Source organism: Nocardia sp. AB354 (genome assembly GCF_049538315.1).
GTDB classification, from domain to species: domain Bacteria; phylum Actinomycetota; class Actinomycetes; order Mycobacteriales; family Mycobacteriaceae; genus Nocardia; species Nocardia nova.
Map to the genome: position 1 here is coordinate 1 of NZ_JBMVFU010000032.1, position 55,647 is coordinate 55,647.

The 55,647-nt window shown below is 68.4% G+C and carries 52 protein-coding genes, 1 tRNA gene and 1 pseudogene (1 of these 54 only partly in view); 31 read left to right on the top strand and 23 right to left on the bottom strand.

The features are described 5' to 3' along the window. Positions 1–88: pseudogene (locus tag ACPCUW_RS31325) on the top strand (F420-dependent glucose-6-phosphate dehydrogenase); the annotation flags it as partial. An 85-nt stretch (positions 89–173) separates the two neighbouring features. Here ACPCUW_RS31325 and ACPCUW_RS31330 read toward each other — a convergent pair. Together ACPCUW_RS31330 and ACPCUW_RS31335 are read right to left on the bottom strand one after the other, a co-directional pair. Further along, entirely contained in the window at positions 174–683 is a 510-nt protein-coding gene (locus ACPCUW_RS31330; protein ID WP_305781380.1) for a nitroreductase/quinone reductase family protein, read from the bottom strand. 51 nt (positions 684–734) lie between these two features. Then, a complete protein-coding gene (locus tag ACPCUW_RS31335; protein ID WP_305781381.1) occupies positions 735–1,526 on the bottom strand; it encodes an LLM class flavin-dependent oxidoreductase in 792 nt (263 codons plus the stop codon). Positions 1,527–1,702: 176 nt separating this feature from the next. On the opposite strand from ACPCUW_RS31335, the gene pta reads away from it, so the two are divergent. Both pta and ACPCUW_RS31345 read left to right on the top strand, forming a co-directional pair. Further along, positions 1,703–3,784 carry a phosphate acetyltransferase gene (gene pta / locus ACPCUW_RS31340; protein ID WP_063015266.1) on the top strand — a complete coding sequence of 694 codons (2,082 nt, stop codon included), beginning with the start codon at positions 1,703–1,705 and terminating at the stop codon, positions 3,782–3,784. Between the two features lie 144 nt (positions 3,785–3,928). Continuing rightward, a complete protein-coding gene (locus ACPCUW_RS31345) occupies positions 3,929–5,125 on the top strand; it encodes an acetate kinase (protein ID WP_063015255.1) in 1,197 nt (398 codons plus the stop codon). Positions 5,126–5,132: 7 nt separating this feature from the next. Here ACPCUW_RS31345 and ACPCUW_RS31350 read toward each other — a convergent pair whose 3' ends face one another. From ACPCUW_RS31350 to ACPCUW_RS31360, 3 genes are read right to left on the bottom strand one after another with little or no spacing between them, the layout of a single operon-like run. After that, positions 5,133–7,661, bottom strand: a complete 2,529-nt coding sequence (locus ACPCUW_RS31350; RefSeq protein ID WP_423428841.1) for a tetratricopeptide repeat protein — start codon at positions 7,659–7,661, stop codon at positions 5,133–5,135. A 3-nt stretch (positions 7,662–7,664) separates the two neighbouring features. Beyond that, positions 7,665–8,636: a glutamate ABC transporter substrate-binding protein gene (locus ACPCUW_RS31355; RefSeq protein ID WP_063015254.1), complete on the bottom strand. Its 972-nt coding sequence runs from the start codon at positions 8,634–8,636 to the stop codon at positions 7,665–7,667. After that, positions 8,633–9,982: a hypothetical protein gene (locus ACPCUW_RS31360; protein WP_423428843.1), complete on the bottom strand. Its 1,350-nt coding sequence runs from the start codon at positions 9,980–9,982 to the stop codon at positions 8,633–8,635. The genes ACPCUW_RS31355 and ACPCUW_RS31360 overlap by 4 nt, the downstream gene beginning before the upstream one ends. Positions 9,983–10,128: 146 nt before the next feature. Here ACPCUW_RS31360 and ACPCUW_RS31365 point away from each other — a divergent pair, with 146 nt between their 5' ends. Then, complete coding sequence (locus ACPCUW_RS31365) at positions 10,129–10,800, top strand: NUDIX hydrolase (protein WP_082857083.1); 672 nt, start codon at positions 10,129–10,131, stop codon at positions 10,798–10,800. A 47-nt stretch (positions 10,801–10,847) separates the two neighbouring features. Here the strand turns inward: ACPCUW_RS31365 and thiE are convergent, their stop codons facing one another. Then, on the bottom strand, positions 10,848–11,552 hold the full coding sequence (thiE, locus tag ACPCUW_RS31370) for a thiamine phosphate synthase (RefSeq protein WP_030516618.1): 705 nt from the start codon (positions 11,550–11,552) through the stop codon (positions 10,848–10,850). A gap of 147 nt (positions 11,553–11,699) precedes the next feature. Between thiE and thiO the strand changes: the two genes are divergently transcribed. From thiO to ACPCUW_RS31400, 6 genes are all read left to right on the top strand, one after another. After that, complete coding sequence (gene thiO / locus ACPCUW_RS31375) at positions 11,700–12,794, top strand: glycine oxidase ThiO (protein ID WP_423428846.1); 1,095 nt, start codon at positions 11,700–11,702, stop codon at positions 12,792–12,794. Further along, entirely contained in the window at positions 12,791–13,027 is a 237-nt protein-coding gene (thiS, locus tag ACPCUW_RS31380; RefSeq protein WP_423428848.1) for a sulfur carrier protein ThiS, read from the top strand. Before thiO ends, thiS begins: the two co-directional genes overlap by 4 nt. Position 13,028: 1 nt before the next feature. Further along, positions 13,029–13,805, top strand: coding sequence for a thiazole synthase (locus tag ACPCUW_RS31385; RefSeq protein ID WP_063015250.1), 777 nt, complete (start codon positions 13,029–13,031; stop codon positions 13,803–13,805). 133 nt (positions 13,806–13,938) lie between these two features. Beyond that, positions 13,939–14,904, top strand: a complete 966-nt coding sequence (locus ACPCUW_RS31390) for an ABC transporter ATP-binding protein (protein ID WP_030516614.1) — start codon at positions 13,939–13,941, stop codon at positions 14,902–14,904. Further along, positions 14,904–15,665, top strand: a complete 762-nt coding sequence (locus ACPCUW_RS31395) for an ABC transporter permease (protein WP_063015249.1) — start codon at positions 14,904–14,906, stop codon at positions 15,663–15,665. Before ACPCUW_RS31390 ends, ACPCUW_RS31395 begins: the two co-directional genes overlap by 1 nt. 631 nt (positions 15,666–16,296) lie before the next feature. Then, positions 16,297–17,061 carry an adenylate/guanylate cyclase domain-containing protein gene (locus ACPCUW_RS31400; RefSeq protein WP_036525326.1) on the top strand — a complete coding sequence of 255 codons (765 nt, stop codon included), beginning with the start codon at positions 16,297–16,299 and terminating at the stop codon, positions 17,059–17,061. A 12-nt stretch (positions 17,062–17,073) separates the two neighbouring features. Here the strand turns inward: ACPCUW_RS31400 and ACPCUW_RS31405 are convergent, their stop codons facing one another. Continuing rightward, positions 17,074–17,226 (bottom strand): hypothetical protein, encoded by a 153-nt coding sequence (locus ACPCUW_RS31405; RefSeq protein ID WP_167332006.1) that lies wholly within the window; start codon positions 17,224–17,226, stop codon positions 17,074–17,076. Between the two features lie 269 nt (positions 17,227–17,495). On the opposite strand from ACPCUW_RS31405, the gene ACPCUW_RS31410 reads away from it, so the two are divergent. From ACPCUW_RS31410 to ACPCUW_RS31450, 9 genes are all read left to right on the top strand, one after another. Then, positions 17,496–19,211, top strand: coding sequence for an acyclic terpene utilization AtuA family protein (locus ACPCUW_RS31410; RefSeq protein ID WP_423428850.1), 1,716 nt, complete (start codon positions 17,496–17,498; stop codon positions 19,209–19,211). Beyond that, entirely contained in the window at positions 19,163–20,359 is a 1,197-nt protein-coding gene (locus ACPCUW_RS31415; protein WP_305781385.1) for an acyl-CoA dehydrogenase family protein, read from the top strand. The genes ACPCUW_RS31410 and ACPCUW_RS31415 overlap by 49 nt, the downstream gene beginning before the upstream one ends. Next, positions 20,356–21,960 carry an acyl-CoA carboxylase subunit beta gene (locus ACPCUW_RS31420; protein WP_030516609.1) on the top strand — a complete coding sequence of 535 codons (1,605 nt, stop codon included), beginning with the start codon at positions 20,356–20,358 and terminating at the stop codon, positions 21,958–21,960. The genes ACPCUW_RS31415 and ACPCUW_RS31420 overlap by 4 nt, the downstream gene beginning before the upstream one ends. Positions 21,961–21,968: 8 nt before the next feature. Then, a complete protein-coding gene (locus ACPCUW_RS31425) occupies positions 21,969–23,990 on the top strand; it encodes a biotin carboxylase N-terminal domain-containing protein (RefSeq protein WP_305781387.1) in 2,022 nt (673 codons plus the stop codon). 23 nt (positions 23,991–24,013) lie between these two features. Further along, on the top strand, positions 24,014–25,174 hold the full coding sequence (locus tag ACPCUW_RS31430) for an acyl-CoA dehydrogenase family protein (protein ID WP_064903780.1): 1,161 nt from the start codon (positions 24,014–24,016) through the stop codon (positions 25,172–25,174). A gap of 110 nt (positions 25,175–25,284) precedes the next feature. Beyond that, the gene (locus tag ACPCUW_RS31435) at positions 25,285–26,073 is read left to right on the top strand and encodes an enoyl-CoA hydratase family protein (protein WP_064903798.1); all 789 of its coding nucleotides are present in this window, start codon (positions 25,285–25,287) and stop codon (positions 26,071–26,073) included. A 7-nt stretch (positions 26,074–26,080) separates the two neighbouring features. Then, the gene (locus ACPCUW_RS31440; protein ID WP_063030014.1) at positions 26,081–26,695 is read left to right on the top strand and encodes a TetR/AcrR family transcriptional regulator; all 615 of its coding nucleotides are present in this window, start codon (positions 26,081–26,083) and stop codon (positions 26,693–26,695) included. Between the two features lie 84 nt (positions 26,696–26,779). Beyond that, complete coding sequence (locus ACPCUW_RS31445; protein WP_167355071.1) at positions 26,780–26,917, top strand: hypothetical protein; 138 nt, start codon at positions 26,780–26,782, stop codon at positions 26,915–26,917. A gap of 86 nt (positions 26,918–27,003) precedes the next feature. Beyond that, positions 27,004–27,076, top strand: a tRNA-Glu gene (locus tag ACPCUW_RS31450). Between the two features lie 98 nt (positions 27,077–27,174). Here the strand turns inward: ACPCUW_RS31450 and ACPCUW_RS31455 are convergent. The 3 genes from ACPCUW_RS31455 to thiD form a co-directional block, all read right to left on the bottom strand. Beyond that, positions 27,175–29,112, bottom strand: a complete 1,938-nt coding sequence (locus ACPCUW_RS31455) for a glycosyltransferase family 39 protein (protein ID WP_423428897.1) — start codon at positions 29,110–29,112, stop codon at positions 27,175–27,177. Between the two features lie 20 nt (positions 29,113–29,132). Continuing rightward, the gene (locus tag ACPCUW_RS31460) at positions 29,133–30,404 is read right to left on the bottom strand and encodes a bifunctional glycosyltransferase family 2/GtrA family protein (protein WP_231509323.1); all 1,272 of its coding nucleotides are present in this window, start codon (positions 30,402–30,404) and stop codon (positions 29,133–29,135) included. A 112-nt stretch (positions 30,405–30,516) separates the two neighbouring features. After that, positions 30,517–31,362: a bifunctional hydroxymethylpyrimidine kinase/phosphomethylpyrimidine kinase gene (thiD, locus tag ACPCUW_RS31465; protein ID WP_423428854.1), complete on the bottom strand. Its 846-nt coding sequence runs from the start codon at positions 31,360–31,362 to the stop codon at positions 30,517–30,519. Between the two features lie 147 nt (positions 31,363–31,509). Between thiD and ACPCUW_RS31470 the strand changes: the two genes are divergently transcribed. Then, on the top strand, positions 31,510–31,647 hold the full coding sequence (locus ACPCUW_RS31470; RefSeq protein ID WP_423428855.1) for a hypothetical protein: 138 nt from the start codon (positions 31,510–31,512) through the stop codon (positions 31,645–31,647). 47 nt (positions 31,648–31,694) lie between these two features. On the opposite strand, the gene ACPCUW_RS31475 is transcribed toward ACPCUW_RS31470, so the two are convergent. Further along, positions 31,695–32,828, bottom strand: coding sequence for an epoxide hydrolase family protein (locus tag ACPCUW_RS31475; protein ID WP_423428857.1), 1,134 nt, complete (start codon positions 32,826–32,828; stop codon positions 31,695–31,697). 86 nt (positions 32,829–32,914) lie between these two features. Here ACPCUW_RS31475 and ACPCUW_RS31480 point away from each other — a divergent pair, with 86 nt between their 5' ends. Then, a complete protein-coding gene (locus tag ACPCUW_RS31480; protein WP_423428858.1) occupies positions 32,915–33,562 on the top strand; it encodes a TetR/AcrR family transcriptional regulator in 648 nt (215 codons plus the stop codon). Positions 33,563–33,571: 9 nt separating this feature from the next. On the opposite strand, the gene ACPCUW_RS31485 is transcribed toward ACPCUW_RS31480, so the two are convergent. Further along, on the bottom strand, positions 33,572–35,059 hold the full coding sequence (locus ACPCUW_RS31485) for an FAD-dependent monooxygenase (protein WP_423428860.1): 1,488 nt from the start codon (positions 35,057–35,059) through the stop codon (positions 33,572–33,574). An 88-nt stretch (positions 35,060–35,147) separates the two neighbouring features. Between ACPCUW_RS31485 and ACPCUW_RS31490 the strand changes: the two genes are divergently transcribed. After that, the gene (locus ACPCUW_RS31490; protein WP_104367298.1) at positions 35,148–35,786 is read left to right on the top strand and encodes a TetR/AcrR family transcriptional regulator C-terminal domain-containing protein; all 639 of its coding nucleotides are present in this window, start codon (positions 35,148–35,150) and stop codon (positions 35,784–35,786) included. A 112-nt stretch (positions 35,787–35,898) separates the two neighbouring features. On the opposite strand, the gene thiC is transcribed toward ACPCUW_RS31490, so the two are convergent. Beyond that, complete coding sequence (gene thiC, locus ACPCUW_RS31495; RefSeq protein ID WP_030516597.1) at positions 35,899–37,530, bottom strand: phosphomethylpyrimidine synthase ThiC; 1,632 nt, start codon at positions 37,528–37,530, stop codon at positions 35,899–35,901. Between the two features lie 550 nt (positions 37,531–38,080). Here thiC and ACPCUW_RS31500 point away from each other — a divergent pair. Then, positions 38,081–38,392, top strand: coding sequence for a hypothetical protein (locus ACPCUW_RS31500; protein ID WP_423428862.1), 312 nt, complete (start codon positions 38,081–38,083; stop codon positions 38,390–38,392). A 76-nt stretch (positions 38,393–38,468) separates the two neighbouring features. Here ACPCUW_RS31500 and ACPCUW_RS31505 read toward each other — a convergent pair whose 3' ends face one another. The 4 genes from ACPCUW_RS31505 to ACPCUW_RS31520 all read right to left on the bottom strand — a co-directional run bounded on the left by ACPCUW_RS31505 (position 38,469) and on the right by ACPCUW_RS31520 (position 43,548). After that, a complete protein-coding gene (locus ACPCUW_RS31505; RefSeq protein WP_423428863.1) occupies positions 38,469–40,262 on the bottom strand; it encodes an AMP-dependent synthetase/ligase in 1,794 nt (597 codons plus the stop codon). Between the two features lie 148 nt (positions 40,263–40,410). Next, positions 40,411–41,592 (bottom strand): fumarylacetoacetate hydrolase family protein, encoded by a 1,182-nt coding sequence (locus tag ACPCUW_RS31510; protein ID WP_423428865.1) that lies wholly within the window; start codon positions 41,590–41,592, stop codon positions 40,411–40,413. Next, the gene (locus ACPCUW_RS31515; protein ID WP_063015236.1) at positions 41,589–42,797 is read right to left on the bottom strand and encodes a homogentisate 1,2-dioxygenase; all 1,209 of its coding nucleotides are present in this window, start codon (positions 42,795–42,797) and stop codon (positions 41,589–41,591) included. The genes ACPCUW_RS31510 and ACPCUW_RS31515 overlap by 4 nt, the downstream gene beginning before the upstream one ends. Before the next feature lie 124 nt (positions 42,798–42,921). After that, the gene (locus ACPCUW_RS31520) at positions 42,922–43,548 is read right to left on the bottom strand and encodes a TetR/AcrR family transcriptional regulator (protein ID WP_030516593.1); all 627 of its coding nucleotides are present in this window, start codon (positions 43,546–43,548) and stop codon (positions 42,922–42,924) included. Positions 43,549–43,849: 301 nt separating this feature from the next. Here ACPCUW_RS31520 and ACPCUW_RS31525 point away from each other — a divergent pair, with 301 nt between their 5' ends. Both ACPCUW_RS31525 and ACPCUW_RS31530 read left to right on the top strand, forming a co-directional pair. After that, entirely contained in the window at positions 43,850–45,676 is a 1,827-nt protein-coding gene (locus ACPCUW_RS31525; RefSeq protein ID WP_064902973.1) for an acyl-CoA dehydrogenase, read from the top strand. Positions 45,677–45,787: 111 nt separating this feature from the next. Continuing rightward, entirely contained in the window at positions 45,788–46,426 is a 639-nt protein-coding gene (locus ACPCUW_RS31530; RefSeq protein ID WP_423428867.1) for a hypothetical protein, read from the top strand. Here ACPCUW_RS31530 and ACPCUW_RS31535 read toward each other — a convergent pair. Genes ACPCUW_RS31535 through ACPCUW_RS31545 form a run of 3 tightly spaced genes read right to left on the bottom strand, consistent with a single transcriptional unit; the run spans position 46,407 to position 48,865 of the window. Next, entirely contained in the window at positions 46,407–47,273 is an 867-nt protein-coding gene (locus ACPCUW_RS31535; RefSeq protein WP_423428869.1) for an exodeoxyribonuclease III, read from the bottom strand. The genes ACPCUW_RS31530 and ACPCUW_RS31535 overlap by 20 nt on opposite strands. A 22-nt stretch (positions 47,274–47,295) precedes the next feature. Then, complete coding sequence (locus ACPCUW_RS31540; protein WP_423428870.1) at positions 47,296–48,285, bottom strand: N-acetylglutamate synthase, CG3035 family; 990 nt, start codon at positions 48,283–48,285, stop codon at positions 47,296–47,298. Then, positions 48,275–48,865, bottom strand: coding sequence for a peptide deformylase (locus ACPCUW_RS31545; RefSeq protein ID WP_063015231.1), 591 nt, complete (start codon positions 48,863–48,865; stop codon positions 48,275–48,277). The genes ACPCUW_RS31540 and ACPCUW_RS31545 overlap by 11 nt, the downstream gene beginning before the upstream one ends. 126 nt (positions 48,866–48,991) lie before the next feature. Here ACPCUW_RS31545 and ACPCUW_RS31550 point away from each other — a divergent pair, with 126 nt between their 5' ends. The 4 genes from ACPCUW_RS31550 to ACPCUW_RS31565 all read left to right on the top strand — a co-directional run bounded on the left by ACPCUW_RS31550 (position 48,992) and on the right by ACPCUW_RS31565 (position 51,949). Next, positions 48,992–49,369 carry a DUF3263 domain-containing protein gene (locus ACPCUW_RS31550; protein WP_030516587.1) on the top strand — a complete coding sequence of 126 codons (378 nt, stop codon included), beginning with the start codon at positions 48,992–48,994 and terminating at the stop codon, positions 49,367–49,369. A gap of 54 nt (positions 49,370–49,423) precedes the next feature. Next, the gene (locus tag ACPCUW_RS31555; RefSeq protein ID WP_063015229.1) at positions 49,424–49,984 is read left to right on the top strand and encodes a LytR C-terminal domain-containing protein; all 561 of its coding nucleotides are present in this window, start codon (positions 49,424–49,426) and stop codon (positions 49,982–49,984) included. Between the two features lie 116 nt (positions 49,985–50,100). After that, positions 50,101–50,790, top strand: a complete 690-nt coding sequence (gene sodC, locus ACPCUW_RS31560; protein ID WP_423428872.1) for a superoxide dismutase[Cu-Zn] — start codon at positions 50,101–50,103, stop codon at positions 50,788–50,790. A 13-nt stretch (positions 50,791–50,803) separates the two neighbouring features. Next, positions 50,804–51,949 carry a glutamate--cysteine ligase gene (locus ACPCUW_RS31565; RefSeq protein WP_030516584.1) on the top strand — a complete coding sequence of 382 codons (1,146 nt, stop codon included), beginning with the start codon at positions 50,804–50,806 and terminating at the stop codon, positions 51,947–51,949. Position 51,950: 1 nt separating this feature from the next. On the opposite strand, the gene ACPCUW_RS31570 is transcribed toward ACPCUW_RS31565, so the two are convergent. Further along, positions 51,951–52,643, bottom strand: a complete 693-nt coding sequence (locus tag ACPCUW_RS31570; protein ID WP_146101055.1) for a TetR/AcrR family transcriptional regulator — start codon at positions 52,641–52,643, stop codon at positions 51,951–51,953. A gap of 65 nt (positions 52,644–52,708) precedes the next feature. On the opposite strand from ACPCUW_RS31570, the gene ACPCUW_RS31575 reads away from it, so the two are divergent. After that, positions 52,709–53,680 (top strand): oxygenase MpaB family protein, encoded by a 972-nt coding sequence (locus tag ACPCUW_RS31575; RefSeq protein WP_104364597.1) that lies wholly within the window; start codon positions 52,709–52,711, stop codon positions 53,678–53,680. A gap of 51 nt (positions 53,681–53,731) precedes the next feature. Here the strand turns inward: ACPCUW_RS31575 and ACPCUW_RS31580 are convergent, their stop codons facing one another. Together ACPCUW_RS31580 and ACPCUW_RS31585 are read right to left on the bottom strand one after the other, a co-directional pair. Further along, positions 53,732–54,508: an alpha/beta fold hydrolase gene (locus ACPCUW_RS31580; RefSeq protein WP_423428874.1), complete on the bottom strand. Its 777-nt coding sequence runs from the start codon at positions 54,506–54,508 to the stop codon at positions 53,732–53,734. Between the two features lie 24 nt (positions 54,509–54,532). After that, the gene (locus tag ACPCUW_RS31585) at positions 54,533–54,823 is read right to left on the bottom strand and encodes a hypothetical protein (protein ID WP_423428876.1); all 291 of its coding nucleotides are present in this window, start codon (positions 54,821–54,823) and stop codon (positions 54,533–54,535) included. A gap of 148 nt (positions 54,824–54,971) precedes the next feature. Here ACPCUW_RS31585 and ACPCUW_RS31590 point away from each other — a divergent pair, with 148 nt between their 5' ends. Continuing rightward, positions 54,972–55,647, top strand: partial view of a DUF5933 domain-containing protein gene (locus ACPCUW_RS31590; protein WP_423428878.1) — the 5' portion only. Its footprint extends 671 nt past the window's final position; the window shows 676 of its 1,347 coding nt (coding positions 1–676); its start codon is at positions 54,972–54,974; its stop codon lies beyond the right edge, outside the window.

The following is a 55,647-nucleotide window of genomic DNA, read 5'->3' on the forward strand; positions in this document are numbered from 1 at the left end:
CTTGGTCTTCCACGCCCCGGGCCACGATCAGCGTCGTTTCCTGGATCTGTTCGCACGCGACCTCGCCCCACGCCTGCGCGCACTCTGAGCGCCGCCTCTGCCGCAGCGGATGTCACGTCCGGTCCATCGGGACCGGACGTGACATCCGTGCGTTCGGCGCGGCCTTGGGCTGCTCAGTTCCGGGTCAGGGCGAACAGGCGCAGATCGCGCGTCGTGCGGCTGCGGTAGGCGGCATAGGCTTCGGTCGTCTCCACGAACCGGTCGAAGATCCGCTGCTTACGCTCCGGATCCTCGATCAGCTGTGCGCGCACCGGAATGCTCTGTCCCGCAAGGGTTACGGTCGCCTCGGGGTCTGCCAGCAGGTTGGCGGTCCACGCCGGATGGCTGGACTGACCGAAGTTGCTGCCGATCACGTACAGCGTGTCGCCGTCGTGGACGTACAACAGCGGGGAGGTGCGGGGCTGCCCGGACTTGCGGCCGGTGGTGGTGAGCAGGACGATCGGCGCGCCGATCGGTCCGAGCACGGTGTAGCGAGCGCCGGTGCGCTGCAACACCTTCCGGTCCAGCGGGGTGAGGGTGCGGACCACCCGCGAACCGAACTTCGTCGCGGCGAACGCGCTCGCGGTGCGTCCGAGCAGACCGGTCCGCGAACCCCACTGCCGATCCGGAAACTGTGCCGTCATGGACAGTGATCCTAAGGCTCCGGCCGCAGTCGCGAGGGCGGGTGAGAGCGTTTACCGCCGGATCGCGGCCGCGAATTCGTAGCCCCGGCGCCAGTCGCCGTCGCGCGGCGCGGTGAGCAGGTGTTCCACACCCGCCTCGGCATAGGCGTCGAACAGTTCCCGGGCTTCGCCGAGCTCGGCGGGTAGCGGCGTGACGACTGAGACAGTCGGTGTGTTCCGGCCGAACTCCGCGGCGAATTCGGTCACTTCCTTTGTGGCAGTAGCTACTTCCTGCGGCGCGAGGCCGATCGCGAGCCAGCCGTCGGCGAATTCGGCCGCCCGGCGCCGGGCACGCGGACCGTCGCCGGCCACCAGAATCGGCGGAACCTTCGCACCGGGTGCGAGCGTGACCTCGGTGCCGTCCGGCAGGACCGCGGGCCGGCCCGCGATCAGGTCGGGCAGTACGCGCAGATTCTCGTCGGTGCGCCGGCCCCGGTCGGCGAACGACAACCCGGCCGCTCGCCAGCCGATATCGCCGTGGGCGGGATTGCCGGTGCCGACACCCAGCAGGAGCCGATCCGAGGACACGTACTGCAGCGCGCCGATCTGCTTGGCCGCCCACGCGGCCGGGCGCAGTGCGAGCAGCAGCACGCCGTAGCCGATCCGAATCCGTTCGGTCACCGCCGCCGCGGTCGCCAGCGTGACCGAACTCTCCAGAATCGGCGCGCTGGCCACGAGGTGGTCGGTCGACCACACCGAATCGAGCCCGACCTCCTCGGCGAACCGCGCCGCGGCGCCGACATCGCCGATGATCGGCTGCTGGGGATCGGGAGTGGAGGTGGGGAGGAAGGTTCCGAGTTGCATGAGACAAGACTATGGGCTGATCGTGAGCCGTTGAATGGTCGAGAAGCGCACGAGTATGTCCGTAACACTCATCGAGCCCGCTTGCAGAACCAGTCCACAGTCAGCCGAATGTGATTTCACCGGCACCGCCCGTGCGGACGACCGCGGGCGCGGATCCCCTCACTAAGCTCGGGACCATGGCCGAACCCGCACCCTCCATCGTGTTCATCGCGTCACTGGAAGGTGACACCGGCAAATCCACCGTGGCGCTGGGCATGTTGCAGATGCTCTCGGCGACGACGCCGCGGGTGGGCGTCTTCCGGCCGATCACCCGGTCCAACCGCGGCCGCGACTACATTCTCGAGCTGCTGCTCGAACACTGCACCGCCGATATCGACTACGACCAGGCGGTCGGGGTGACCTACGAGCAGGTGCACGCCGATCCCGACGCCGCGATCAGTGAGATCGTGATGCGCTTCCACGAGGTCGCCAAGGTCTGCGACGCCGTGGTGGTGGTCGGCAGCGACTACACCGATGTCGCCGGGCCCAGCGAACTGCGCTACAACGCCCGGATCGCGGTCAACCTCGGCGCGCCGGTCCTGCTGGTGCTGCGCGGGGCCGGTCGCAGCCCCGAGGAGGTCGTGCAGGTCGCCCGGGTCTGCGAGGCCGAACTCGAACACGAGCACGCGCAGCTCATGGCGATCATCGTCAACCGCTGCGATCCCGAGCGGCTCGAGGACGTGCGGAAGGCGATGGGGGTGCTGCCCTGTCCGTCGTGGACGATGCCGGAGGTGCCGCTGCTGACCGCGCCGACCATGAACGAACTCTGCGAGGCCATCGACGGCACCGTCTACTCGGGCGATCCGGAACTGCTGCAGCGCGAGGCGCTGAAGGTGATGGTCGGCGGGATGACCGCCGAGCACATTCTCGAGCGGCTCAGCGACGGCGTCGCGGTGATCGTGCCGGGCGACCGCTCCGACGTCCTGCTGTCGCTGGTGAACGCGCACGAGGCGGAGGGATTTCCGTCGCTGTCGGGCATCATCATGAACGGTGGCATGTTGCCGGATCCGGCGATCGCGCGCCTGATGGAGGGCCTCAAGCCGAAACTGCCCATCCTCACCACGCAGCTGGGCACATTCGACACCGCCAGCGCCGCCGCCCACACCCGCGGGCGGGTCTCGCTCAGCAGTATGCGCAAGGTCGACACCGCGCTGGCGCTGATGGAGCAGCGGGTGGACAGCCGGAAGCTGCTGGATCTCATCGAAGTTCCGGTGCCGTCGGTGGTCACTCCGCAGATGTTCGAATATCAGCTGGTGGAACGGGCTCGTGCCGATCCGCGCCGGATCGTGTTGCCGGAGGGCGACGACGATCGCATCCTGCGGGCGGCCGGCCGCGTGCTGCAACGCAAGATCGCGGAGCTGACCATCCTCGGTGACGAGGCCACCGTACGTGCCCGTGCGGCCGAACTCGGCGTCGATATCGAGGCCGCCCAGGTACTCGATCCGCGGACCAGCGAGTTGCGCGCGGAGTTCGCCGAAGAGTTCGCGCGGCTGCGCGCGCACAAGGGAATGACGGTCGAGCGGGCCCGCGAATACATGGCCGACATCTCGTATTTCGGCACCATGATGGTGCACCGGGGCATCGCCGACGGCATGGTCTCCGGCGCCGCGCACACCACCGCGCATACGATTCGGCCCTCATTCGAGATCATCAAGACCGAACCCGGCGTCTCGACGGTGTCCAGTGTGTTCCTGATGTGCCTGGCCGATCGGGTGCTGGCCTACGGCGACTGCGCGGTGGTGCCGGATCCGACCTCCGAACAGCTCTCCGATATCGCGATCTCCTCCGCCCGCACCGCGCAGCAGTTCGGGATCGAGCCCCGGGTGGCGATGCTGTCGTATTCGACGGGCGAGTCCGGTTCGGGTGCCGATGTCGACAAGGTCAGGGCCGCAACCGAACTCGTGCACCGGCGCGCGCCGCAGCTGCCGGTGGAGGGGCCGATCCAGTACGACGCCGCGATCGAACCGACGGTCGCCAGCGCCAAACTCCCGCATTCCGATGTCGCCGGGCGCGCGACGGTGTTCATCTTCCCGGACCTCAATACCGGTAACAACACCTACAAGGCCGTGCAGCGCAGCGCGGGCGCGGTGGCGATCGGACCGGTGCTCCAGGGATTACGCAAACCGGTCAACGACCTGTCGCGCGGCGCCCTGGTGGCCGACATCGTGAACACTGTGGCTATTACGGCGATTCAGGCGCAGCAGCAGGAGGCACGGTGAGCGACCATCGCGCAGCGGCTCGCTGTGCCGACCGGGTGCGGGTGGCCCGCAGGACACAGGAGGCACGGTGAGCGACCATCGCGCAGCGGCTCGCTGCGCCGACCGGGTGCGGGTGGCCCGCAGGACACAGGAGGCGCGGGTTTGATGCAGGTATTGGTGATCAATTCGGGGTCGTCGTCGATCAAATATCAACTGCTGGACCCGGTTTCGGCGCATGTGGCGGCGTCCGGGCTGGTGTCGCGCATCGGGGAGCCGGTATCCGAGGACGAGGTCACCGTCGAACATCACAGTGACGGAAAGAATTTCGAACACACCGGCCAGATCTCCGATCACGCCGCCGGGCTGCGGGTGGTCTTCGACCTGTTCGCCCGCAGCGGTCACGATCTGAGCGGCGAGGGGCTCTCGGCGGTCGGACATCGGGTCGTGCACGGTGGCGAGGTCTTCTACGAACCGACCCTGATCACCGATGCCGTGGTGGAATCCATCGACAAACTCTCCACCCTGGCGCCACTGCACAACCCGGCCAACGTCACCGGTATCCGTTCCGCGCGTGCCCTGCTGCCCGATCTCCCGCAGGTCGCGGTTTTCGACACCGCCTTCTTCCACGGACTGCCCGACGCCGCGAAGACCTATGCCATCGACGCCGGTGTCGCCGCCGCGCACGGTGTCCGGCGCTACGGGTTTCACGGCACCTCGCACGAGTACGTGTCCGGGCGGGTGTCCGAACTGCTCGGCGGCGACCCGTCCGAGCACAACCAGATCGTCCTGCATCTGGGCAACGGCGCCTCGGCCTCGGCGATTCGCGGCGGCCGGGCCGTGGACACCAGCATGGGACTGACGCCGCTGGAGGGACTGGTGATGGGCACCCGGTCCGGCGATATCGATCCGGGTATTCCGCTGCACTTGGCGCGGACCGCGGGGCTGGACATCGACGGCATCGACGAACTGCTCAACCGCCGCTCCGGCATCAAGGGGTTGTCCGGGGTCAACGACTTCCGGCAGTTGTTCGGGCTGATCGAATCCGGCGATGCCGCGGCGCGTTTGGCGTATGACGTCTACGTGCATCGGTTGCGCCATTACATCGGCGCCTATCTGGTGGATCTGGGCCGGGTCGACGCGATCACCTTCACCGCCGGAGTCGGGGAGAACAACGCGCAGGTGCGCGCCGACGCGCTGGCCGGGCTGGAACGCTTCGGCATCGCGGTGGATCCGGTGCGCAACACCGCGAAAGATCGTGCGGCGCGCCGTATTTCGCCGCCGGACGCGGAGGTGGCCGTGCTGGTGGTGCCGACCGACGAGGAACTGGCCATCGCCCGCGCGGCCGCCGCGCTGGTGGGCTGAACGGGGCTCAGAACCAGCTCTTGGCGCGAATCGCGTTCGCCAGATCCACCAGCGCGTACCGGTGCGTCCGGCCGGGGGCGGTGCGGGCCAGTGCGCGCAGGCCCGATTCGATCCCCCGCCGCAGCCCGCGTTCGGTGAACGGTTGTCCGAGCAGGGTGCGGTCGGACGCCTGAGGGCGGTTCCCGGCCTGCAACCACGCCAGGGCGGTGCCGAGGACCAGGACCCGCAGCTGCGCGACCCGGCGTTCCGCGGCGGGCAGCGCCTGCAACCGCGCCGCGGCGACGTGCAGGGTCGACTCCGCCGGCCGATCGGTGCCGACGTGCGCCTGCCGGCGATCGCCGCCGCCTTCGGACTCCGTGTCGCCGGGCTCGGTGGGGTGTCCGGTGAGGAGTAACAGGACCGCGGTCAGCCGCGCCTCGGTGTAGTGGCGGGAGGCGGAGGGGACCTCGTCCAGGGCCGCCACCGCCGCGGTGACCCGGCCGTCGGCGGCCAATTGCCGGGCGAGCCCGAAGGCCGCGCTGACCACGCCGCGGTCGGTCCGCCACACCGTCGCGTAGAACTTCTCGGCGCAGTGCCGCCACTGCGCGGGGTCCGGCGAATCCCACTGTTGCAGAACCAGTTCCGCGGTCGCGGCGATCGCGAGTTTGGGTGCGATCTCACCGGGCAGCGCGCACAGCACCGCGTCGAAACAGTCGTAGGCGCGTTCGTAATCCTGCTCGCGCAACGCGATCAGGCCCTGGAACCAGTCGGTGCGCCAATCCTGTACGCCCAGGTGACCGAGCAGCTCGCGGGCCGCGGCCGGCTGGTCGAGATCGAGGTGGATGCGCACCTCGGCCAGGGTGGCCTCGGTGGCGAAACTGTCCGGCGCGCCACCCGGCGCGGTCTCGGCTCGGCGCCGCGCGGCCCGCACCGCGTCGAGGGCATGCTCCGGTTCGGAATGCACGGTCCCGGCCAGCAGCGCGGCCGAGGGATCGGCCGGATCGATCAGCGGCACCGGCAGGGCGGCGGCGATATCGCGGGCCGCGAGACTCTTGTCGCGGACCACGCCGTCGGCGTAGACGTCGGTCTGCCCGATCAGCTCGTCGGTGCCGAAACTGGTACGCGGCGGGCTGAACAGCGTCGAGAGCTGCGGATGTTCGGTTCCGGTGTCGGTGGCCAGGATTTCGCGCAGCACACCCGCGAGCTGTGTGGTCATCACCCGGGCCGAGGGGAAACGGCGGTCCGGATCGGGATCGGTCGCGGTCAGCAACAGCCGATGCAGGAATTCGTACCGAGCCAGCACCGGTTCGATGTCCGGATGCGGGATGCCGTCGGTGTAGCGGCCGGCGACCATCGGGATGTTCACGGTCAGCACCGCCAGGGTCCGGCCGACCGTGTAGATGTCGGTGGCCGCGGTGGGGCCGGTGGTGGCGATCTCGGGCGCCTGGAAACCCTTGGTGCCGTAGAGATTTCCGTACGAGTCGAAGGGAGCCGTCGCGCCCAGGTCGATCAGTTTCACCTGGTCCTCGGTGACCATGATGTTGTCGGGCTTGAGGTCGTTGTAGGCCAGCTCGAGCGCGTGCAGATATTCCAGCGCGGGCAGGATCTCCAGGATGTAGGCGATCGCCTCGGGCACCGGCATCCGCTCCGGCCGCGGATGTGTGTCGAGCAGATCGCGCAGCGAACGTCCGCCCACGTACTCCATGACGATGTAGCCGATCGGCGAGCCGCCGGGCCCCGGATGTTCGACGAAGTTGTGAATCTTGACGATGCTCGGATGGGCCAGTTCGGCCAGATATTGCCGTTCGGCGACGGCGACCGCCTGGGCCTCGGCATCGCCGCCGTGCAGCAGGCCCTTCAACACCACCCAGCGGTCGCTGACATTGCGATCGATCGCGAGATAGATCCAGCCGAGTCCGCCGTGCGCGATACAGCCCTGGATCTCGTACTGTCCGGCGACGCGATCGCCGGCACGCAGATAGGGGCGGAAATCGTAAGGGGCGCCGCAGTTGTCGCAGATTCCGACGGCAGTGGCGGCGTGGGCAGGCGTCGTGCGCCCGACCGGCCGGCCGCAGCGCCAGCAGTACCGCCGCCCCTCGGCCACCACCGGATCGGCGAGGACGGCCACCATCGGATCCATCTGCGGCACAGTGGGAATCGGCACCAGGCCGGCGCCCAGGCGGCGCACGGTCGGGCGGGAGCGGACCGTGCGCCCGCTGCGCCCGGTGGGGCGACTCGGCTCGCTCGCATACGACGAGGTGTCGGGACCTCCGGTGCCGGTCGCGGCGGCAGCGGTGTCGGGGCCGGTGAAAGGCGTTGCGGCCGTGGATGCGTCGGCGCGCTGCGTGCCGGGGGTGTTCCGCGGCCCTGGGGGGTGCTGAGTTCCCGGGGTGCGCTGGGTCTGGGGGTGGTGCCGTGTCCCGGGAGTTCGCTGGGTCGGCGGCGGTTCCGGGGCACGGCGGGGCTGCGGTGTCGTCGGATTGTCGCCGGTATCCGGGGTGGAGGTGAGCGACGTCGGCGGGGGATCGGATTCGGAGAATGCGTGGTTTTCGGACATCGATCAGTCCCGATAGGTCGGTTCCGGCGGTCCGGCCGCGGGACCCAGCGCGGGCGCCAGCCAATGCTGATAGAGCCGATCCCAGGTCCCGTCGGTGCGCAACCGCTGCAGGGTGGCATTCACGAATCGGACCATATCGTCGTTCCCCTTCGGCACGCCGACGCCGTAGGGTTCGTCGCTGAGGGCAGGACCCACCACCTCGGCGTAGGGATCCTGCGCCGCCAGCCCGGCGAGCAGCGCGTCGTCGGTGCTGACCGCGTCGACCTGGCGCTGCTGCAACACCACCAGGCAGTCCGCCCAGGTCGGGACCGTCATGATCGCGGCCGTCGGCTGGATGTGTCGAATCCGGTCGAGGGAGGTGGTGCCGCCCACCGCGCATACGCGTTTGCCGGCCAGATCCGCCATCGAGCCGATGCCGGAGCCCTTCACGGCCAGCACGCGCTGATGCGACATCAGATACGCGGTGGAGAAGTCCACGCGCTGACGTCGATCGCAGGTGATGGTCATGGTCTTCACCACGACGTCGACGCTGTGATCCTGCAGTGCCCGTTCGCGATCCGCCGAGCCGAGGATCCGGTATTCGATGCGGCGCGGATCGCCGAACAGATCGCGCGCGATCTCGGCGGCGACGTCGACGTCGAATCCGGCCAGGGTGCCGCTGATCGGATCGCGGAAGCTGAACAGATTGCTGCCCGGGTCCAGGCCGACCAGCAGGCGCCCGCGCGCGCGGACGGCGTCGAGGGCCGGTCCGTGATCGGCGCCGGGACGCAGGCTGGCGGTGGGATTGCCGCATTGTGGTTCGAGATCGGATGCGGGGGCCGACTGCGGTTGTGTCACAACGGCATTGGCGGGCAGTGGCGGTTCGGTGTAATTGCCGCTGCCGCCGGTGCGCGGGGTGGCCGGCGCACCGCCGCAGCCCCCGGCCAGCAGAGCCGATGCCGCCAATGCCGCTGCCGCGACCCGCCTCGCCCTCATCGGTACTCCCTCAAACGCGGCCACAACCCGGCCACCACGAACACCGCCGCCAGCGCGGCCAGCGTGAGTGCGCCCGGCGCCAGGAAATCCAGCGCACGCGCGGCATCGGATATTTCCCCGCGCAACGTATTTCGCGTTTCCCCCATGCCGGCGGCGAGCGCGGTGTCGAGGGTGTCGACGGCGGCGCTGGCCTGCGCCGGGGCCGCGCCGATCGCCACCACGGTGGCCGCCGGGAAATCGCCGCGGCCCAGCGCGTCGTTCATCCGCTGATGTGCCGAGCGCCAACGGCCCAGTGCCGCATGCGCATTGCGCACATCGTCGGCCCCCGGTGCGTCGCCGGGATAGTGGGTGAGCAGATCGTCGAGCCGCGCGGTGGCCGTGTCGTAGGTGTGGTCGTAGTCGCCGCTGGCATCGCGGCGCACCAGTTTCAGCGTCTCCGCCGCTCGCGCCTGCTGGGCGAGGATGCGGCTCTCGGTGAGCTGTGCGCCCGGGACCGCGCCGTCGTCGCGTCCCGAGCTGGTCGCCACCGCCGAGAACGATCCGGCGATCACCGTCCAGGCCAGCAGGATCAGCAGAATGCCCGAGGCCACCAGCAGCCCCGGATTGAGCACCCGATGCCAGCGCCGGGCCAGGTAGAACTGCGCCGCCACCAGTGCGGCGAGGGTCAGGATCGGCAGTACGATCGCCGCCCACGGCGGCCGCACGTGCCGGCGCTGGGTCGCCGCGATCGCCGCGGACCGGTGCTCCTGCAACTCCTGTGCGGTCGGAAGCATGGTGGTCTGCATGAGATTCGACGCCTCACTCAGATAGGCGGCGCCGACGGGATGGCCTTCGCGATTGTTGGCGCGTGCGGTCTCGATCAGCCCGGTGTAGACCGGCAGTTCGGTGGCCACACCGGTGCGCAGGCGGGTGTCGGCGTCGGGCGTGGCCGAGCCGGGCGTGCCGGCGTTGTCGGACTGGGCCACCAGTTCGGCCGCGGCCTCACCGACCGCCTGGTCGTAGCGATCGCGCACCGGTTTCGGCTCCAGCCCGCCCGAGATGAAGGCGGTGCCGGCGGCCGCGTCGGCCACCGACAGCGAGGTGTAGAGATGCTGGGCGGAATTGGCGTCGGGTTCGGCCTCGTCGAGCAGATAGTCCAGGGCGTGCTGGCGGTTGCCCACCTCGCCCGAGGTCACGGCGCCCGCGACCAGGCACAGCCCGAGCAGCAGCAGGCCCAGCGCGATCAACCGGGCGGGGGACGAGCGCGCGAACGCCCGGACATCGGTCGCGTCGAGCCGGCTGCGCACGGCGGCCGCCGCGGCCCGCGGGGACAGCTCGTCGAGCTGCGAATGCCCGATTCGAGCCATGCCCACCTCCGTTCGTTCAGCGGGTTGCATTGTGCGGACTGAGCTTATTGTGGTCGTACCGGTACCGCCCGATATGTGTCGGTCACGACGGCGGTACCCGGAGGCCGGCGATCAGGACGCCGGCGCGGATCGGGACGAGGCGGAGCATGCGCGGTGACGGAGACGGCTTCTTGGAAAGCCCCGATGGGACGCGGCAGTGGGGCCTGTTCGGGGCCGCCGGACTGCTGCTGCGGGCACCCCGGCAGGGCGGCGGCGCGCTGGTGCTGCTGCAACATCGGGCGCCGTGGAGCCATCAGGGCGGAACGTGGGCGCTGCCCGGTGGTGCACGCGACAGTCATGAGACCAGCGTGCACGCTGCGGTGCGCGAGGCGCAGGAAGAAGCCGGAATCGATCCGGATGCGGTGCGGGTGCGCGGCAGCCGGGTGACGAGTACCGCGGACTCCGGCTGGACCTACACCACCGTGGTGGCCGATGTGTCGGAAACCTTGGCTACCACGGCAAATCGCGAAAGTGCGGAGCTGGCGTGGGTTCCCGAGGAGGAGGTCGACGCCCGGCCGCTGCATCCCGGATTCGCCGCCGCATGGCCCGGATTGCGGGCGGCCGCGGCCCGGCTCGAACTCGACGGCCTCGCCGAGGCGGCCGCCATCGCGGCGGCGCTGCCGCGCACGGTCGACCTCGCCGATCGCGGATTCCTGTGGCTGGACGCCCACGACTCCGCCGCGCCGACCGCCCGGATCGCGCAGCGCGAGAACGGATCCGGCGGATTCGTGCGGTACGAGGAAACGCTGGTCCTGACCCTGGACCAGGTGCTGGGCTGAACGCCGTGTGTGAATAGCCGTGTCCTCCCCATGTGTACGGCTGTGGATCAGTTCGCCGCGTTCTCCAGCAGCCGCTGTTTGAGTTCGCGGGCGGCGGCCTGAGGATCGCGCGCCGCGGTGATGGCACGCACCACGACCACCCGGTCGGCGCCGGCCGCGAGCACCTCCGGCAGGCGGTCGCGATCGATACCGCCGATCGCGAACCACGGCCGGGTCGGATGCGACTCCGCGGTCGACCGCACCAGCTCGATACCCGCCGCGGTGCGGCCCGGTTTGGTCGGTGTGTTCCACACCGGCCCGGTGCAGAAGTAGTCGATGTGCTCGTCGACGACCGCGAGTCCGGCCTGATTGCGATTGTGGGTGGACCGGCCGATCACCACATCGGGCCCGACGATCCGGCGGGCGTACCAGGGCGGCAGGTCGCCTTGGCCCAGATGCAGCACGTCGGCGCCGGCGGCCAGCGCGATATCGGCGCGATCGTTGACGGCGACCAGCGCGCCGTGGCGGCGGGCGGCGGCCTTCAGTTCGGCCAGCGCACCGAGTTCGGCACCGGCCTCGAGCGGCCCGAACTTCGCTTCGCCGGCCGAACCCTTGTCACGCAGCTGGATGATGTCGACGCCGCCGGAGAGCGCCGCCTCGGCGAACGCGGCCAGATCACCGGTATCGCGCCGGGCGTCGGTGCACAGGTAGAGCCGGGCCGAGGCCAGGCGTTCGCGCGGTGCCATCGGGCGTTGCGGTTGGGACGGTTGCACGGCTTCGACCGTAGCCGCGCTACCGTGGAGAGGCGAAACAAGAGGGCATTCCCGCAGCGATGGCGGCCGCGCGGGAACGCCGATTTCCCGGTGTCGGCCGTGCACGGCGCGGTGGGTGCGAGTCCGGGACCCGAGCGAGGTGGAGTGATGCGAAGTCTGGCCGTCGTCGGTGGGGGTGTGATCGGTCTGGCGGTGGCCTGGCGGGCCGCCGAACAGGGCTGGTCGGTGACGATTCTCGATCCCGGCGTGGGGTCCGGCGCGTCCTGGGTCGCGGGCGGCATGCTCGCCCCGCTCTCGGAGGGCTGGCCCGGCGAGGACGATCTGCTCGAATTCGGTGCCGCCTCGCTGCGGCGGTGGCCGGAATTCGGCGCGCGGCTGCGCGAGGCCACCGGGGTCGACGTCTTCGTGGCCGGACAGACCCTCACCCTCGCGCTGGACGCGGCCGATGCCGCCGACCTGCGCACGATCGCCGACTTCTGCGGCACCCGCGGATATCCGATGCGCGTGCTCGACCGGGCCGGGGTCCGCGCGACCGAGGCCGGTCTGTCGCGCACCGTCCGGGCCGGCCTGCTCGCGGTGGACGAACCGGCGGTGGACAACCGCCTGCTCCTCGACGCCCTCCGCCGGGGTTGTGCACAGGCCGGTGTGCACATCGAGCCCGTGTCGGTGGCGGCGGTGGACGAACTCGACCACGACCGGATCGTGCTGGCCGCGGGTTCGGCCAGCGCCCGGCTGTGGGATCTGCCGGTGCGGCCGGTCAAGGGCGAGATCCTGCGGTTGCGCCGGCGTCCGGGCACCCCGCCGCCGCCGTCCTCGGTGATCCGCGCGCGGGTGCACGGCCGGCCGGTCTATCTGGTCCCGCGCGCCGACGGCCTGGTGGTCGGCGCCACCCAGTACGAGGCCGGATTCGACACCACCGTGACCGTCGCGGGGGTCCGCGATCTGATCGCCGACGCCGAGTCCGTGTGGCCGGCTCTCGGCGAATACGAACTGGCGGAGGCCGCCGCGGGCGGACGTCCCGGTACGCCCGACAACCTGCCGCTGATCGGATGGCTCTCGGATCGGGTGATCGCCGCCACCGGCCACGGCCGCAACGGCATCCTCGGCGTACCGATCACCGTCGACGCGGTGGCGGCGCTGCTGGCCGGAGACGTCCTCGCCGAGGCGAAGGCCGCCGATCCGCACCGCTTCGCTGCCGCCGAAACCGCTACTCCCGCATCATCATCAGGAGGTAACCAGTGACCGCGCAACCGAGGTCCGCGTCCACATCGATCCCCATCGGCGTCACGGTGAACGGCACCGAACACGCCTTCGCGGAGCCGCTCACCGTCCGGGAACTGCTCGAGCGGCTCGAACTGCCGTGCCGCGGCGTCGCCCTGGCGGTCGACGGTGCGCTGTTCCCGAAGTCGCGGTGGGACGAGCCGGTCGGCCGCGGCTGGGAGATCGAGGTCCTGACGGCGGTGCAGGGTGGCTGACATGTCGGGTACCGAACCGCTACCGGCCGAGCCACTGCGGATCGCGGATCGGGAATTCGGCTCCCGGCTGATCATGGGAACCGGCGGTGCGGAGAATCTGGCGGTGCTCGAGGAGGCGCTGGTCGCCTCCGGCACCGAATTGACCACGGTCGCCATGCGCCGCATCGACGCCGCGGGCGGAACGGGCGTGCTCGACCTGCTCAAACGCCTCGACATCGCCCCGCTGCCCAATACCGCCGGCTGTCGTACCGCGGCCGAGGCGGTGCTCACCGCACAGCTGGCGCGCGAGGCGCTGGAGACCCACTGGGTGAAACTCGAGGTCATCGCCGACGAACGCACGCTGCTGCCCGACGCCATCGAATTGGTCTCGGCCGCAGAGCAATTGGTCGACGACGGCTTCGTGGTGCTGCCCTACACCACCGACGATCCGGTGCTCGCGCGACGCCTGGAGGATGCCGGCTGCGCCGCGGTCATGCCGCTCGGTTCGCCGATCGGCACCGGCCTCGGTATCGGCAATCCGCACAATATCGAGATGATCGTCGAGGCCGCCGGGGTTCCGGTCGTGCTGGACGCGGGAATCGGTACGGCGAGTGACGCGGCGCTGGCGATGGAACTCGGCTGTTCGGCGGTGTTGCTCGCGACCGCCGTCACCCGGGCCCGGCATCCGGCTCGGATGGCGAGGGCGATGGCCGCCGCGGTGCAGGCCGGTCATCTGGCGCGCCACGCCGGGCGTATCCCCAAGCGGTTCTGGGCCCAGGCGTCCTCACCCGCGGTGTGACCACGGGGATGTCCCCAGGTCGCGGCTGGGTGAGCCCACCGGGACCCTAGGGGTCCCCCTCATCCTCGAGGATGACCGGACTCGCGACCTGTGAGCGATGGTCGCGTGCCGTTTTCTCGGGAAGACTGTGCCCATGATCGAATGCAGAGGTCTTACCAAGCGCTTCGGTGCGACCGTTGCCGTCGAGAACCTGTCGTTCACCGTCACCCCCGGCAAGGTGACCGGGTTCCTCGGCCCGAACGGCGCCGGTAAGTCGACCACCATGCGGATGATCCTCGGCCTGGATCAGCCCACCGCCGGGACGGCGTTCATCCAGGGCAAACGCTACCGCGAGCTGGATCATCCGTTGCGCACGGTCGGTGCCCTGCTGGATGCCAAGTGGGTCCATCCGAACCGGTCGGCTCGCTCGCATCTGCGCTGGATGGCCGCCACCAACGACATTCCGGCCGGCCGGGTCGAAGAGGTGCTGCGGCTGGTGGGCCTGACCGAGGTCGCCAACAAGAAGGCCGGTGGCTTCTCGCTCGGCATGTCGCAGCGGCTCGGCCTGGCCGGGGCGCTGCTCGGCGATCCGCCGGTACTGCTGTTCGACGAACCGGTCAACGGCTTGGACCCCGAGGGCATTCTGTGGATCCGGCGGTTCATGCAGCGGCTGGCCGCCGAGGGGCGCACCGTGCTGGTGTCGAGCCATCTGCTGTCGGAAATGGCGCAGACCGCCGACCATCTGGTCGTGATCGGGCGCGGCAGGCTGATCGCCGACACCGACACCAAGGATTTCATCGCGAAGTCGTCGGAATCGACCGTGCGGGTGCGCAGTCCGCAGCTGGACGAGCTGCGCAGCCTGCTCACCTCGAACGGGATGACCGTGCGCGAGGACGGCAGTGCGGCCGACCGGGAAGGGGCGATCGACACCGCCCCCGCCCTGGTGGTGGTCGGGGAAACCAGCGACGCCATCGGCAAATTGGCGGGCGCGAACAGCATCACCCTGTATGAGCTTGCGCCCCAACAGGCTTCGCTCGAGGAGGCGTTCATGCGGATGACCGGAGGTGCGGTGCAGTACCACGGTGAGGGCATCGAGCAGGCGATGGGAGGTGCGCTCTGATGGGTGTCGTCACCGCGGAGCGGATCAAACTCACCTCGACCCGGTCGCCGTGGTGGTGTTCGGCGATCGTCGTGGCGCTGGGCCTGGGCATGGCCGCTCTGTTCGCGGCCGTATCGCGGGCGAGTATGGGCCACGAGAACGAAACCACGCTGACCACCGCCGGCGCCACGGTCGGTGTCTCCGGATTCGGCGTCATGGTCCTGATGATCATGGCCGCCCTCACCGTGACCAGTGAATACCGTTTCGGCATCATCCGGACCACGTTCCAGGCGACCCCGAACCGATCGCTGGTCCTCACCACCAAGGCCCTGCTGACCGGCGCCTACGCGGCGGTGCTGACCTTCGTGCTGGGCCTGCTGGCCTATCTCATCGCGAAACCACTGGCCGGCGATGCGGGGCGGCGGATGAGTCTGAGCTCGGACGCCGATTGGCGCGCGCTCTACGGACTGGCGATCTATGCCTTCCTGGCGGTGGTGCTGTCGGTCGGCATCGGAGCCCTGGTGCGGCAGTCGGCCGCGGCGATCTCGCTGATCGTGTTGTGGCCCTTGCTGATCGAGACGCTCCTGGGTAGTTTCGGCAGCTTCGGCCGCACCGTGCAGCCGTTCCTGCCCTTCGCCAACATCAACCGGTTCCTCGGCGAGGACACCTCCTCCGCGGCGCACTGGCACTGGGGGCCGTGGGGCGGACTGGTCTACTTCGTCGTCTTCGTGCTCGTCGTCTTCGGTGCCGCGCTGATCGTGGTCGATCGTCGCGACGCCTGATCCACAACCTCATACCTGCCCGCTCCCGGGCGTTCACCCTCGCGAAGCCCGGGAACGGGAGGGCGGTCCTGTCGGGGGACTGCTATCCCGGTCACAGCCGCCACTGCCCGGCGAATGTGACGATCACCGGCCCGATGTGCAGCCGTTTCGCGCTGTGCATCGGGCCGGTGTGCTGTGTGCAAAGCCTTCGTTAAACAGCGCCGCCGGACCTTCCGTGTGGAAGAGCCGATGGGTAACATCGGCCGGGCAACCAGCACGTTATCCATCGGCGGACCCAGCGCTGTGCCCGCTCCGTCCGATAGAGAGGTGGCAGGTGGCGATCATTGGCTACGCTCGGGATGTGAGCGAAAGACCTTCCGGCGACGGCGAAAACGCGTCCCGCGCAGTCCGTCCCGGAGATGCGCGAAACCGCACGGATGGTTCGCGTCGCAACGGCACCGCCGGTCGGCGGGGCAAAAGAGGGCTGGGTTCCGATGGCGACACGGTGCTGCCGGTCGACGCGCCCGAGGCCGGTGTCGAATTCGACGACGATTCGGATGTCGAGATCGTGATTCCGCTCACACCGGCCGACGAGGCGGAATCTCGGCTGCGGTCGTTCGGCCGGCGTCGAACCGGTCAGCTGTCCTCGTTGATGGCCGCGGCCAATCAGCGGGCCGACGTCATCGGCGTGATTCGCAAGGCGCGTGAGAGCCTGCCCGGCGATCCCGCATTCGGCGACCCGCTGTCGCTGTCCGGCCCCGGCGGCGCGCGGGCGGTGGCTCGCGCGGCCGACAAGATCGTGGGTGACAATCCCAGCGCGGCCAAGGAGCTGGGTCTGGGCGCGCTGCAGGTCTGGCAGGCGATGCTGGAACGTGTCGGCCGCGGTAAGGGCAATGCGGAGATCACGGTGGTCTTCACCGACCTCGTGGCGTTCTCCCGTTGGTCGCTGTCGGCCGGTGACGAGGCGACGCTGGAGCTGTTGCGGCGGGTGGCGAGGGCCATCGAACCGCCGATCGTCGATCGGGGCGGTCAGGTCGTCAAGCGCATGGGCGACGGGGTGATGGCGGTCTTCGCCTCCCCCGACAGTGCCGTGCGGGCGGTGCTGACCGCGAAGAAGAATCTGGATCGGGTCGAGGTGGCGGGATATCGGCCGCGCATGCGGGCGGGCCTGCACACCGGGACGCCGCGCGAGATCGGCGGCGACTGGCTGGGCGTGGACGTCACCATCGCCGCGCGAGTGATGGAAGCCGGCGGCAACGGAAACACGATGATCTCGGAGACTACGCTCGAAGCGCTGGAGCCGAGCACACTCGAGGAACTCGAGGTCGCGGCCAAGCCCTATCGGCGCAGCATGTTCGCCGCACCGCTCAACGGCGTTCCGGAGGGGATGCGCATCTTCCGGCTCGCCGGAGACTAGACGCCGGGCGGTCTACCACCAGGTGACCACGCCGACGACCGCGAGGACCGCGCAGACGCCCAGCATCACCGACAGCACCCGAGAGTTCTTCCACATGGTGAAGGCGCCGCCGACCAGGAATCCGGCCACGGCCAGCAGGAGTACGACGATCACGGAATTGGACACCCTGCCATCTTGCCCGGCGGCTCGCGGACCTCGGACACCGGCCGGTTCCGCCGGTTCGCGGTAGCCGCCGGGCGAGCCGGCGGTCCGGTTCGCGGTGTACCCGATCGGGCCACGTTCGGACCGGTCGCGCGGCCACGCACCGTGTCTGCCTGCGGTTTCCGCAATTAACAAGCACGCAGGCTTGATTTTTTCCATACCCGATGTGACCCTTGAACCCGACGCAGCGAAGGCGCTGCGGCAGGCACGTCGCATGAGGAGGCGCCGCGCAGATGACGAGTCTCGGCGCCGACCCGGAGGTCCTCCGGATCGGCAACTGTTCCGGCTTCTACGGCGACCGGTTGAGCGCGATGCGCGAGATGCTCGAGGGTGGGCAACTCGACGTGCTCACCGGTGACTATCTCGCCGAACTGACCATGCTGATCCTCGGCCGCGACCGGATGAAGGATCCGGCACTCGGCTATGCCAAGACCTTCGTACGGCAACTCGAGGACTGCATGGGCCTGGCTCTCGAACGCGGCGTGCGCATCGTCGCGAACGCGGGCGGACTCAATCCGGCCGGATCGGCGCAGCGGGTCGCCGAGGTGGCCGGCAAGCTCGGCCTCACCCCGAAGATCGCCTACGTCGAAGGTGACGACTTGTTGCCGCGCGCCCAGGAACTGGGCTTGGGCGCACCGCTCACCGCCAACGCCTACCTCGGCGCGTGGGGTATCGCCGAGGCGCTGAACGCCGGGGCCGATATCGTCGTCACCGGCCGGGTCACCGACGCCTCCGTGGTCGTCGGACCGGCGGCCGCCCACTTCGGCTGGGCCCGAGACGATTTCGACGCCCTCGCCGGTGCGGTGGTCGCCGGGCATGTCATCGAATGCGGCACCCAGGCCACCGGCGGCAACTTCGCCTTCTTCACCGAGATCGAGAATCTCGACCGTCCCGGCTTCCCGATCGCCGAGGTACGCCGGGACGGCAGCAGCGTCATCACCAAACACGCGAACACCGGTGGCGCGGTCACCGTCGACACCGTCGAAGCGCAGCTGATGTACGAGATCCAGAGCGCGCGCTACGCCGGACCCGACGTCACCGCCCGCCTCGACAGCATCCGGCTCGCCGCCGACGGTGACGACCGCGTGCTGATCAGCGGCGTGACCGGTGAGGCGCCGCCGCCGCGGCTGAAGGTCTCGCTGAACACCCTGGGCGGCTTCCGCAACGAGATGACCTTCGTGCTGACCGGACTCGATATCGAGGCCAAAGCCGCACTGGCGCAACGGCAGTTGGAAAGCTGGCTGCCGGTGCGTCCGGCCGAACTCGACTGGTCGCTGGCGCGGCTGGACCGTCCCGACGCCGAGACCGAGGAACAGGCCAGCGCGCTGCTGCGCTGCGTGGTCCGCGATCCCGACCCGAACAAGGTGGGACGCGCGTTCTCCAGCGTCGCAGTCGAATTGGCACTGGCCAGCTATCCCGGCTTCACGATGACCACACCGCCCGGAAACGGTGCGCCCTACGGCGTCTACACCGCGGGCTATGTCGACGCGGGCGAGGTCGCGCACACCGCGGTCCTTCCCGCCGGATCGCGCGTGGCGATCGCCCCGCCCGCGCAGACCCGGGAACTGGACGAGGTGGCCGAACCCGAGCTGCCGCAGCCCTTGCCGCCCGGTGAAACCCGCCGGGTCCCACTGGGTTCCATCGCTCTCGCCCGCAGCGGTGACAAGGGCGGAAACGCCAATATCGGGGTCTGGGTACGCACCGACGACCAGTGGCGCTGGCTGGTGCACACCCTCACCGTCGACACACTGCGGGCGCTGCTGCCGGAGACCGCGAAGCTCACCGTCACCCGGCACGTCCTGCCGAATCTGCGAGCGGTGAACTTCATCGTCGAGGACCTGCTCGGCCTCGGCGTCGCCTACCAGGCCCGATTCGATCCACAAGCCAAGGGACTCGGCGAATGGCTGCGGTCCCGCCACCTCGACATACCTGTGGAGTTACTACCGTGACCAGTGTCTGGGAGACGCCCGAGCGGCGTGAATTACGCGCTACCGTACGAGGTTTCGCCGAGCGCGAGGTACTGCCCTTCCTGGACGAGTGGGAGCGGGCCGGCGAGATCCCCCGCGAACTGCACAAGAAGGCGGGCGCGCTCGGACTGCTCGGGATCCAGTTTCCGGAGGCGGTCGGCGGCGCGGGCGGCGACGGCATCGACGCCGCGATCGTGGCCGAGGAGATGCACTACGCCGGCTGCTCGGGCGGACTGTTCGCATCCCTGTTCACCTGCGGTATCGCGGTGCCGCACATGGCCGCGTCCGGCAACGCCGAACTGATCGGACGCTGGGTGAAGCCCACCCTGGCGGGGGAGAAGATCGGCTCACTGGCCATCACCGAACCCGGTGGCGGTTCCGACGTCGGCCACCTCACCACCAGTGCGGTGCGCGACGGCGACGAGTACGTGGTCAACGGGTCGAAGACCTTCATCACCTCCGGCGTGCGCGCCGACTACGTCGTGACGGCCGTGCGCACGGGCGGGCCCGGCGCATCCGGTGTCTCGCTGCTGCTGGTGGAGAAGGACCGGCCCGGCTTCACCGTCAGCCGCAAACTGGAGAAGATGGGCTGGCTGGCCTCCGATACCGCCGAATTGTCCTATGTCGACGTGCGCGTGCCGGTGTCGAATCTGGTGGGCGCGGAGAACTCCGGATTCGCCCAGATCGCACAGGCTTTCGTCAGCGAGCGGGTGGGGCTGGCGGTGCAGGCCTACGGGCATGCGCAGCGCTGCCTGGATCTGACCCTGCGGTGGTGCCGCGACCGCGAGACCTTCGGCCGCCCGCTCATCAGCCGGCAGGCCGTGCAGAACACGCTGTCGGAGATGGCGCGCCGCATCGACGTCGCCCGCGTCTACACCCGGCATGTGGCCGAACGCGCGGCGGACGGGGAAACCGATCTGATCGCCGAGGTGTGCTTCGCCAAGAACACCGCGGTGGAGACCGCGGAATGGGTTGCCCACCAAGCGGTTCAGTTGTTCGGCGGCCTGGGATACATGCGCGAATCCGAGGTCGAGCGCCACTACCGCGATGTGCGCATCCTCGGCATCGGCGGCGGCACCAACGAAATCCTGACCAGCCTCGCGGCCAAGCGATTGGGGTACCGATCTTGAGCACTCTCCGTACAGCCATCGACCCGAATTCGGCGGACTACCGCGCCGCCGCCGACGCCATGACCGAGAAATTGGCCGAGGTCGAAGCCGAATACGCCAAGAACATCGCGGGCGGTGGCCCGGACAAGATGGCGCGCCACCGCAAGCGCGGCAAGCTCACCGCGCGCGAGCGCATCGAACTGCTCATCGACGAGGATTCGCCGTTCCTGGAACTGGCGCCGCTGGCCGCCTGGGGCAGCGAATTCCACGTGGGCGCCTCGGTGATCGCCGGAATCGGCATCGTGGAGGGCGTCGAATGCATGATCGTGGCCCCGGATCCGACCGTGCGCGGCGGCACGTCGAATCCGTGGACGCTGCGGAAGAACCTGCGCATGAACGACATCGCGCTGGAGAACCGGCTTCCGGTGATCGGCCTGGTGGAATCCGGCGGCGCCGATCTGCCGACGCAGAAAGAGGTTTTCGTTCCGGGCGGTCGCATGTTCCGCGACCTCACCCGGCTCTCCGCGGCCGGAATCCCCACCATCGCACTGGTTTTCGGCAACTCCACCGCCGGCGGCGCCTACATTCCCGGCATGTCCGACTACACCGTCATGATCAAGGAACGCTCCAAGGTGTTCCTCGGCGGTCCACCGCTGGTCAAGATGGCGACCGGTGAGGAGTCCGACGACGAATCGCTCGGCGGAGCCGAGATGCACGCCCGCACCTCGGGTCTGGCCGACTATCTCGCCGCCGACGAACAGGACGCCATCCGGATCGGCCGTTCCATCGTGCGACGGCTGAACTGGCGCAAGACCGGACCCGCCCCGCGCCCGCGCGCCGAGGTGATCGAACCGCTCTACGATTCCGAGGAGCTGCTCGGCATCGTGCCCACCGACCTGAAGATTCCGTTCGACCCGCGCGAGGTCATCGCCCGGGTGGTGGACGGATCCGATTTCGACGAGTTCAAACCGCTCTACGGTTCCAGCCTGGTGACAGGCTGGGCGGAGCTGCACGGCTATCCGGTCGGCATTCTCGCCAACGCCCGCGGCGTGCTGTTCTCCGAGGAGGCGCAGAAGGCCGCGCAGTTCATCCAGCTGGCGAATCAGTCGAACACCCCACTGCTGTTCCTGCACAACACCACCGGCTACATGGTGGGTAAGGAATACGAGCAGAAGGGCATCATCAAACACGGCGCGATGATGATCAACGCCGTCTCCAATTCGAAGGTGCCGCATATCTCGCTGCTGATGGGCGCCTCCTACGGTGCCGGGCACTACGGCATGTGCGGGCGCGCCTACGATCCGCGCTTCGTCTTCGCCTGGCCCAGTGCGAAATCCGCCGTCATGGGCGGTGCGCAGCTGGCGGGCGTGATCTCCATTGTGGGCCGGGCCGCCGCCGAAGCACGCGGCCAGGCGTTCGACGAGGAGGCCGACAAGGGCATGCGCGCGATGATCGAGGCCCAGATCGAGGCCGAATCGCTGCCGATGTTCATGTCGGGCCGGCTCTACGACGACGGTGTCATCGACCCCCGCGACACCCGCACGGTATTGGGAATGGCGTTGTCGGCCATCCACAATGCCCCGATCAAGGGCGCCGAGGGCTTCGGCGTCTTCCGGATGTGAGGTCTGAGATGACAGTAGGGCCGATCACGAACGTCCTGGTCGCCAACCGCGGGGAGATCGCCCGTCGGGTGTTCGCGACCTGCCGGCGTATGGGCGTCGCCACGACCGCGGTGTATTCCGACGCGGATGCGAACGCACCGCATGTGGCCGAGGCCGATGCGGCGATCCGGCTGCCCGGCAACACCCCCGCCGAGACCTATCTGCGCGGCGATCTGATCATCGAGGCCGCCCGTGCCGCGGGCGCCGACGCGATCCATCCCGGCTACGGATTCCTCTCCGAGAACGCGGAATTCGCGCGTCAGGTGATCGATGCCGGCCTGGCATGGGTGGGCCCGCCGGTCGCGGCCATCGAGCAGATGGGTTCGAAGGTCGAATCCAAGAAGATGATGGACGCCGCGGGCGTTCCGGTGCTGGCCGAACTCGATCCGGCCGAGGTCACCGCGGACATGCTGCCCGTGCTGATCAAGGCGTCGGCCGGAGGTGGCGGGCGCGGTATGCGGGTGGTCCGCTCGCAGGCGGACCTGCCGGAACAGCTCGAGGCCGCCCGGCGAGAGGCCGAATCGGCCTTCGGCGATCCGACGGTGTTCTGCGAGCGCTACCTGGAAACCGGCCGCCATATCGAGGTGCAGGTGATGGCCGACACCCACGGCCGGGTCTGGGCGGTGGGCGAGCGCGAATGTTCCATTCAGCGGCGGCATCAGAAGGTCGTCGAGGAAGCGCCGTCGCCGCTGGTGGAGCGGGTCGAGGGGATGCGGGAGCGGCTGTTCGAGGCGGCTCGCCTCGCCGCCGAGGCGATCGGCTACGAGGGTGCGGGCACGGTCGAATTCCTCGCCGACGAGCAGGGCGATTTCTTCTTCCTGGAGATGAACACCCGCCTGCAGGTGGAACATCCGGTCACCGAATGCACCACCGGCCTGGATCTGGTCCGGCTGCAGCTGCAGGTGGCGCAGGGCTACCGGCTGCCGCAGGACCCGCCGCCCCTGCGCGGCCACTCCATCGAGGTGCGGCTGTACGCGGAGGATCCGGCGCACGATTGGCAGCCGCAGAGCGGTGCGGTGCATCGCATCGAATTCGCGCCGGGCACAGCCGAATTCGCCGTCCTGACCGAGCCGGGTCTGCGGCTGGACTCCGGTGTGGTGGACGGTTCGGCGGTCGGGGTGTTCTACGACCCGATGCTGGCCAAGGTCATCTCCTATGCCGACACCCGCGAGGAAGCGGCGCATCTGCTGGCGGCCGCGTTGCAGCGGGCCCACATTCACGGTCTGGTCACCAACCGCGACCTGCTGGTCCGGGTACTGCGGCATCCGGCCTTCCTCGCCGGTGATACCGATACCGCGTTCTTCGCCACGCACGGACTGGAAAATCTCGCCGCGCCGCTGGTTTCGGCGGACGACGAGGCGCTGTCCATCGTCGCGGCGGCGCTGGCGGACGCGGCCGCCAACCGGGCGCGAGCGCGCGTCGGCGCGGCGCTGCCGAGCGGATGGCGCAATCTGCCCTCGCAGGCGCAGAGCAAGTCCTACGAGAGCCGGGTGTCGGGGACACACGAGGTGCGCTACCGCCTGACCCGCTCCGGGCTCGAGGTCGAGGGCCATGCGGGACTCGAACTGATCGAGGCCACACCGGATGTGGTGGTCCTGGGTGTGCCCGGCGAGCGTGGCTCGGTGCGGCGGCGGTTCGAGGTCGCTCGCTACGGCGACCTGGTGGCCGTCGATTCGCCGCTCGGCCCGGTCGCGGTTCGCCGGCTCCCGCGCTTCTCGGACCCGGCCGACCAGGTCGCCGAGGGGTCGTTGCTGGCGCCGATGCCGGGTTCGGTGATCCGGCTGGGTGCCGAGGTCGGCGCCGCCGTCGAGAAGGGACAGCCGATTCTCTGGCTCGAGGCCATGAAGATGGAACACACCATCGCCGCCCCGGCGGCCGGTGTGCTCACCGAACTGAATGTGGTTGCCGGACAACAGGTCGACGTCGGCGCCGTGCTGGCGGTCGTCCACGCCGAAACCACCTCCGAACCGGTCGAAGTCACCGCCGGATAGCCGCCCACAACAGGAGAATTTCCATGAGTTTCATCGAATCCGACGAACAGAAGCAGTTGCGGGCGGCCGTCGCCAAGCTCGCCGCGAAGTACAACTACCGCGACTACGTCTCCGCGAAGGCGCGCCGCAACGAACCGCTGGACGAATTGTGGGACGAGGCCGGCAAACTCGGCTTCCTCGGCGTGAACCTGCCGGAGGAGTACGGCGGCGGTGGCGCCGGAATCTACGAGCTGGCGCTGGTGATGGAGGAACTGGCCGCCCAGGGCGCGGGCCTGCTGCTGATGGTGGTCTCGCCCGCGATCTGCGGCACCATCATCACCAAGTACGGCACCGAGGAGCAGAAGCAGTACTGGCTGACCAAGCTGGCCGATGGCTCGTCGAAGATGGTGTTCGGCATCACCGAACCCGATGCCGGCTCCAACTCGCACAACATCACCACCACCGCGCGGCGCGACGGCGGCGACTGGATCCTGAACGGCCGCAAGATCTTCATCTCCGGTGTGGATCAGGCCGAGGCGGTGCTGATCGTCTCGCGCACCGAGGATTCCAAGACCGGCAAGTTGAAGCCGGCCCTGTTCATCGTCCCGACCGATACTCCCGGCTTTCAGAAGAACCGCCAGGAGATGGACATCATCGAGCCGGACAACCAGTTCACGCTGTTCCTCGACGATGTGCGGCTGCCCGGCAGCGCGCTGGTGGGCCAGGAGGACGCCGCCATCGCGCAGCTGTTCGCCGGTCTGAATCCCGAGCGCATCATGGGTGCGGCGATGGCGGTCGGCATGGGCCGCTACGCCATCGACCGAGCCGTCGAATACGCCCGGGAGCGGCAGGTCTGGAAGACGCCGATCGCGGCGCACCAGGGCATTTCGCATCCGCTGGCCCAAGTGAAGATCGAACTCGAACTGGCCAAGCTGATGATGCAGAAGGCCGCGGTCCTCTACGATTCCGGCGACGACTTCGGTGCCGCGGAGGCTGCCAACATGGCGAAATATGCTGCGGCGGAGGCGAGTATCAAGGCCCTGGATCAGTCCATCCAGACGCACGGTGGTTCGGGCCTGACCGCGGATATCGGTCTCGCGGGCATGCTCGGCGCGGCCCGGATCGCGCGGGTGGCACCGGTGAGCCGGGAAATGATCCTGAACTTCGTCTCCCAGCATTCGCTGGGTCTGCCGAAGTCGTACTGAGCGGTGACCCGGCCGGGCCGCCCCTGCGCTGCCCGGCCGAGCACACCCACCCGAACCGGACGAGGAGGAATCACGTGAGCGAAACCCCCGGCACCGAAACCGGCACCGAGATCACCGAAACCGGCGGCACCGAAACGCCTTTCGTGCGATACGAGGTGCGCGACGGCTTCGCGGTGCTCACGCTGGATTCACCGCACAATCGGAATGCGTTGTCCTCGAAGCTGGTTCGGGAGCTGCTCGACGGACTGCGCAAGGCCGGCGCCGACGAGCAGGCCCGCGGGGTGATCCTCACCCACACCGGCAATACGTTCTGCGCCGGCGCGGATCTCAAGGAGGCGCTCGACGCCGATCCGGCCGCGGCTGCCGATATCCGCACCGGATGGATGATCGACGTGCTGCGCGGCATCGTCGAACTGCACAAACCGGTGGTCGCGCAGGTCGACGGCAATGTGCGTGCGGGTGGGATGGGCATCGTCGGCGCCTGCGATATCGCCGTCGCCGGACCGTCGAGCAGTTTCGCGCTCACCGAGGCGCGGCTGGGCCTGGCGCCGTTCATGATCTCGCTCACACTGCTGCCGCGGCTGACCTCCCGGGCCGCCGCCCGCTACTACCAGACCGGAGAGACCTTCGACGCGGCCGAGGCCGAGCGGATCGGATTGATCACCGTCGCGGCCGCCGATGCCGCTGCCGAGGTGGCCCGCCTGTGCGGCGAACTGCGCAAGGGGTCCCCGCAGGGGCTGGCCGAAAGTAAGCGGCTGGTGAATGCGTCCATCGTCGCGGAATTCGATCGCACCGCCGATGAGCTGGCCAAACGTTCCGGCAGTTTCTTCGGCACACCCGAGGTGATCGAGGGGATGACGGCCTTCTTCCAGCGTCGCCCACCCAGCTGGGCAGAATGAACCGATCATGACCGCATCGCACGAACCCAAGCAGGACCGCAGCCGGGCCACCCGTCAGCGATTGCTCGAGGCGACCATCGACTGTCTGGCCGAAATGGGCTGGGCGGCGGCCACTGTCGCGGTGGTCGCCGAACGGGCCGGGGTCTCGCGCGGGGCGGCCCAACATCATTTCCCCACCCGGGAGGATTTGATCACCGCTGCCCTCGAGTACATGTTCGACACCCGGATGGCGCAGTCCAAGGCCGAGGCGGCGGCCGTGACCGAGGTGGCGCAGGGCGTCGGCCGCACCGAGGCGGTGGTGGCGCAGCTGGTCGAGTCCTATACGACTCCGCTGTTCAAGGCGGCGCTGCAGGTGTGGACCCACGCCGCGGCGGATCCGGTGTTGCGCGAACGCATCGTGCCGCTGGAGGCTCACTTCGGCCGCATCTCGCATCGCCTGGCCGTCGAGGCCCTCGGCGTCGACGATTCCGACCCGGTCGCCCACCACCTCGTGCAGGCCACCCTCGACATGGCGCGCGGCCTCGGCCTGGCCGACGTTCTGACCGACGACTCGGTCCGGCGCAAACAGATCGTGCATCAATGGGCGGCGACCCTGCACATGGGGTTGCACACCCCGCACTGACCCATGCCCGCCGGTGGGAACAGCGCCGCGCCACGCTACCGTAGCCGGACAAATTCATCGGATATCGAGCGAGGGGAATCGATCATGGATTCGGGTTCTGCGGCAGCTCTGGAAGGTATTCGGCAGGGATATCTCAACGGCGACCCGGTGGCGACCGCGCTGTTCATCCCGTTGTTCTTCATCGCCGGAATCTTCGGGCTCATCCAGGGCAAGCCGTTCTGAGATCGACGGTATGTGAACACCGGATTTGGTGCCGCCGCCCGGGACCGATAAGCTGACCGGGCTCCGGTTCCCGGAGCGAAGTTCTCGGCCCCGTCGTCTAGCGGCCTAGGACGCCGCCCTCTCAAGGCGGTAGCGCGGGTTCAAATCCCGTCGGGGCTACAACAACGCGATGCCCGCCCTCTTTCGAGGGCGGGCATTGTCGTTTCCGGGAGCACATGTCATTCGCGGGAGCACATGTCGTTCGCGGGTCGGCTCGCTCATCGCGGCACGGTCAGGTCGTAGATCGTCACCCCGTCCACGTTCTGTGCGGTGAAATGTTGCCGCACCCAGGCGGTGATCCGCGCCGCCGTCGAATCCGTCGCATCGTCGCCCGGCCCGCGATCAGCACCGTCGACGAAGTAGTGGATATCCAGCGCCGCCACGTGGTCGCGGAACTGGTCCAGGGTCGGGGCGGGATCGCTGCCGTTGAATCCGCCGATCGCCATGACCGGCAGTTCGGTGGCGAGCTGGTATCCGGCCGCCCGGTTCGAGCTCACCGTGGCCGCGACCCATTTGTAGGCCTCGCCGTCGCGGTCCAGCAGGGCGGTCAACTTCTCGCTCGGTGTGCTGACCTGCATCGCGTTGCCGCCCGGGTTGTCGCGTCCCCAGGGGCCCGCGGCGGGACCGCCAGCCCGGCCACCGTGCGTACCCGGCCCGAAACCCTCGGCGCCGGAGTTCTGCCCCCACGGCATCCGCGTACCCGCACGAACGTGCATCGGCATCCGGGGCCCGGCACTGGGAATCGGCCCGGTATGCGCGGTCGCGAGGGTGTCGACGGTATAGGCGAGCGGCCCCGCGGCGCCGACCAGGCCCGCGGCGATCGCCAGCGCGGCAGCGATCCGCCGCGGCGCCGGCGACAGCAGCGCGACGGTGACCGCGATCCCGCCGAGCAGCACCAGCCATCGCAGCCACGGTACGAATTCGATGTTGCGCGACAACAACATCCACGCGGTGGCGGTCGTCGTCGCCATCGTCACCGCGGCGACCGCTCGGACCCACGGCCGTTCCCGGCGCCGCCACAGCAGCGTCGTCCCCGCACCGACGAGTGCCGCGATCGCCGGGGCCAGCGCCACCGTGTAGTACTGGTGGAAGATGCCCCGCATGAAGCTGAACACCAGGGCGGTCACGAGCAGCCAGCCGCCCCACATCACGAGCGCGGCGCGTTGACGGTCGGTGCGGGATGCTCTGCCGCGCAGAACGATCGCCGCGCCGAGCAGGATCAGCGCGGCCGGAAGCAGCCAGGCGATCTGACCGCCCTGGGCGGGCTGGAACAGCCGGGTCAGCCCGCTCTCGCCCCAGAATCCGCCGCCGTGTGAGCCGAGGCTGCCGACCTCGTCGCCGTCGAGCCGGCCCAGGCCGTTGTATCCGAAGGTCAGCTCCAGTACCGAATTATGTTGGGAACCACCGAAATACGGCCGGGAAGCGGCCGGCCACAGCTCGGCGAGCAGAATCCACCAGCCGGCGGCGGCGACCATGGCCGCCGCCGCGGCGCCCAGATGCGCGATCCGCTTGCCCAGACGTGGCGGGCCGGCGATCAGGTAGGTGATCGCGAGGGCGGGGACCACCAGCAGCACCTGCAATTGCTTTGCCAGGAAGCCGAATCCGATGATGGCGCCGCACAGCACCAGCCATCGCAGCCGCCCGTCCTCGAGCCCGCGCGTCATGGCCCAGCATGCCGCCACCATCAGCAGGACCAGCAGCGCATCCGGATTGTCGAACCGGAACATCAGCGCCGCCACCGGTGTCACGGCGAGCGCCGCGCCCGCGAGCAGACCGGCCACCGGCCCGAAAGGCCGGCGCACCGTCGCCCACAGCAGCGCGACCGCGCCCACGCCCATCAGCACCTGCGGCGCCAGCAGGCTCCAACTGGACAGCCCGAACGCCCGCACCGCCAGATCCATCGGCCACAGGGCGGCCGGGGTCTTGTCCACGGTGATCGCGTTCGCGGCATCCGAGGAACCGAAGAGCAACGCCTTCCACGACACCGAACCCGCTTGTGCCGCAGCCGCATAGAAGGAATTCGCCCACCCGTTGGCACTCAGGTTGCACAGGTAGGCGACGGCTGTCGTGAGCAGGAGCGCGGTCAGCGCCGGCCGCTCCCACCGTGGCCGGTCCGTAGCCGGCGACGGCGGTGCGGCCGACGCGTCCGGGGACATCGGCCGGATGAGGGTGGTGGTCACCGCGGTTCCGTTGAGGCCTGTGCCGTCGCAACGTCCTCGACCGCGATGTCCTCGACGGCGCTGCCGGCGACCGCGTTGCGGAAAACCCAGCGCAGTCCCACGAATCGGGTCAGCGTCGCCACCAGGTTCGCGACCACCAGTACCAGCAGTTCCACGTGCACGGACGCGTCCGGCGCCCACCGGTGCAGGGCGAACAGCGAACCACTGGTCAACACCCAGGCGAAGGTGAAGATCAGCAGGCCCTGGAAGTGATGGGAGACCGCATTGCCCGAGCCGCGCACGCCGAAGGTGAAGGCGCGGTTCGCCGCGGTGTTGGCGACCGCGGTGATCAGCAGGGCGGCGAAGTTCGCGGGCTGGGCGCCCACCACGGCCTGCAACATCACGTACAGGAGCATGTAGGCCAGGGTGGAGAGCACACCGATGATGCCGAAGCGCACCAGCTGCCCGACCATGCCCAGCGGCACCCCGTCCACCAGCGGTTCCCGCCCGATGGCGGCGCGCAGCTCGTTGATCGGCAGCGCGCCGGTGGCCAGGCCGCGGCCCACCCGCCACACGCCGAGCAGATCCTTGCGGGCGGTGTCGACGATGTCCACGCGGCTGTCCGGATCGTCGATCCAGTCCACCGGCACCTCGTGGATGCGCAGCCCGGCGCGTTCGGCGATCACCAGCAGTTCGGTGTCGAAGAACCATTCCCCGTCCTCGACCAGCGGCAGGATCCGGCGCGCCACATCGGTGCGCATCGCCTTGAATCCGCACTGGGCGTCGGAGAACCGGGCCTGCAGCGAGGCTCGCAGAATCAGGTTGTAGCAGCGGGAGATGATCTCACGTTTGGGGCCGCGCACCACCCGCGAGGATTTCGCCAGCCGGGTGCCGATCGCCAGATCGGAATGTCCGGAGACCAGCGGGGCCACCAGCGGCAGCAGGGCGTTGAGGTCGGTGGACAGGTCGACGTCCATATATGCGACGACCTGTGCCTTCGAGGCCTCCCACACCGCACGCAGCGCGCGCCCGCGGCCCTTGCGGTCGAGGTGGACGACCTCGACCTCGGGCAGCTCCTCGGCGAGTGCGCGCGCCACGGCGAGCGTGGAATCGGTGGAGGCGTTGTCCGCCACCGTGATTCGGGTCGAGAACGGAAATCCGTCACGCAGGAAGGCGTGCAGCCGGCGGACACATCCGGCGAGATCGCGCTCCTCGTTGTACACCGGGATCACGACCTCGAGCACCGGTGTGCGCGTCGAGTCGGGGGTGGTGGCCGCCTGGAACGCCATCGCTGTCTCGGTCATGATCCCAATCTCGGCGATCAGCCTTGGGCAGCGCTGCGTCCGACCTGTGAGCTTCCTGGGAGCGCGCCGGTTCGTCCGGCCTGGTCGTGAGGCGAATTCAGTTCTCGCGCAGCCGCCACAGCGGCGACACCGGACCGTGGCCGGCGCCGAGGTCGTAGGCGTCCTTCAGGCAGCGCGTGGTCCACTCCTTGGCGAAGGCCACCGCCTCCGGCACCCGGTAGCCGTGTGCCAGGGCGCAGGCGGAGGCGGCGGCCAGGGTGTCGCCGCCGCCGTGATCGTTACCGGTCGTGATGCGGGGCGCGGTGAGCTCGTGGAAGCGCTCGCCGTCGAACAGCAGATCGGTGCTGAATTCGGAGGAGCGCAGGTGGCCGCCCTTGACGACGGCCCAGCGCGGGCCGAGTGCGATCAGCGCCTCGGCGGCCTTGCGGGCGGTGCGGTCGTCGGCGACGGCGATGCCGGTGAGCAGCCGCACCTCGTCCAGATTCGGGGTCACCAGCGTGGCGCGCGGAATGAGAACCGAGCGCAGTGCGTCCAGGGCTTCCGCATGCAGCAGTGGGTCGCCGTGCATCGAGGCCGCCACCGGATCGACCACCAGCGGCACCGTGCCGTCGCGTCCGATACCGACCTCGTCGCAGACCTGCGCCACCGCCTCGATGATGGCGGTCGAGGCCAGCATGCCGGTCTTGGCGGCCGCGACCCCGATATCGTCCGTCACCACCCGCACCTGATCGGCGACGGTCTGCGGCGGGATCTCGTGGAAGCCACTGACCCCCACCGAGTTCTGCACCGTCACAGCGGCCACCGCCACGCAGGCGTGCACCCCCAGCAGCGCCATGGTCCGCGAATCGGCCTGAATTCCGGCCCCGCCCCCGGAGTCGGTTCCGGCGATCGTCAGCACCCGGACCGGCGTAGCACCCGGTTCCGGCAACGGCAGCAGTTTCACGAGACAGACCCTACGACGCGCCGGCACGCGACCGCAGCGTGGTCATCCACGCGGCCGTGCTGATGGCGCATTACGCCGATGCGGGAGTCCGGGCGCGTACGGTCGAGCCAACAGGATCATTGGAATCCTGCCAAACAAAGGACCCTCATGTCCGATAAATCTCCGCGCAGCACCATGTCCAAGAAGTCCGGCAAGTCGCTGAAGGAGAAGCGAGCGGAGAAGAAGGCCAAGGGCGTCACCTCATCGGGTGCCGAGACGACGGTCGAGGGGAAGAAGCAGCGGTAGGGCGCCCCGGCTGAGCAGTCGGTACGACTGCTCAGCCGCCGGGGGATTCACCGGACCCGGGCGAAGAACGTTCGGATGTCGCCGACCAGCACCTCCGGCGCCTCGTGCGCGGCGTAGTGGCCGGCCGCGTCGTTGGGTCCGCCGGTCACCGATCCCGCGTCGTAGGAATTCCAGCTGACGATGTTCTTGTGGTCGCGCTCGGCGAAGCGGCGGATCGACTGGAAATCCCCGGCGAACATGGCCAAGGCGGTGGGGGTGGTGGTCGGCCCGTCCGGATGCGCGGTGGCGTGGGCGTTCTCGTAGTAGAACCGGATCGAGGAGGCCGCGGTGCCGGTGAGCCAGTACAGCGCGATATTGGCGATCACGAATTCCGGATCGAGGCTTTCACCGAAAAGCTGTGCGTTCCAGCCCAAGAGCCCCAGCGGGGAGTCGCTGAGCGCGTAGGCCAGTGTCTGCGGTTGCTGGCTGCACAGGATGTTGAACGCCATCTTGTTGTCGTGGAACCACTGCAGGTGCGCCAGCGCCCCCAGGTCCTGTTCGGACAAGCCCTCGAATTCCGCCGGATCGCCGGAGGGGAAGGAGAACAACTGCGTCACGTGGACCCCCACCACGCGATCACCGGCCAGCCGGCCGATCTCCGGGGAGATCATCGATCCGCCGTCGTTGCCGATCGCGCCGAAGCGCTGGTAGCCGAGCCGATCCATCAGCTCCACCCAGGCCCGGGCGGTGCGCTGGGTGTCCCAGCCGGTGCTGCGGGTCGGGCCGGAGAAGCCGAAACCCGGCAGCGACGGCAGGACCACGTGGAAGGCCGGATGGTCGGGGGATTCCGGTTCGGTGAGCGCCTCGATCACGTCCAGGTACTCCAGTACGGAACCGGGCCAGCCGTGGGTGAGGATCACCGGCAGGGCATCCGGCCGCGACGAGCGGACGTGCAGGAAGTGGATGTCCTCGCCGTCGATCTCCGCGCGGAACTGGGGATACGCGTTCAGCCGGGCTTCCGTTGCACGCCAGTCGAATTCGTTCAGCCAGTACTCGGCGAGCGCGCGCACCCGATCTCCCGGCACACCGTAGGCGTCACCCACACCGGGCAGTTCGTTCGGCCACAGCGCCCGGCGCAGCCGATCGGCGAGGTCGTCGAGGCGGTCCTGCGGGATGTCGATGTGGAACGGGCGGATGGTCATGATCGTCTCCCTCTGGAACGGAATGTTTCGTTCTGTTCAGACCGTATCAGAACGGATCATTCCGTTTCAAGTGCTACGCTGCGATCATGCCGAAATCAGCCGACGCCCCAGCTCACCAGGCGCTTCCCGGCCGCAAGGCGCAGGCCGCGCGCAACGACGGGATCATCCTCGACGCCGCCCGCGCGGTCTTCCTCGCCGATGCGACCGCGCCGATCTCGGCCGTCGCCGAACGGGCCGGGGTGGGGATCAGCGCGCTGTATCGCCGCTATCCGAGTAAGGAGGCGCTGCTGCGCACGCTCTGCTACCAGGGGCTGTGCCGTTACAACGCCGAGGGTGAGGCCGCGCTGGAGTTGCCGGCGGATGCGGACGTGCTGGCGGAATTCCTGCGCCGGGTGGTCGACGCCGATGTGCATTCGCTGACCGTGCGACTGGCCGGGACCTTCACGCCGGACGAATCCTTCGCCCCTCAGGTGCGGCGCTCGGCGGAATTGAACGAGGAGATACTGCGCCGGGCAACGGTTTCCGGCGCCGTGCGCGACGGGGTGACGGTCGCCGACCTGAGCCTGGTGCTGGAGGCGTGCGCGGCGATCGTCCTCCCCGATCCCACCCGGACCACGCAACTGCGTCATCGCATGCTTGCCCTGCTGCTCGACGGTCTGCGCACCCCGGGCGAACTCCCCGGCCCCGCACCGCAACCCGAGGATTTCACCGCGCGCTGGCAGCCCCGGAAGTAGCCGTCGAATTCACCGCACTGCGGTATTCGCGCCGACCCAGGTGGTGAGCGCCGCGTCCAACCCCTCGGTGCTGGAATCGACTGCGGCCCAGGCGATATAGCCGTCCGGGCGGATGAGGGTATGCGTGGGTGCCGGAACGGGCCCGAGGCCGGGAACGGTCCATTCGGCGCCCCGATCCTGTGCGCACACGATGTCCACCCGATCCTTCCAGTCGCTGATATCGGGCACCTCGGCTGCGTTGCGCACCAACACGATCGGCCGCCCCGGGCGCAGCAGTTCATGGACGCGGGCGGGGCCGTCGGCAGTCACGATGTCGGAATCCGGAACACGCCGGCCGCACAGCGGATGGTGGTCACCGCAGTCGTAGCGGATGTCGAGCGCGGTGATCATGAGTCCGAGGCGATCACGGACCTCGTCGATCGCGAGGAGGTCGGACATGCTGTCGCGCAACGCGTCCACGTGTGCGCCAGGTCGTGACAGCGCCGTCTGGGCGCGTGTGTTCTGCAGTACCCGTGCGGCGATCGGCCGGCGTTCGGACTCGTAGGTGTCCAGCAGCGCGTCGGAGGCATTGCCGCGCAGGACGGCGGCCAGCTTCCAGCCCAGGTTGGCCGCATCCTGCAGACCCAGATTCTGGCCTTGGCCACCGGCCGGGAAATGGATGTGCGCGGCATCGCCGGCCAGGAACACCCGGCCGACGCGGTAGCGATCGGCCTGCCGGGCGGCATCGCCGTAGTGGGTGACCCACCGCGGGCTGTGCATACCGAAATCGGTGCCGGCGAGTTCGGTGAATACGCCGCGAAATTCGTCGAAGGTCAACTCGCTGCCCCGCTCGCGCACCCGGTCGTGGCACTGGGCGATCAGCCGGTACCACCCTGGCTCGAACTGAATCACGGAATAGTCGCCGGTAGCGCCCCGGGCGCCGAAGAACAACTCGGCAGGGGGAGCGGCGAGTTCGACATCGGCGATCATTCCCGTCACCGTCGCGTCGGTACCGTCGAAGCCGATGCCCGCGAGCTTGCGCACCGCACTGCGCCCGCCGTCGCAGCCGACCAGGTAAGCGGCGCGGATCCGGCGGGGGTGGGCCCCGCCGACCTCGACCTCCACCCCGGAATCGTCCTGACGAAATCCTGTGACCGGCGAATCCCACTGGACGGGCGCGCCGGCCGCCGTCGCGTGACGGTCCAACTCGCGCTCGATCACCGACTGCAACACCGCGAGCGTGTACGGGAAGCGGGTGTGGAAGTCGCTGAAGTCGAGCGGAAGTCCGCCGAAATGTCCCCGCGGCAGAGTGCGTCCCTGACGCAGCAGCTCGTCGAGCAGGCCGCGCTGATCGAGGATCTCCATGGTGCGCGCGTGAATACCTCCGGCCCGGGATTCGCCGGTGCGGGACGGCAGCGCGTCCAGCAGTTCCACTTCGACCCCGGCCAGCCGCAATTCGTACGCCAGCATCAGGCCGGTAGGCCCGCCACCTGCGACGACTACCTCGGTTGTGTGCACGACCCGCTCCTTAACGTTGTTAAATCCTTAACGTCGTTAAGGAGACCAGAACGTTGTTAAGCTGTCAAGCAATCGACTGGGAGGTGCGATGAAACTCGACGCCAACGTCATCGGCGCGGCCGCGCTGGAGCTGCTGGACGAGACCGGGCTCGACGGGCTGACCATGCGCAAGGTGGCGTCGGCGCTGAATGTGCAGGCGCCGGCGCTGTACTGGCATGTCAAGAACAAGCAGGAACTGCTCGATGTGATGGCGCGCGCGGTCTTCACCGCCGCGGTCGACCGCGTGGAGGGGCCGCGCCGGGGCGAGAGCTGGCAGGACTGGATCGCCGAACTGGCCGGGCGGCTGCGGCGTTCGATGCTGCGCCACCGCGATGGCGGCAGACTGCTCGCCGGTACCTACGTCAGCGACGAATCGATGTGGCGCACAATGGAATTGACGCTACGCACACTGGAGGACGCGGGCTTCTCCGCCGATCAGGCCGGGTGGGTCTTCCCGATCGTCCTGCATTACACGGTCGGCTTCGTGATCGAGGAGCAGGCGCGTACGGGTGCGGACTACGGTGCCGACAACCCCTACGCCGACCTCGACCGGGCGGTGGACCCCGATCGCTATCCGCGTACGGCCCACCTGGTCACCACGCTGTCCTCGATCGATCCGAACGACGAATTCGACCACGGCGTCCGCGTGATCCTCACCGGAATCCGGACGCTCGCGAACATCGAGTGATGAGTCGCGGGCGTGCGGCACATCTGCGGCGCCGACGCACGCCCTGGCGGCGAGCGGGCGTCGGCGCGCGCAGCGTAACGGCCGGACCGTTACGGCACAACAGCTTTCGCTGTCAGGACACGACCGGCAGATAGACCTTTCCACCGGCCTCGGCGAATTCGGCCGACTTCTCGGCCATACCGGCCTCGATCGCCTCCACGTCGGTGAGTCCCTGCTTCTCCGCGTACTCGCGCACATCGGCGGAGATCCGCATCGAGCAGAACTTCGGGCCGCACATCGAGCAGAAGTGAGCGGTCTTGGCGGGTTCGGCGGGCAGCGTTTCGTCGTGGTACTCCCGCGCGGTGTCGGGGTCCAGCGACAGCGCGAACTGGTCGTGCCAGCGGAATTCGAAGCGCGCCTTGGACAATGCGTCGTCGCGTTCCTGCGCCCGCGGATGCCCCTTGGCGAGATCGGCGGAATGCGCGGCGATCTTGTATGTGATCACGCCGGTCTTCACATCGTCGCGGTTGGGCAGCCCCAGATGTTCCTTCGGGGTGACGTAGCAGAGCATCGCGGTGCCGGCCTGGGCGATGATCGCCGCGCCGATCGCCGAGGTGATGTGGTCGTAGGCCGGTGCGATGTCGGTGGCGAGCGGGCCCAGGGTGTAGAACGGCGCCTCCTCGCACAGCTCCTCCTCGAGCCGCACGTTCTCCACGATCTTGTGCATCGGGACGTGGCCCGGGCCCTCGATCATCACCTGCACGCCATGGGATTTCGCGATCTTGGTCAGCTCGCCGAGGGTGCGCAGTTCGGCGAACTGCGCCTCGTCGTTGGCATCCGCGATGGAACCGGGCCGCAGTCCGTCGCCGAGCGAGAAGGTGATGTCGTATTTCGCGAGGATCTCGCACAGCTCCGCGAAGTTCGTGTACAGGAACGACTCCTGGTGGTGGGCCAGACACCACGCCGCCATGATCGAACCGCCGCGCGAGACGATGCCGGTGACGCGCTTGGCGGTCAGCGGTACGTACCGCAGCAGCACCCCGGCGTGCACGGTCATGTAGTCCACGCCCTGCTCGGCCTGCTCGATCACGGTGTCGCGATAGATTTCCCAGGTCAGCTCGGTCGGATCGCCGTTCACCTTCTCCAGCGCCTGATAGATCGGCACGGTGCCGACCGGTACCGGCGAATTCCGCAGGATCCACTCGCGGGTCTCGTGGATGTTCTTACCGGTGGACAGGTCCATGATGGTGTCGGCGCCCCAGCGGGTGGCCCACACCATCTTCTCCACCTCTTCGGCGATCGAGGAGGTGACCGCGGAGTTGCCGATGTTGGCGTTGATCTTCACCGCGAACTTCTTGCCGATGATCATCGGCTCGCATTCGGGATGGTTGTGGTTGGCGGGGATCACGGCCCGGCCGGCGGCAACCTCGTCGCGAACCAATTCCGGCGAAACACCTTCGCGCGCAGCGATATACCGCATCTCGGCGGTGATCGCGCCGGCTCTGGCCCAGGCCAGCTGAGTGCGCGGGCCCGGCACGTCCGGTTCGGTCCAGCCGGCGCGGAGCTTCGGAAGTCCGGCCTCCAGGTCGATCGTCGCCGAATCGTCGGTGTACGGCCCGGAGGTGTCGTACACGTCGAAGTGTTCGCCGTTGGTCAGGTTGATCCGGCGGACCGGGATGCGCAACGTCGTCCCGTCGGCGTCGATCTGCTCGTAGTGCTTTGCGCTGCCCGCAATGGGGCCGGTGGTGACATGGTTCGACGACATGTGAGCTCAATCCTCCCTACGCCGGCATTACCCGGTCAGGTTCGTACGGTCGACGGCCCTCGATCCGCCCGAATGGGCTAGCCGTCCTCTCAGCCCGCTGGTGCGAGCCCCCGTTGGCACGATGTGGTACCCGGCCGAGGGTACCGCGCGACCGTGGGGCGCGTCACTGCCCCCGCAGCGGCGGGGTGCTCGAACTGCACAGTGGCGAATCCTGCGATGCGGTCCTCGACGACGACTCGACTGGCTGTGTTCATTGCGCTGGCCGCACTGCCATCACGGCAGCGAGCGCCCGTGCCGACGACGGTGGGTGCGCCGAAATCCGTGGACAGAGCTCGGCGCTTCGTCTACTCTCGGCACGAATCACCAAGGGGCGGTGGTTGTTCGATATGGCGCCGTTCGGCGCCCGGCGGGGGAGCCGAGTTGAAATTCCGTGCATGCCTCGTTTCCGTGGGGCGCGTGTGGATACATCCGCACTGACCTGGTCAACCATGTCACCGGCGCGATAGTGAAAACGGTGCAGCCCACGGTGATCGTGGCCGACAGTGGTGTCGTGGACAAATCTGAACCGAGTGCGGACGAACTCGTCGAGTCGGTCATTCGTGCCGGTACCGAGGCCGGATATCGGATCGACCGGGACGACGAGGGGCGGTTGCGGATCACGGCTGCCGGAGAGACGCCGGTCGTTCCGGCGCTGGTCTTCGCGATGACCGAAGGGGAACTGCGCGACTACTACAGGCGGCTGGCGGCGAATGCCGGCGAGCCGCTCGGTGCCGGAACGCCGTGGCAAACCTGGATGCTGTTGATGTCGACCCATCTCGACAGGCGGTCTACGAAGCCGGAAAGCTGGATCGGCCGAGTGTGATCGTGATCGCCGAGAACGGCTTCAGGCCCGTCGCTCGATCCGGCACCTCCTAGCGAACTCGGGCGAACCGGCCCTGCTACGCCGAATACAGTGCGTCGATTTCGTCGGCGAAGTCGCGCAGGACCACGTTGCGCTTGAGTTTGAGTGACGGGGTGAGATAGCCGTTGGCCTCGGTGAATTCGGTGCGCAGCAGCCTGAACTTCCGGACCGCCTCGGCCTGGGACACGGCCGCGTTGCCGTCGTCGATGGCCTCCTGGATCGCGCCCAGCAACTCCGGGTCGGAATCGAGGTCGGCGAGGGTGGCCTCGGAGGATTTGCCGTGCAGCTGCTTCCAGATCGGAAAGTGCTCGCTGTCGACGGTCACCAGACAGCTGACGAAGGGTTTGGCGTCGCCGACGACCACGACTTCGCCGATGATGGCGTGGCCTCGAATGCGGTCTTCGATCACCGCCGGGGCGACGTTCTTGCCGCCGGCGGTCACGATGAGCTCCTTCTTGCGGCCGGTGATGGTGAGGTAGCCCTCGTCGTCGAGTGAGCCGATGTCGCCGGTGGCGAACCAGTCGTCGCGGAAGGTGTTCGCGGTGGCCACGGGGTTGTTCCAATAGCCGGGGAACATCTGGGGACCTCGCAGCAGGATCTCGCCGTCTTCATCGATGCGAACCGTCGTGCCCGGCACCGGCTGGCCGACGGTTCCGATCTTCGGCCGGTCGTCCGGGTTGAAGGTGGCGATTCCGGAGGTTTCGGTGAGCCCGTAACCCTCCAACACCGTGAAGCCGACGCCGCGGAAGAAGTGTCCCAGGCGTTCGCCGAGTGGAGCACCGCCGGAGAGGGCGTGCGTGGCCCGGCCACCGAGCGCGGCTCGCAGCTTGCGGTACACCAAACGGTCGAAGACCTGATGGCGTAAGCGCAGCCCCAGCGGGACGTGGTCGGCATCCAAGGCGCGGCTGTAGGCGATCGCCGTGTCGGCGGCGATGTCGAAGATCCGGCCCCGGTGCGTCAACTGCGCCTGCGTGCGTGCCGCGTTGAAGACCTTCTCGAAAACCCTCGGTACGCCGAGGATCAGCGTCGGCCGGAAGGTTCCCAGCTCTTCGGTGACGTTCTTGACGTCGCCGACATGACCGATCTTGATCGGTACGAGCGCGGCGGCCACCTCGACGAGCCGCCCGAACACATGGGCCAGCGGCAGAAACAGCAGGACCGACGACTCGCCCGTGCGGAACAGCTGCGGCAGGCGTGCGGTCGCGTTGCTCAGTTCGCCGAGGAAGTTGCCGTGGGTGATCCGGCATCCCTTGGGCCGGCCGGTGGTGCCGGAGGTGTAGACGATGGTCGCGAGAGAGTCCCCGGCGATCGCGGAGCGCCGTTCGTCCAGCGCGGCGTCGGTGACATCGGCGCCGGTTCGCACGAGGGTGGCGACCGCGTCCGCCTCGATCTCCCAGATGTGCGCGAGATCGGGCACCTGTTCCTGCACCTTGCCCACGACGGCCGTGTGCGCGGCGGTTTCCGTGATCACCGCGACGGCTCCGGAATCGGAGAGTATCCATTGCACCTGTTCGGCGGAGGACGTCTCGTACACCGGAACGGTGACGGCCGCGGCGCACCAGAGGGCGAAATCGAGCAGTGTCCACTCGTACCGGGTGCGGGACATGATCGCCACCCGATCGCCCGGCTCGATACCACTGGCGATCAGGCCCTTGGCCGCCGCTCGCACCTCGGCGAGGAATTCGACCGCGGTCAGATCCTCCCATCGGGAGTCGCGTTTTCGAGCGATGACCGCGACGTCGGGATATTTTTCGGCGTTGCGGTGAACAAGGTCGCCGAGGGTGGCGCCGGGCGGAACTTCCTGTAGGGCCGGCAGGCTGTATTCGCGCATAGCTGCTCCTCGTAAGCCACGCTGCCGATGGTGTTCACCGCACCGAACGGATGGGGAAAAACGCGCTCCGTGCTGTGACGCCTCTCACATTGTAGTCGCGCTGCACAATTATCGGGTTGTGTCCGCGAGGACGGTGACCCGCTCCCGATCAGCGGCGAGAGGGCAGGATCCGGCCGCTGACCTCACCCAACGCCATTGGTGAGCCGCCGGGGCCAGGGGCCGTCGCGGTCAGCAGGACCGTATCCCCGTCGGCGAGGAAGGTCCGCTCGGAGCCGCCGATGTCGACGGGCTCGGCGCCGTTGCCGGAGAGTTCGATGAACGATCCGCTCTGATCCCGCCGGGGACCGGAGATGGTGCCGGAGGCGAACAGGTCACCGGGCCGGGTACCGGCGCCGTTGGCCGTCAGATGGGCCAGCATCTGCGCCCCCGACCAGTACATCGCCCGATACGGTGGCGCACTCACCGGGACACCGTTCCAGTGCACGCGCACGTCGATGTCGAATCCCCAATCCTGTCGTCCCCGTAGATAGGGAAGCGGCTCCGGGGTTTGTTCCGGCAGCGCGATCCGGGCGGATTCCAGCGCGGCGAGCGGAGTGATCCACGCCGCCAGCGAGGTCGCGAACGATTTGCCGAGGAACGGGCCGAGCGGCTGTCCCTCCCAGGCCTGTAGGTCGCGGGCCGACCAGTCGTTCACCAGCGCCACGCCGAAAACATGATCGGGGAACGCGTCCACCGCGATCGATGTCCCGAGCTCGGAACCGGCGCCGACGACGAACCCGAGTTCCGCCTCGATGTCCAGCCGGGCGGACGGCGCGAATTCCGTTGCGCCCGAGCCGGTCCGGCGCTGCCCGCAGGGCCGGATCACCGGGGTGCCGGAGACCACCACGCTGCCCGCGCGCCCGTGATACCCCACCGGCAGGTGTCGCCAATTCGGCAGCAGCGGTTCGCGGTCGGGACGCAGAAACCGCCCGAGCCGGGTGGCGTGGTCGATACTCGCGTAGAAGTCCACATAGTCGCCGATCGCGATCGGGAGCTTCGATCGCACCGACGCGAGCGGATGGATCACCGCCGCGGGCAGTGGCCCGCGCACCGCCTCCCGCAGCCGTTCGCGCACCGTGTGCCAACGCCGTGGCCCCTGGGCCAGGAAAGCGTTCAGATCGGGTCGCGCGAACGTCGAATCATCCAGCAACACAGAAAGATCCACGACCTCCGAGCCGATCCGGGCGCCGACTCGGAAATCGCCGCCGGGCGGCGCGAACACCCCGTAGGGCAGGTTGTCCGGCCCGAACGGGGCATCGCCGGACACCTCCAGCCGGACCGTGGCGTTCACGCCCGCTCCGAACTCGGCCCGCGGCCCGACCAGGTCCACGCGTAATCCGGGTCCTCGCAGGCCAGGGCGCCCTCGCCGAGGCCCAGCGGGCGGAAGGTGTCGACCATCACCGCCAGCTCGTCGAAATAGTCCACGCCGATGCTGCGCTCGTAGGCGCCCGGCTGCGGACCGTGCGCATATCCGCCCGGATGCACCGAGACCGATCCCGGTCCGATACCGGAACCGCGGCGCGCCTCGTAGTTTCCGCCGCAGTAGAACAGGATCTCGTCGGAGTCGACGTTGGAGTGGTAGTAGGGCACCGGAATCGACAGCGGGTGGTAGTCGACCTTGCGGGGTACGAAATCGCAGATCACGAAGTTCGTCCCCGCGAAGGCCTGGTGCACCGGTGGCGGCTGATGAATCCGGCCGGTGATCGGCTCGAAATCGGCGATATCGAAGGTGTACGGGTACAGGCAGCCGTCCCAGCCCACCACGTCGAACGGATGATGGGCGTACACCATTCGGGTGCCGAGTATTTCGGCGCCGGGCCGATGTTTCACCAGCACCTCGACCTCGGTGCCGGACTCCTGGAGCGGCTCGGCGGGACCGTGCAGATCCCGCTCGCAGTACGGCGAATTCTCCAGGAACTGGCCGCTTGCGGACAGATACCGCTTCGGTGCGGTGATATGTCCGGTCGCCTCGATGATGTAGCCGCGCAGCGGTTCCGGGCCCTGCGGCCGCCAGCGATGCGTGGTCGCCCGCGGCAGCAGCACGTGATCGCCGGCGTGCACCGGCAGCCGCCCGAAAACGGTATCCACCACGCCCGATCCGGATTCGACGTAGACCAGCTCGTCACCGATCGCGTTGCGGTACAAGGGGGATTCGCGCAGCGCCGCCACATAGGAGATGCGCACGTCGTCGTTGCCGAGGATCAGGCGGCGGCCCGTCACGACGTCGGTCTGCGCGAGTACGGACTCGGGGAACAGTTCGTGCAGCCGCAGGTGCCGGTGCCGCAGCGGATGGTTCGGCACGGTCCGGGGATTCGGCGGCCGCCAGACCGAGGAGTCGACGATCGCCGGCGGCAGGCCGCGGTGATACAGCAGCGACGAGTCGCCGGAGAAGCCTTCCTCGCCCATCAGCTCCTCGTAGAGCAGCTGCCCCCGTTCGTCACGATGCTGGGTGTGCCGCTTCGCCGGTAGGAATCCCAGTTGCCGATAGAACGCCATACCGCTCTCCCGCCGGGTCGCTGGTCGAATGGACGCCGATTTCCATTTTAGCTAGACCGATTGCCGGAGAGTGCGAACTTCGGCCGGCAGAAATACCAGTCGAGCGGCGGTTTCGCGACAGCTCTCAGGCCGAGCGCAGCGCCCGGTAGACCGCCGCGCCCACGAAGGCGCCCAGATCCTGCGGGGTCCACTTGTCGCCCTCGGTCACCAGCGTTCGCACCGCGCCCTCACCGGCCGAAACCCACAACTCGACCAGTGCGGGCAGTTTGCGTTCCGCGTCGACGGTTCCCCACGCCTCCAGCGTGGGCCGCAACCGGCGGGTGCAGCGCTCGACCGCGAAGCTGCGCCCGCGTCCGAACGAACTCGCCACCGCCGGATCGGGATTGCCGTGCAGCAGTTTCCAGGTGTCGGGGCGTTTGGAGACCGTCTCCAGCAGGGCGCGGAAGCCCTCGACGAAGACCTCTTCGTCGGCCTCCACCCGGCGCGGCGGCAGGGCGTCCATGATGCCGGCCAGCAGCAGCCCCTCCTCACGCTGGATGAGGGCGTTGATGAGTTCGACGCGATCGGCGAAGCAGGCGTAGACCACCGGCCGGGTCACGGTCAGGCGTTCGGCCACGGCGGCGATGGTGACGGCCGCGATCCCCTCGTCCGCCGCGATGCGCAGCGCCGCATCCAGAACCTGCGGGCGGCGGCGTTCGGGGCCGAGATGCTGGGCCCGTTGACGCGGTCGTACCGCGGATTCCGAAGCCATGGCGAACAAGATAGCAGTGGTAGAGGGCGGTTATGCCGGTCGCATCGCACCGGCGGAGGGCAGCCGCGCGGGCGGGACTCGGCCGATCGGGAATGCCGATCGAGATATCGAATGCGAGCACATTCCGAGCAAATTGCCGCGAGGCGGGGCGCGATTGGGAAAAGTGAATCGCGGATGGACTGGTCCGCCCGCATAAGTTACCCCGAATTCTCTAGTCTCGGCCGGTTACGGTTGCGTAAGTGAACGCGGGTACGGCAACCTCCGACGGAGAACAATCGACGATGGCGAGGAGGCCCTGAGCGTGTCGCACTACAAGGCGAACCTTCGGGATATCGAGTTCAACTTGTTCGAGGTGTTGGGAATCGGTGCGCTGCTGGAGGCCGGCGCGTACGGCGATCTGGATACCGAAACCGCACGCGGAATGCTCACCGAGGTGCAGCGGTTGGCGGAGGGGCCGGTAGCCGAGTCGTTCGTCGACGCCGATCGCAATCCGATCTCGTTCGACGCGGCCGAACACGAGGTCATAGTGCCGGACCCGCTGCGCAAGACGGTCGCGGCGGTCAACGAGGCCGGCTGGTCCGGACTGGGTATGCCCGAGGACATGGGCGGTGTCGACGCCCCGTCGCCGCTGATCTGGGCCATCCAGGAAATGCTTGTGGCGGCGAACAATTCGGCCAGCTTCTTCAATATGGGCCCGCTCATGCACCAGGTGCTGTACCGCGAGGGCACCGAGGAACAGCGGCGGTGGGCCGAGCACGCCTGGGAAAACCGCTGGGGCGGAACGATGGTCCTCACCGAACCCGACGCCGGATCCGATGTCGGCATGGGCCGCACCAAGGCCGTTTCGCAGCCCGACGGGACCTGGCACATCGAAGGGGTGAAGCGCTTCATCTCCGGTGGTGACGTCGGCGACACCGCCGACAACATCTTCCACCTCACCCTGGCGCGGCCCGAGGGCGCCGGCCCGGGTACCAAGGGCCTGTCGCTGTTCGTGGTGCCGAAGTACCTGTTCGATTCGCAGACAATGGAATTGGGCGAGCGCAACGGCGTGCTGGTGACCAACCTCGAACACAAGATGGGCATCAAGTCCTCGCCGACCTGTGAGCTGACCTACGGTGGCGACAAGCCCGCGATCGGTTACCTGGTCGGCGACGTGCACAACGGCATCGCCCAGATGTTCAAGGTCATCGAGAACGCTCGCATGATGGTCGGCGTGCTGTCGGCGGGAACCCTGTCCACCGGATACCTGAACGCGCTGGAGTACGCGAAGTCTCGCGTGCAGGGCGCCGATCTGACCCAGATGGCCGACAAGACCGCTCCGCGCGTCACCATCACCCACCACCCGGACGTCCGGCGCAGCCTGGCGCTGCAGAAGTCCTATGCCGAGGGCCTGCGGGCGCTGTATCTGTATTGCGCGTCGTATCAGAACGACGATGTTGCACAGGCGAATTTCGGCGCCGACCCCGATACCGCGGCGCGGGTCAACGACCTGCTGCTGCCGATCGTCAAGGGCGTCGCCTCGGAACGGGCGTACGAAACCCTCACCGAGTCGCTGCAGACCTTCGGTGGCTCGGGATATCTGCAGGACTACCCGATCGAGCAGTACATCCGCGACGTGAAGATCGACTCGCTGTACGAGGGTACGACCGCGATCCAGGCGCAGGACTTCTTCTTCCGCAAGATCGTTCGCGACAAGGGCGTGGCGCTCGCCCATGTCGCCGGACTGGTGCAGCAGTTCGTCGAGAGCGAGCCCGACACCCTGAAGGCGGAGAAGACGCTGCTGGGCGCCGCGCTCGCGGATGTGCAGGCGATGGCGACCGCGCTCACCGGCTATCTGGTGGCCGCGGCGCAGACGCCGGAGGAGATCTACAAGGTCGGACTCGGTTCCGTGCGCTTCCTGCACGCCGTGGGCGATCTCGTCATCGGCTGGCGGCTGCTGGCGCAGGCGCAGGTCGCGCAGGCCGCGCTGGCGGGACAGCCGGCGGAGAAGGATCGGCTGTTCTACGCCGGAAAGGTCGGCGTCGCATCGTGGTTCGCCAAGAACCAGCTGCCGCTGCTGAGTGGTGTGCGGGCCGTGGTGGAAAACCTCGATACCGACATCATGCAGCTGGAGGAGGGCGCCTTCTAGGCTCGAAGCCCACACCGCGCGCACGGCCGGCCGGGAAATCCCGGCCGGCCGTGGCGTATTCGTGTCCGACTCGCCCGCGTGCGGTACCCGAATGCGGGTACAACTGTCGGCATGGTGTTCCCGATGGCCTTCGGCTGGATCCAGGCATTGCTGGCGGTGCTCTTCGTCGTCGCGATCGCGATGCTGGTCACGGCCGTCCTGCGCGCCCGGAAAGCGGGCTGGCGCAGCCATATCGGGCGCGGCGCGAGCGGGCTGGTGGTGCTGCTGGTGGCGGTCGTCCTGCTGTGGGCGGTGACCCTGCTGCAGACCTACCTCGGGCTGACCGGTGAGGTGAAGGCCGCGCACGTCATCGCGAAAAGCGTTGCGGGCAAAGATCATACCCTCGATATCGAGCTCACCCTCTACGGCGACGGCCATCACGACGAGACGCATCAGACCTATCGGATCGAGGGTGATCTGTGGGTGCTACAGGCCGATATCGTGGAATTGGAGCCGTGGGTCAACGCGCTCGGATTCCATTCCGGCTACAAGGTGACCCGGCTCTACGGCCAGCGGCTCGACGGTGCCGCGGTGAGTCAGCACCAGACCATGCTGGGCGGCGGCGACGGCGACTTCTTCACCGATATGCGCGATCACAGCTGGTACACCGAACCGTTCATCCGCTCGGCCTACGGCAACGCGGTGATCGCGATGCCCGGCAGCTACGACGTCTACATCTCCCACGACGCCATCAAGACCCGGCAGAGCTGACCTCCGGTCCCGGCCGCTCCGAAAGCGCCGGAGAGTCCGAGAATTCGACCACCACGGGCGCATGATCGCTGGCGCCCTTACCTTTTCGTTCCTCGCGATCGACCCCGGCATCGACGGCGCGAACGCTCAGCGCGGGTGAGGCGAGGACGAAATCGATGCGCATACCCTCCTTGCGCGGAAAGCGCAGCTGGGTGTAGTCCCAGTAGGTGTAGACACCCGGACCGGGGGCGAACGGGCGCATCACATCGGTGAATCCCGCCGCCACGACGGCGTCGAACGCGGCTCGCTCCGGTGCCGAGGTGTGCGTCTTGTGCGCGAAGAATTCCGGCGACCACACGTCGTCGTCGGTGGGTGCGATATTCCAGTCGCCGCACAGCGCGATCTGCGCCGACGGGTCGGCCCCCAACCAGGCCGCGCCGGAATCACGCAGGGCCGCAAGCCATTCCAGCTTGTAGGTGTAGTGCGGATCGGTCAGTGTGCGCCCGTTGGGTACGTACAGACTCCACACCCGGACGCCACCGCAGGTGGCGCCGATCGCCCGTGCCTCCACCACCGGGGCGCTGATCAGCGAGGCCCCGGCGTCCTTGTCGAATCCGGGCTGGCCGGGGAAGGTGACCTCGACCTCGTCGATGCCCACCCGGGAGGCGATCGCCACCCCGTTCCACTGACTGAAGCCGGTGTGCACGACCTCGTAGCCGGCCTCTTCGAACCGCTCGGCCGGGAACTGGTCGTCGCGGCATTTGGTTTCCTGGATGGCCAGCACATCGATATCGGCGCGGTCCAGCCACGACACGACCCGATCCACTCGGGATCGAATCGAATTCACATTCCAGGTGGCCAACCGCATGAAACGAGGTTAGTCGGCGGGTTCACTCGCGGCGGTGGCGGCCCGCGTCGGGGTCCGGAGCGGCGTAGCGGTAGGCGTGATGGTCGACGAAGCCCATCTCCCGGTACATCGCGAGGGCGGCCTCGTTGTTCACCTCCACCTGGACGTAGGCGTGGGTGGCGCCGCGTTTGTAGCCCCAGTTGATCAGTTCGGCGCAGACGAGGGTGCCCAGGCCGTGGCGGCGGTGGGGTGCGGCGACCGCGAGACAACTCAGGCCGATCCAGTGTCGGCCGTCGGGGGCGGTGGTCAGGGCGCCGCGGCCGATCGCCAGCGGAGTCGGCAGGCCCAGCGCGGCGAAACCGAGTTCACCGTCGCGGACCGCGGTGAGCACGTCGGTATCGGGCAGCGGCGCGGCCACGTCGACGGTGTCCTCCCCGCGGTGCCGGTGCAGTTCCAGCCAGGCCGGGTGCGGCCGCTCGTCGATGCGGACCATCGACGGACCCTGCGGCAGTACGAAAGTGGCGATATCGATGCCGAGCACCCTCGTCTCGCCCCAGGTGCGCCAGCCCGGCGGCACCGGTGCCAGGCGGTCGGGGAGCCGAAGCTGCAGCGGCAGACCGTGTTCGGTGTACCACTCGCCGATGTGTTGCAGCGTGCGCATGTCGAGGGCGGCGCTGCGACCGGATTCGCCCAGTGGCACAGCGGAATTCGCGCGATGGCTGTATCCGTTGCCGGCACTGCACAACCAGCCGTCGAACCAGGCCCGCTCGAGCCCGGGCCAGCCGTCGATCGCCGCCGCTTCCAGCGCGCGGATCTCACCGATCCGGATCGGGCGCGGCCCCAATGCTTTCATCGCCACCACCCGATCGGGTGCGATGGTTACCGTGGTGCCGTCGGCGGTGCGGACCTGCACTGGATCCGGTGCGACGAGTTCGCCGATCACATCCGTGAACTGCTGCGGATAACCCTCGGGCAGGCGGTACCGCACCACCACGCGGCGCCCGAGCGGGATATCGGGACGGTCAGTCGTCATGCCCGAACGGATCCGGCACCTCGCCCGGCACCCAGCTCAGACCCGGTGTGCCCCAGCCGTTGCGCTTGATCGCCTTCTTCGCGGCGCGGGCGTTGCGGCCGATCAGCACATCCACATAGAGGAAGCCGTCGAGGTGGCCGACCTCGTGCTGGAGCATGCGGGCGAAGAAACCCTTGCCCTCGATGGTGACCGGCTCGCCGTGTTCGTCGGTGCCGGTGACCCGCGCCCAGTCGGCGCGGCCGGTGGGGAACTGCTCACCCGGAACGGAGAGGCAGCCCTCCTCGTCGTCGTCGGGATCGGGCATGGTTTCGGGGATCTCGGAGGTTTCCAGCACCGGGTTGATCACCGCGCCGCGCCGCCGCTGCACCGAACCGTCGGGCTGCACGTCGGGGCAGTCGTAGACGAACAGGCGCAGCGATTCACCGACCTGATTGGCGGCCAGCCCGACTCCGTTGGCGGCATCGAGGGTTTCGTACATGTCCGCGATCAGGCCGGCGAGCTCGTCCGGCGACTGCGACACCTGCCGGGTCGGGTTGTGCAGCACCGGATCGCCGACGATGCGGATCGGGAGAATCGCCATGGTGGCACACTTTACGCGGCGCCGCGTGTACGGCCCGACACGCCGTACGACGCCTCGGTGAACGGGTGTGCCGCGTGGTTGAATGACGACGACTGTCGTCCGTTGTTGATTCGGCGAGGGAGCGATATGGACAGCGCAGCGGCCCGGAATCTATCCGCAAGCGAGGACAGCTCCGCGAGCGAAGAGATCGTGGCAGTGGTCGAAGGCGCCTCCGGCGCGGTGGTCGAGGGCGCCCCCGAGGGGGTCGCGGTCGACGGTCTCACCCGTCGCGAACTCGACATCCTCGATTTCGAGCGCAAGTGGTGGAAGTACGCCGGTGCCAAGGAAGAAGCCATCCGGGAGCTGTTCGCCATGTCCGCCACCCGTTACTACCAGGTCCTCAACGCCGTCGTCGACAAGCCCGAGGCGCTGGCCGCCGATCCGATGCTGGTGAAACGGCTGCGCCGGTTGCGGGCCAGCCGGCAGAAATCGCGGGCGGCGCGGCGGCTGGGCTTTCAGGTCTGATCGGCCGATGTCCGATGCGCGCGCACGCTCATCCCTGCGACTAGGGTCGACACCGTGAGCAACCCGAATCCGCCCTCCGGTGGACCGCCGCTGCGAGCACTCGCGATGGTGCTGATCGCGCTGGCCATCGTCTTCGCGGGCCTCGGCGCGATGGCGCTGTCGAACTCGAGTTCCGATTCCGCTGCCGCGGAGACCTCGTCGGACACCGAAACGACGGCCGCGCCGGTCACCACCACCCGCGCCGCCGCCACCACGACGGCGGCCACGACCACCGCGGCGCCGACGAGCACGCTCACCACGACCACCGCGGCGGCGACCAGCACGACGGCCGGTGTGGACAAGACCGTCCCGGTCCGGGTGCTGAACAACAGCACCGTCGCCGGCCTGGCCTCCCGCACCGGGAGCCAGCTCACCGCGGCGGGCTTCGACGTCACCGAGACCGGCAACTATCCCGGCGGTGTGATCGCGAAAACAACTGTCTATTACGGAAATTCCCCGCACGAACGGGAAACCGCCCAGGCGATCGCGAATGAACTGGGAGTATCGGCCGAACCGCGTTTCGCCGGAATCGCGGACTCGCCGCCGGGCGTCATCGTCATCGTCACCGGCAACTAGAACCCAACCGAGCCCCACCAGTGCGGTGCATAACGGCTCTGGCAAGATCTTGTCCGGTAAGGAATCTGTTCAACCAGCACTACTCGTAAACTCGGTACTCGTAAAGGAGTTCTCCGATGGCCCCCTCCGCAACCCGTCGCCCCTCCTGGCGGACTGTGACCCCGATGCTGGCGATCGCGGCTTTCGGCCTGGTCGCGTGCAGCAACAGCCAGGAGTCGAGCGACGTCAAGGGGACCACCCCGCCGGTATGGACCGGTAGCGCCGGTCCGGCGGAGAACTCCGGCACCGGCGCAGAGCAGAACCCGCCCTCCGGCGATTCGGTCTCGGTGCAGTTGAAGGACCCCTCCGGCGCGCAGGTCGGCACCGCCACCATCGCCAAGTCCGGCGACAAGCTGCAGATCACCGTCGACGCGCACGGCCTGCAGCCGGGCTTCCACGGCCTGCACATCCACCAGAACGGCAAGTGCGAGCCCAACTCCACCGCCCCGTCCGGCGGCGCGCCGGGCAACTTCCTCTCCGCCGGTGGCCACCTCCAGGTGGGCGAGTCGAACGCCCATCCCTCCAGCGGCGATCTGACCTCGCTCGAGGTCGGTAAGGACGGCACCGCGAAGCTGGTGACCAGCACCGACTCCGTGACGCTGGACCAGGTCAAGGGCAAGGCGCTGATGATCCACGCCGGCGCCGACAACTTCGGCAACATCCCGAACCGCTACCTGCAGGCCAACGGTGGCGCGCCCGGACCCGATGCCGAGACTCTGGCAACCGGCGACGCGGGCGGCCGGGTCGCCTGCGGCGTCATCGGGTAAGAGCGGATTCGTCATGGGTGGGGCTGGCTCTCGAACGGTTCCCTGGAACGGCTCGCCCCGCCCGACGCTGGGCGTCGAATGGGAGATCGCGCTCGTCGACAAGCAGACGCGCAATCTCTCCAATACGGCCGCCGCGGTCTTCGATCAGGTCGGTGATCTGCGGGCGCCCAACGGCCCGCCGCATGTCACCAAGGAACTGCTGAAGAATACGGTTGAACTCGTCAGCGGTGTCCACGACACCGTCGGCGAGGTGGTCGACGAGATGCACGCCACGATGGACACCGTACGCGCGGCCGCCGACCGCGTCGGTGTGGACCTGTTCTGCGCGGGCACCCATCCGTTCGCCCAGTGGTCGACGCAACAGCTGACTCGCTCCGAGCATTACGACGAGCTGATCAGCCGCACCCAGTGGTGGGGCCGCCAGATGCTGATCTGGGGCGTGCACGTGCATGTGGGAGTCTCGCACCCGGAGAAGGTCTTTCCGATTCTCAACACGCTGCTGCTCTCGTATCCGCATCTGCTGGCGCTGTCGGCGTCCTCACCGATGTGGGCCGGCATCGATACCGGGTACGCGAGCAATCGCGCGCTGATGTTCCAGCAGCTGCCGACCGCCGGCTTGCCGTTCCAGTTCGAGAACTGGTCGCAGTTCGAGTCTTTCGTGCACGACCAGATGAAAACCGGTGTGTTCGAACAACTCGGCGGGATGCACTGGGATATCCGCCCCGCGCCGAAATGGGGGACCATCGAGGTCCGCGTCTGCGACGGCATCCCCAGTCGCTTCGAGCTTTCCGCGCTCGTCGCCCTGATCCACTGCCTGATCGTGGATCTGGATCGCAGGGTGGAGGCGGGAGAGACCATGCCCACCCTGCCGCCGTGGCATGTGCAGGAGAACAAGTGGCGCGCAGCGCGTTACGGCCTGGACGCGATCATCATTACCGACTCCGACAGCAACGAGCGGCTGGTCACCGACGATCTGATGGATCTGCTGGATCGGTTGCAGCCCACCGCGAAACTGCTGCAGTGTGAGAACGAGCTCGCGCGGGTGCCCGATATCGTCGAACGCGGGGCGTCGTATCAGCGGCAGCGACGAGTGGCGGCGGCCGCGCAGGGCGATCTGGTCGCGGTGGTGGACGCGCTGGTCAAGGAATTGAACAGCTGAGTCAGCGGTCCTCCGGCGCGGCCGGGGTGATGGCGGTGCCGGCCAGCAGCAGGGCGGCGATCAATTCGGTGAGATGGGTACGGGTGGCGCGGAATTCGCCACGAATCCACGCCGCTACCAGTTCCAGCGTGCCGCTGACGACGGCGTAGGCGGTCATATCCAGATCGAGCGGGGCGGCGGCCGGGTCGGGCGGGCGTAGTTCCCGCACCACCGCGGCCATGGCGGCCGCGATATCGCGCTGAGTGCTGAGCCGGCCGCTCTGCAATGCGGCATCGGAATGGGATGCCAGCACCAGCGCTTGGCGTCGCGGGTCCGCGGCGAGGAATCCGAGCGCGGCGTCGGCGGCGGCACGGACCTGTTCGTGCAGATCCGGTCCCGCGGCCAGCGTGGCCGAGATCACGGCCGCGATGCCGTCGGCGGTGAGCTGCCCGGCCAGGGCCTGGACCAGGACGTCGCGATCGGCGAAATGTTCGTAGAAGTACCGGTCGTTCAGGCGGGCACGGGCGCAGACCGCGCGCTTGGTCACCGCATTCGCGCCGCCCTCTGCGAGCAGGTCCAATGCCGCGTCGAGCAGGGCGGTGCGCCGACGTTCCCGGCGTTCGGCCGCGCTGATCCCGCCGTAGGCGCGCACGGCGCGACCTCGGGACTCCGCATCCGCATTCATGATCTTGACCACCGCCCTCTTTTGGTGCACTCTGACACCAGAATCATTTGTGGTGCCGCGTGGCACCACACTAATCGGAACAAGGGAGTTCTGTGATGTCCTGCCCCGTGTCTCATGAGACGCCGACGCGGGAGCCGGCGCGCTCGGCCGGTGATGCCGCGACGACTCGCGCACACGCCGATGCGTCGGCGGCCGCGGTGCGACGGTTCGAGCGGGTGGCCGGGTCGGTCTTCCTCGGACTCTTCGGTGTCGGCCTGTACGACCAGACCATGCTGCCCGCCGTCTCGGCCGCGCTGGAGGTCACCGGCCGGGTTCGCGACGAGCCGTGGGGGCGGGCGCGGCGTACCGCGGCGGCCGATCAGATCCTGTACCAGGCGGAGGAGGCCGACCGGCTGGCCGAGGCCGAGCGGCTCTTGCGACTGCATCGCGATGTGAAGGGAGTCGGCGCCGACGGCGTGCGGTATTCGGCGCTGGCGCCGGAATCGTGGAACTGGATCCTTTACTCCGCCTTCTTCGTTCAGTACCACGCGTATCGGACGGTCACCGGCGATCGGCCGACAGCCGCCGACGACCAGGCGATCTGGGACGCTTTCCGGGCGAGCACCGCGCCGCTGCACCTTCCCGGCCGGTCCGTGCCGATCGCCGACTACCGCGAGATGGTCGAGCACTACAACCGCGTGGTCGCCGAGCAATTGCGGCGCACTCCCACGCTGACCGCGGCCACCGGCGCGATCGACGCGGCGCCGCGGCCGGACTTCCTGCCGCCGCTCGCCGAGCCGCTGTGGCGGATGGTCGCGCCGTTCATCCGGCACGTGATCATCGTGCTGGGTTGCGGGATCATGCATCCCCAGGTGCGCGAGCTCATGCCGTACCCGTGGACTCCGCGGCAGGAGCGCGAATTCCGCGCCCTCGCAACGGTACTGCGCCTGGCTTACCACGCGCTGCCGGCCGCGGTGACCGATACCGCCTTGGCGCGCAACCGGCGCCGCTATCGCAAGCTGGTCTCGAAATACAAAGGGATGGGGCTGAATTCGTTCGCTCCCGACCTGGTATCCGCCCGGCGCTGACCAACCAGTGGCCTCGAATCGCTTCCTCGACAGCACCTTTCGGGACAGCAGCTATTCGTGTCCGACCGGCAGGAAGCGGGCGACCTGCTCGTCGGCGAGAAAGTCCAGCAGCAACCGGTTCACCAGCTCGGGCTTTTCCAGCGGTAGCGCGTGCGACGTGCCGGGAACGACGGCCAGCTGCGCATCGGCGACGGTGCGGGCGAGCAGTGCGCTGTGCTCGACTCGCACCCAATCGCCGTCACCCTGCAGGAAGAGTGTCGGTGCGGCGATGCGGGCGATGTCGCCGAGGGGAATCTCCGGCTCCTCGCGCCACATTCGCATGATCTTGTCGTAGACGACGGGGAAGTGGTCCGGGCCGTCCGGGGACAGCGGTGCGTGCAATCCTTCGAACATGGCACGGGTGCCGGCGTCCTCGGCAAGATCGTCCAGTGCCGCCCGCGACGACGGCCACTCGCCGTCCAGCGACAAATACTGGCCGATCACCACCAATTTGCCGACCAGCTCCGGCCGCGCGATGGCAACCAGCGCCGCCACCGCGCCCCCGTCGCTCCACCCGATCAGATGGGCACCGCGCAGCGCCATGGCGTCCAGCCAGGCGGCCGTATCCTCGGCCATCGCCGCATAGGTGATCGGCCCGGGCACATCGGCGGTCCTGCCGTGTCCGCGCCGCTCCGGCACGTACACCCGATAGTGCCGCGCCAGCTCGTCCACCTGCTGTCCCCACGATTCGGCCGTCCCGAGCCCACCGTGCAACAACACCACCGGCTCACCGTCCCCGTGCACCTCGTAGTAGGTCCGCAACCCGCCCGCGTCGATGTATTCGCCCATGCGTGCAGTCTGGCCCGATTTCGGTCAGCGGTGGAATTCGCGCCAGGCCTTCTGGGTGTCGGTGAGCTTCGGGCGGGGCGTGCGGTTGCGGAAGAAGTTCACCACCATCGTCACCGGAACGATGAAGGCGTGAAAGAAGATCAGGTACGAGCCGCCGTCGAAGAGAAGGGCGAGGTAGAAGGCGTAGCCGAGGAAGATGCCGCCGAAGATGCCGTTGAAGGATCGTGACGCGCTGCTCTGCCCCTGCCTCACCGACGCCATGGCGATCATGACGATCCCACTGATCGCGAGCAGTGCGACATACCAAGTGAACATGGCTCGAACTCTGGCAGCGCGCCCCTGGTGATCGCTTACGGAAAGGTTGTCGCGGCCGGGCCTGTCGCGACAATGGCGAAGATCACATCCGTCGCCGACGTTTTCGCTGTGCGAGGGGCGGCGTTCATCGCCTGTTTACGATGATCGGGTGCTGCTCGATGATCCGCGTTCCGGCTTCGGTGACGCTCGCCGTGAACGGTTCCGGAACCTGTCGCCGCACCACGCGGCCTGGGTGCTGGTCACCGCGGTGCCGGCGCTGCTGGTCGTGTTGCAGATTGTGGCCGTGCGCAACAACTTCGAGGGCCCGCTGCACAGCCTCTGGGAGGATTTCGCCGGGACGCCCAAATCGGTCTCCGTGCCGTGGGCGGGGCTGGCGCTGGCGCTGGTCGGGTTGTCGTGGCGGTGGCGGTTCATCACCGTGGGCGTGGCGGTGATCGTCGATGCCGTCTGTGCGTCGATCCGTGTATCTCTCGGCGGCCCGCTGACCATCGGCAACGGTGCGGTCATCGCCCTCACCGCGGTGGTGCTGATCGCCTGGCTCGGCTGGGAGGGTGTGCCCAAACGCAACGCCCTGCACGCGGCGGCGCTGGGATCGCTGCTGATCATCGCCACCAAGGTCGGTGACGTGTGGCTGCACTTCACGGTGGTGGCCGGGCCGGAGGTCCGCGACCGCTATCTGGTGCTGGCCGATCACGCCTTCGGTGAGCCCGCCTGGGTGATGGGCCGGGTGATCGACGCCCTGGGCCCGGTGGTCTACGGCGTATTGCATTGGGTCTACATCGAATTGCCGGTGGCCGCGATGGTGGTGGCGGTCTGGCAGCTGC

Coding starts and splice junctions, on each gene's coding strand:
- ACPCUW_RS31330 (WP_305781380.1), bottom strand. CDS start 683: ATGACGGCACAGTTTCCGGATCGGCAGTGGGGTTCGCGGACCGGTCTG.
- ACPCUW_RS31335 (WP_305781381.1), bottom strand. CDS start 1,526: ATGCAACTCGGAACCTTCCTCCCCACCTCCACTCCCGATCCCCAGCAG.
- pta (WP_063015266.1), top strand. CDS start 1,703: ATGGCCGAACCCGCACCCTCCATCGTGTTCATCGCGTCACTGGAAGGT.
- ACPCUW_RS31345 (WP_063015255.1), top strand. CDS start 3,929: ATGCAGGTATTGGTGATCAATTCGGGGTCGTCGTCGATCAAATATCAA.
- ACPCUW_RS31350 (WP_423428841.1), bottom strand. CDS start 7,661: ATGTCCGAAAACCACGCATTCTCCGAATCCGATCCCCCGCCGACGTCG.
- ACPCUW_RS31355 (WP_063015254.1), bottom strand. CDS start 8,636: ATGAGGGCGAGGCGGGTCGCGGCAGCGGCATTGGCGGCATCGGCTCTG.
- ACPCUW_RS31360 (WP_423428843.1), bottom strand. CDS start 9,982: ATGGCTCGAATCGGGCATTCGCAGCTCGACGAGCTGTCCCCGCGGGCC.
- ACPCUW_RS31365 (WP_082857083.1), top strand. CDS start 10,129: ATGCGCGGTGACGGAGACGGCTTCTTGGAAAGCCCCGATGGGACGCGG.
- thiO (WP_423428846.1), top strand. CDS start 11,700: ATGCGAAGTCTGGCCGTCGTCGGTGGGGGTGTGATCGGTCTGGCGGTG.
- ACPCUW_RS31385 (WP_063015250.1), top strand. CDS start 13,029: ATGTCGGGTACCGAACCGCTACCGGCCGAGCCACTGCGGATCGCGGAT.
- ACPCUW_RS31390 (WP_030516614.1), top strand. CDS start 13,939: ATGATCGAATGCAGAGGTCTTACCAAGCGCTTCGGTGCGACCGTTGCC.
- ACPCUW_RS31395 (WP_063015249.1), top strand. CDS start 14,904: ATGGGTGTCGTCACCGCGGAGCGGATCAAACTCACCTCGACCCGGTCG.
- ACPCUW_RS31400 (WP_036525326.1), top strand. CDS start 16,297: ATGGCCGCGGCCAATCAGCGGGCCGACGTCATCGGCGTGATTCGCAAG.
- ACPCUW_RS31410 (WP_423428850.1), top strand. CDS start 17,496: ATGACGAGTCTCGGCGCCGACCCGGAGGTCCTCCGGATCGGCAACTGT.
- ACPCUW_RS31415 (WP_305781385.1), top strand. CDS start 19,163: ATGGCTGCGGTCCCGCCACCTCGACATACCTGTGGAGTTACTACCGTG.
- ACPCUW_RS31425 (WP_305781387.1), top strand. CDS start 21,969: ATGACAGTAGGGCCGATCACGAACGTCCTGGTCGCCAACCGCGGGGAG.
- ACPCUW_RS31430 (WP_064903780.1), top strand. CDS start 24,014: ATGAGTTTCATCGAATCCGACGAACAGAAGCAGTTGCGGGCGGCCGTC.
- ACPCUW_RS31440 (WP_063030014.1), top strand. CDS start 26,081: ATGACCGCATCGCACGAACCCAAGCAGGACCGCAGCCGGGCCACCCGT.
- ACPCUW_RS31445 (WP_167355071.1), top strand. CDS start 26,780: ATGGATTCGGGTTCTGCGGCAGCTCTGGAAGGTATTCGGCAGGGATAT.
- ACPCUW_RS31455 (WP_423428897.1), bottom strand. CDS start 29,112: ATGTCCCCGGACGCGTCGGCCGCACCGCCGTCGCCGGCTACGGACCGG.
- ACPCUW_RS31460 (WP_231509323.1), bottom strand. CDS start 30,404: ATGGCGTTCCAGGCGGCCACCACCCCCGACTCGACGCGCACACCGGTG.
- ACPCUW_RS31470 (WP_423428855.1), top strand. CDS start 31,510: ATGTCCGATAAATCTCCGCGCAGCACCATGTCCAAGAAGTCCGGCAAG.
- ACPCUW_RS31475 (WP_423428857.1), bottom strand. CDS start 32,828: ATGACCATCCGCCCGTTCCACATCGACATCCCGCAGGACCGCCTCGAC.
- ACPCUW_RS31480 (WP_423428858.1), top strand. CDS start 32,915: ATGCCGAAATCAGCCGACGCCCCAGCTCACCAGGCGCTTCCCGGCCGC.
- ACPCUW_RS31490 (WP_104367298.1), top strand. CDS start 35,148: ATGAAACTCGACGCCAACGTCATCGGCGCGGCCGCGCTGGAGCTGCTG.
- thiC (WP_030516597.1), bottom strand. CDS start 37,530: ATGTCGTCGAACCATGTCACCACCGGCCCCATTGCGGGCAGCGCAAAG.
- ACPCUW_RS31505 (WP_423428863.1), bottom strand. CDS start 40,262: ATGCGCGAATACAGCCTGCCGGCCCTACAGGAAGTTCCGCCCGGCGCC.
- ACPCUW_RS31515 (WP_063015236.1), bottom strand. CDS start 42,797: ATGGCGTTCTATCGGCAACTGGGATTCCTACCGGCGAAGCGGCACACC.
- ACPCUW_RS31520 (WP_030516593.1), bottom strand. CDS start 43,548: ATGGCTTCGGAATCCGCGGTACGACCGCGTCAACGGGCCCAGCATCTC.
- ACPCUW_RS31530 (WP_423428867.1), top strand. CDS start 45,788: ATGGTGTTCCCGATGGCCTTCGGCTGGATCCAGGCATTGCTGGCGGTG.
- ACPCUW_RS31535 (WP_423428869.1), bottom strand. CDS start 47,273: ATGCGGTTGGCCACCTGGAATGTGAATTCGATTCGATCCCGAGTGGAT.
- ACPCUW_RS31540 (WP_423428870.1), bottom strand. CDS start 48,285: ATGACGACTGACCGTCCCGATATCCCGCTCGGGCGCCGCGTGGTGGTG.
- ACPCUW_RS31545 (WP_063015231.1), bottom strand. CDS start 48,865: ATGGCGATTCTCCCGATCCGCATCGTCGGCGATCCGGTGCTGCACAAC.
- ACPCUW_RS31550 (WP_030516587.1), top strand. CDS start 48,992: ATGGACAGCGCAGCGGCCCGGAATCTATCCGCAAGCGAGGACAGCTCC.
- sodC (WP_423428872.1), top strand. CDS start 50,101: ATGGCCCCCTCCGCAACCCGTCGCCCCTCCTGGCGGACTGTGACCCCG.
- ACPCUW_RS31565 (WP_030516584.1), top strand. CDS start 50,804: ATGGGTGGGGCTGGCTCTCGAACGGTTCCCTGGAACGGCTCGCCCCGC.
- ACPCUW_RS31575 (WP_104364597.1), top strand. CDS start 52,709: ATGTCCTGCCCCGTGTCTCATGAGACGCCGACGCGGGAGCCGGCGCGC.
- ACPCUW_RS31580 (WP_423428874.1), bottom strand. CDS start 54,508: ATGGGCGAATACATCGACGCGGGCGGGTTGCGGACCTACTACGAGGTG.
- ACPCUW_RS31585 (WP_423428876.1), bottom strand. CDS start 54,823: ATGTTCACTTGGTATGTCGCACTGCTCGCGATCAGTGGGATCGTCATG.